The 49,379-nt window shown below is 60.2% G+C and carries 40 protein-coding genes; 21 read left to right on the forward strand and 19 right to left on the reverse strand.

Annotated features, from left to right (window positions below):
* Positions 1 to 255: 255 nt before the first annotated feature.
* The 7 genes from AB5Y92_RS17770 (at position 256) to AB5Y92_RS17800 (ending at position 8,962) form a co-directional block, all read left to right on the forward strand.
* Entirely contained in the window at positions 256 to 762 is a 507-nt protein-coding gene (locus AB5Y92_RS17770) for an NUDIX domain-containing protein (protein ID WP_263085564.1), read from the forward strand.
* Positions 763 to 894: 132 nt separating this feature from the next.
* Positions 895 to 3,057, forward strand: a complete 2,163-nt coding sequence (locus AB5Y92_RS17775; RefSeq protein WP_263085565.1) for an AsmA family protein — start codon at positions 895 to 897, stop codon at positions 3,055 to 3,057.
* A 145-nt stretch (positions 3,058 to 3,202) separates the two neighbouring features.
* Positions 3,203 to 4,585: a sensor histidine kinase gene (locus AB5Y92_RS17780; protein ID WP_263085566.1), complete on the forward strand. Its 1,383-nt coding sequence runs from the start codon at positions 3,203 to 3,205 to the stop codon at positions 4,583 to 4,585.
* Positions 4,582 to 5,229 carry a response regulator transcription factor gene (locus tag AB5Y92_RS17785; RefSeq protein WP_263085567.1) on the forward strand — a complete coding sequence of 216 codons (648 nt, stop codon included), beginning with the start codon at positions 4,582 to 4,584 and terminating at the stop codon, positions 5,227 to 5,229. Before AB5Y92_RS17780 ends, AB5Y92_RS17785 begins: the two co-directional genes overlap by 4 nt.
* A 50-nt stretch (positions 5,230 to 5,279) precedes the next feature.
* On the forward strand, positions 5,280 to 6,026 hold the full coding sequence (locus AB5Y92_RS17790; RefSeq protein WP_263085568.1) for a DUF2861 family protein: 747 nt from the start codon (positions 5,280 to 5,282) through the stop codon (positions 6,024 to 6,026).
* 108 nt (positions 6,027 to 6,134) lie between these two features.
* The gene (locus AB5Y92_RS17795; RefSeq protein ID WP_368227289.1) at positions 6,135 to 8,336 is read left to right on the forward strand and encodes a glycoside hydrolase; all 2,202 of its coding nucleotides are present in this window, start codon (positions 6,135 to 6,137) and stop codon (positions 8,334 to 8,336) included.
* Positions 8,337 to 8,479: 143 nt separating this feature from the next.
* On the forward strand, positions 8,480 to 8,962 hold the full coding sequence (locus AB5Y92_RS17800; protein WP_368227302.1) for a GNAT family N-acetyltransferase: 483 nt from the start codon (positions 8,480 to 8,482) through the stop codon (positions 8,960 to 8,962).
* 88 nt (positions 8,963 to 9,050) lie between these two features.
* Here the strand turns inward: AB5Y92_RS17800 and glnE are convergent, their stop codons facing one another.
* From glnE to ettA, 4 genes are all read right to left on the reverse strand, one after another.
* A complete protein-coding gene (glnE, locus tag AB5Y92_RS17805) occupies positions 9,051 to 11,924 on the reverse strand; it encodes a bifunctional [glutamate--ammonia ligase]-adenylyl-L-tyrosine phosphorylase/[glutamate--ammonia-ligase] adenylyltransferase (protein ID WP_368227290.1) in 2,874 nt (957 codons plus the stop codon).
* A gap of 187 nt (positions 11,925 to 12,111) precedes the next feature.
* A complete protein-coding gene (locus AB5Y92_RS17810; protein ID WP_005343409.1) occupies positions 12,112 to 13,455 on the reverse strand; it encodes an NCS2 family permease in 1,344 nt (447 codons plus the stop codon).
* A gap of 264 nt (positions 13,456 to 13,719) precedes the next feature.
* Entirely contained in the window at positions 13,720 to 14,049 is a 330-nt protein-coding gene (locus AB5Y92_RS17815; RefSeq protein ID WP_005343410.1) for a hypothetical protein, read from the reverse strand.
* A 93-nt stretch (positions 14,050 to 14,142) separates the two neighbouring features.
* Positions 14,143 to 15,810 carry an energy-dependent translational throttle protein EttA gene (gene ettA / locus AB5Y92_RS17820; protein ID WP_005338959.1) on the reverse strand — a complete coding sequence of 556 codons (1,668 nt, stop codon included), beginning with the start codon at positions 15,808 to 15,810 and terminating at the stop codon, positions 14,143 to 14,145.
* A 242-nt stretch (positions 15,811 to 16,052) separates the two neighbouring features.
* Here ettA and AB5Y92_RS17825 point away from each other — a divergent pair, with 242 nt between their 5' ends.
* Positions 16,053 to 16,628 (forward strand): Crp/Fnr family transcriptional regulator, encoded by a 576-nt coding sequence (locus AB5Y92_RS17825; RefSeq protein WP_368227291.1) that lies wholly within the window; start codon positions 16,053 to 16,055, stop codon positions 16,626 to 16,628.
* 57 nt (positions 16,629 to 16,685) lie between these two features.
* Positions 16,686 to 17,249: a YgjV family protein gene (locus tag AB5Y92_RS17830; protein ID WP_368227292.1), complete on the forward strand. Its 564-nt coding sequence runs from the start codon at positions 16,686 to 16,688 to the stop codon at positions 17,247 to 17,249.
* Between the two features lie 8 nt (positions 17,250 to 17,257).
* On the opposite strand, the gene AB5Y92_RS17835 is transcribed toward AB5Y92_RS17830, so the two are convergent.
* From AB5Y92_RS17835 to AB5Y92_RS17855, 5 genes are all read right to left on the reverse strand, one after another.
* Positions 17,258 to 18,040: a lytic transglycosylase domain-containing protein gene (locus tag AB5Y92_RS17835; RefSeq protein ID WP_234898514.1), complete on the reverse strand. Its 783-nt coding sequence runs from the start codon at positions 18,038 to 18,040 to the stop codon at positions 17,258 to 17,260.
* 231 nt (positions 18,041 to 18,271) lie between these two features.
* Positions 18,272 to 18,460: a hypothetical protein gene (locus tag AB5Y92_RS17840; RefSeq protein ID WP_043822919.1), complete on the reverse strand. Its 189-nt coding sequence runs from the start codon at positions 18,458 to 18,460 to the stop codon at positions 18,272 to 18,274.
* Positions 18,461 to 18,664: 204 nt separating this feature from the next.
* Positions 18,665 to 19,270, reverse strand: a complete 606-nt coding sequence (locus AB5Y92_RS17845; RefSeq protein ID WP_164536161.1) for a DUF2076 domain-containing protein — start codon at positions 19,268 to 19,270, stop codon at positions 18,665 to 18,667.
* A gap of 97 nt (positions 19,271 to 19,367) precedes the next feature.
* On the reverse strand, positions 19,368 to 20,393 hold the full coding sequence (locus tag AB5Y92_RS17850; protein ID WP_201988070.1) for an NAD-dependent epimerase: 1,026 nt from the start codon (positions 20,391 to 20,393) through the stop codon (positions 19,368 to 19,370).
* On the reverse strand, positions 20,390 to 21,769 hold the full coding sequence (locus AB5Y92_RS17855) for a UDP-glucose/GDP-mannose dehydrogenase family protein (RefSeq protein ID WP_201988069.1): 1,380 nt from the start codon (positions 21,767 to 21,769) through the stop codon (positions 20,390 to 20,392). The genes AB5Y92_RS17850 and AB5Y92_RS17855 overlap by 4 nt, the downstream gene beginning before the upstream one ends.
* Before the next feature lie 243 nt (positions 21,770 to 22,012).
* On the opposite strand from AB5Y92_RS17855, the gene AB5Y92_RS17860 reads away from it, so the two are divergent.
* Positions 22,013 to 22,624 (forward strand): YitT family protein, encoded by a 612-nt coding sequence (locus AB5Y92_RS17860; RefSeq protein WP_201988068.1) that lies wholly within the window; start codon positions 22,013 to 22,015, stop codon positions 22,622 to 22,624.
* Between the two features lie 101 nt (positions 22,625 to 22,725).
* Here the strand turns inward: AB5Y92_RS17860 and AB5Y92_RS17865 are convergent, their stop codons facing one another.
* The 5 genes from AB5Y92_RS17865 to AB5Y92_RS17885 form a co-directional block, all read right to left on the reverse strand.
* Positions 22,726 to 23,757 carry an ABC transporter ATP-binding protein gene (locus tag AB5Y92_RS17865; RefSeq protein ID WP_368227293.1) on the reverse strand — a complete coding sequence of 344 codons (1,032 nt, stop codon included), beginning with the start codon at positions 23,755 to 23,757 and terminating at the stop codon, positions 22,726 to 22,728.
* Positions 23,754 to 24,812 carry an ABC transporter ATP-binding protein gene (locus tag AB5Y92_RS17870; protein ID WP_368227294.1) on the reverse strand — a complete coding sequence of 353 codons (1,059 nt, stop codon included), beginning with the start codon at positions 24,810 to 24,812 and terminating at the stop codon, positions 23,754 to 23,756. Before AB5Y92_RS17870 ends, AB5Y92_RS17865 begins: the two co-directional genes overlap by 4 nt.
* A gap of 31 nt (positions 24,813 to 24,843) precedes the next feature.
* Positions 24,844 to 26,661, reverse strand: a complete 1,818-nt coding sequence (locus AB5Y92_RS17875) for an extracellular solute-binding protein (protein ID WP_368227295.1) — start codon at positions 26,659 to 26,661, stop codon at positions 24,844 to 24,846.
* A gap of 149 nt (positions 26,662 to 26,810) precedes the next feature.
* Positions 26,811 to 27,854: an ABC transporter permease gene (locus AB5Y92_RS17880; RefSeq protein ID WP_013724081.1), complete on the reverse strand. Its 1,044-nt coding sequence runs from the start codon at positions 27,852 to 27,854 to the stop codon at positions 26,811 to 26,813.
* A 106-nt stretch (positions 27,855 to 27,960) separates the two neighbouring features.
* Positions 27,961 to 28,986 (reverse strand): ABC transporter permease subunit, encoded by a 1,026-nt coding sequence (locus AB5Y92_RS17885; RefSeq protein ID WP_031227629.1) that lies wholly within the window; start codon positions 28,984 to 28,986, stop codon positions 27,961 to 27,963.
* A 739-nt stretch (positions 28,987 to 29,725) separates the two neighbouring features.
* Here AB5Y92_RS17885 and AB5Y92_RS17890 point away from each other — a divergent pair.
* From AB5Y92_RS17890 to AB5Y92_RS17925, 8 genes are all read left to right on the forward strand, one after another.
* Positions 29,726 to 32,326, forward strand: coding sequence for a TonB-dependent receptor (locus AB5Y92_RS17890; protein ID WP_064338686.1), 2,601 nt, complete (start codon positions 29,726 to 29,728; stop codon positions 32,324 to 32,326).
* A 108-nt stretch (positions 32,327 to 32,434) separates the two neighbouring features.
* Positions 32,435 to 33,199: a DUF3450 domain-containing protein gene (locus AB5Y92_RS17895; protein ID WP_368227296.1), complete on the forward strand. Its 765-nt coding sequence runs from the start codon at positions 32,435 to 32,437 to the stop codon at positions 33,197 to 33,199.
* The gene (locus AB5Y92_RS17900; protein WP_107682561.1) at positions 33,196 to 34,569 is read left to right on the forward strand and encodes a MotA/TolQ/ExbB proton channel family protein; all 1,374 of its coding nucleotides are present in this window, start codon (positions 33,196 to 33,198) and stop codon (positions 34,567 to 34,569) included. Before AB5Y92_RS17895 ends, AB5Y92_RS17900 begins: the two co-directional genes overlap by 4 nt.
* A gap of 10 nt (positions 34,570 to 34,579) precedes the next feature.
* Complete coding sequence (locus tag AB5Y92_RS17905; protein WP_005338936.1) at positions 34,580 to 35,107, forward strand: MotA/TolQ/ExbB proton channel family protein; 528 nt, start codon at positions 34,580 to 34,582, stop codon at positions 35,105 to 35,107.
* A 67-nt stretch (positions 35,108 to 35,174) separates the two neighbouring features.
* Positions 35,175 to 35,582, forward strand: coding sequence for a biopolymer transporter ExbD (locus tag AB5Y92_RS17910; protein WP_005338933.1), 408 nt, complete (start codon positions 35,175 to 35,177; stop codon positions 35,580 to 35,582).
* 16 nt (positions 35,583 to 35,598) lie between these two features.
* The gene (locus AB5Y92_RS17915) at positions 35,599 to 36,234 is read left to right on the forward strand and encodes an energy transducer TonB (RefSeq protein ID WP_005343441.1); all 636 of its coding nucleotides are present in this window, start codon (positions 35,599 to 35,601) and stop codon (positions 36,232 to 36,234) included.
* Positions 36,235 to 36,245: 11 nt separating this feature from the next.
* Positions 36,246 to 37,490, forward strand: a complete 1,245-nt coding sequence (locus AB5Y92_RS17920; RefSeq protein WP_368227297.1) for a tetratricopeptide repeat protein — start codon at positions 36,246 to 36,248, stop codon at positions 37,488 to 37,490.
* Between the two features lie 510 nt (positions 37,491 to 38,000).
* Complete coding sequence (locus AB5Y92_RS17925) at positions 38,001 to 38,921, forward strand: L,D-transpeptidase family protein (RefSeq protein WP_005338927.1); 921 nt, start codon at positions 38,001 to 38,003, stop codon at positions 38,919 to 38,921.
* 91 nt (positions 38,922 to 39,012) lie between these two features.
* On the opposite strand, the gene sppA is transcribed toward AB5Y92_RS17925, so the two are convergent.
* Complete coding sequence (gene sppA / locus AB5Y92_RS17930; RefSeq protein WP_368227298.1) at positions 39,013 to 40,857, reverse strand: signal peptide peptidase SppA; 1,845 nt, start codon at positions 40,855 to 40,857, stop codon at positions 39,013 to 39,015.
* 208 nt (positions 40,858 to 41,065) lie between these two features.
* Here sppA and AB5Y92_RS17935 point away from each other — a divergent pair, with 208 nt between their 5' ends.
* Together AB5Y92_RS17935 and AB5Y92_RS17940 are read left to right on the forward strand one after the other, a co-directional pair.
* Positions 41,066 to 43,093, forward strand: a complete 2,028-nt coding sequence (locus AB5Y92_RS17935) for an FAD-dependent oxidoreductase (RefSeq protein WP_368227299.1) — start codon at positions 41,066 to 41,068, stop codon at positions 43,091 to 43,093.
* Positions 43,094 to 43,207: 114 nt separating this feature from the next.
* The gene (locus tag AB5Y92_RS17940) at positions 43,208 to 43,756 is read left to right on the forward strand and encodes an NAD(P)H nitroreductase (RefSeq protein WP_201988234.1); all 549 of its coding nucleotides are present in this window, start codon (positions 43,208 to 43,210) and stop codon (positions 43,754 to 43,756) included.
* 382 nt (positions 43,757 to 44,138) lie between these two features.
* Here AB5Y92_RS17940 and AB5Y92_RS17945 read toward each other — a convergent pair whose 3' ends face one another.
* From AB5Y92_RS17945 to AB5Y92_RS17955, 3 genes are all read right to left on the reverse strand, one after another.
* Positions 44,139 to 44,693: a sugar O-acetyltransferase gene (locus AB5Y92_RS17945; RefSeq protein WP_164536171.1), complete on the reverse strand. Its 555-nt coding sequence runs from the start codon at positions 44,691 to 44,693 to the stop codon at positions 44,139 to 44,141.
* Positions 44,694 to 44,856: 163 nt separating this feature from the next.
* Positions 44,857 to 45,735, reverse strand: coding sequence for a 50S ribosomal protein L11 methyltransferase (prmA, locus tag AB5Y92_RS17950; RefSeq protein WP_164536172.1), 879 nt, complete (start codon positions 45,733 to 45,735; stop codon positions 44,857 to 44,859).
* A gap of 537 nt (positions 45,736 to 46,272) precedes the next feature.
* A complete protein-coding gene (locus AB5Y92_RS17955) occupies positions 46,273 to 47,289 on the reverse strand; it encodes a zinc-binding alcohol dehydrogenase family protein (protein WP_368227300.1) in 1,017 nt (338 codons plus the stop codon).
* Between the two features lie 100 nt (positions 47,290 to 47,389).
* On the opposite strand from AB5Y92_RS17955, the gene AB5Y92_RS17960 reads away from it, so the two are divergent.
* Positions 47,390 to 48,262 carry a LysR family transcriptional regulator gene (locus AB5Y92_RS17960; RefSeq protein ID WP_005358412.1) on the forward strand — a complete coding sequence of 291 codons (873 nt, stop codon included), beginning with the start codon at positions 47,390 to 47,392 and terminating at the stop codon, positions 48,260 to 48,262.
* A gap of 1 nt (position 48,263) precedes the next feature.
* Here the strand turns inward: AB5Y92_RS17960 and AB5Y92_RS17965 are convergent.
* On the reverse strand, positions 48,264 to 49,379 hold a 1,116-nt coding region (locus AB5Y92_RS17965; RefSeq protein WP_368227301.1), incomplete at its 5' end, for a PTS transporter subunit EIIC.

The raw sequence follows: 49,379 nt of genomic DNA on the forward strand, positions 1-49,379 counted from the left end.
CTCAGAAGTGAAACGCGGTAGCGCCGATGGTAGTGTGGCATTCGCCATGCGAGAGTAGGACACTGCCAGGCACCCAATAAAAGAAACCCCGCTCATCGAGCGGGGTTTTTTATTGCCTAGAAATCAGAAAGTCGCCTGAAAATTGGCCAGTGTTATCCCCTCCTTCCCCTGAATTCCTGATCATCCCATCAGTTTTATTCATAAAAAACGGCCCTGGCAGCGTAAAATGGTGCTTTATCTGGTCGGAGATAGCCCATGTTTTGTCCAAAATGTGGCGGTCAAACCCTGCAGAGCGTCAGCCCCAAAGAGTTTCTCTGTGGCTGCGGTTTTCATTTTTTCCAGAATGTGGCGACGGCGGTGATGGTGGCGCTTTGCTGGCAGGATGAGGTGCTGGTTGCGGTGCGTGCCCGTAATCCTGGCAAGGGGTTGCTGGATCTGCCGGGCGGATTTGTCGATCCCGGCGAGTCGCTGGAGGGGGCGCTGGTGCGCGAGTTGCAGGAGGAGCTGGGGCTCGATGTCAGCGCTCATCCTTGCACCTATCTTGGCTCATTCCCCAATATCTATCCCTACGATGGCATCACCTATCACACCTGTGACACCTTTTTCGCCATCAAGCTGAGTGAAAAAACGGTCATCCAGCCGGCTGACGATGTGGCAGCCTGTCAGTGGCTGAAGATCAGAGATATCCCCTTGCCCCGCTTTGCTTTCGAATCGACGCGCACCGCGATGGCGCGGCTGCAGCAATCCCCTTTGCAAGCCTGATTCTTGCGGATGCCAATAGGGATTGGCAGCGACTATCCCTGTCTCATCCTTGTCCGCTTTTGTCCCGCAGACGCCATTCGTCAGACGGTGAGTGATATAGTCTGCAGTGGATCCGGATTCAAGGAGCATATCGTGAAGAAGATAGTTCTCATCTTGCTCGGCATCGCCGTAGCGGCCTTGCTGGCCATAGTGACGTTGATAAGCCTTATCGACCCCAATCAATTCAAGCCCCAACTGGCTGAACAGGTGCGCAAGAGCACGGGCCGGGAGCTGGTGATGGCGGGGGAGATTGACTGGCGTTTCTGGCCGAGTCTCGGCCTCTCGCTGGAGAAGGTTGCTCTGCGCAATCCGGCTGGTTTTGCCGAGCCGGATCTCGTTCGTTTCGAACAGGGGGAGGCCTCGGTGGCCCTGTTGCCGCTGCTCTCCCATCGTCTGGAGATTGGCAAGGTGACCCTGAGTGGCGCCCATCTCTTTATCCAGACCAAGGCGGATGGCAGCTCCAATCTGAGCGGACTGATCACAGATGCCACTGCTGATGCAAGCGCACCGGTCGTCCCCGCAACCCCTGCGCCAACCGCTGATAGCAAGCCTTGGCAGATCAGCTTGCAGGGTGTCGCGCTCTCCCAGGCCAGTGCGCTGGTACAGGATGATCGCAGCGGCACCTCACTGCGACTGGATCGCCTCGATCTCGATATGGGGCAGCTGGCCACCGGTCAGTGGGTACCCGTGACGCTGGCCGCCAGGGGGAGTGCCGACAAGTTCGCTTTCGACGTTAAAGGGCAAACCCAGATCAAGCTGGCGCAGGAGGTGATGGCCAGTGAACTGAAAGACTTGAGTCTCAGTGGCAGCCTGAGTGATCCGTCCCTGCGACTCGACAGTTTCTCCATCAAGGGAGACCGACTGGCTCTTGGTGAGTGGAGCAACCTCACGTTGGCGCTGAAAGGAGCCAAGGGTGAGGGGCAGCAAGCTTCACTGGCTGGTTCGCTGGAAGGAACGCTCAAGGGACGGCTCGATAAAGAGATGAAGCTGGCCGAGCTCTCCGATGTGCTACTGACGGCTGCGCTGGAAGGTGATGCGCTGCCACGCCCGCAGATGAAGCTGAAACTGGCTGGGTTTGCCCGTGCCGAGCTCGACAAGCAGTTGATTACCCTAAGCAAGCTGGTGATGAGTGCCGATGAGGCGCTGCTGAGTGGTGATGGAACCGTGCAGCTTGGTGCCGTTCCCGTAATCAGCTTCGATCTCAAGGGGGAGAAGCTGGATCTCGACAAATGGCTCGCCAAATCGGCACCTAACACACCTGCGCAGGCGAAAGAGGACAAGCCGGCGGCCGGTGTTGCCAGCACAGCTGCAAGTGGCAATAAAGCGGTAACCGGCAAGAGCGAAGCCCTCTCCGCGGTCGAACCGGATCTGGGCGTGCTCAAGGGGATGGATCTGGATGGTCGGCTGCAACTCGGCAGCCTGCGTCTGAAAGGGCTGGATTTTGGCGCAGTCGATTTACAGGTGGCTCTGGCCAAGGGACTGCTGACGCTCAAGCAGTTCAGCGCGACCGTGGCTGGCGGTCAGGTAAGCGCGAACGGGGTACTCGACGCGCGCCAGCAGCCCGCCACCTACAAGGTGCACAAGCAGGTGGCCGGAGTGAACATTCGTCCCTTGTTGCAGACTCTGGCTCAGAGTGATCTGCTGGAGGGCAAGGGCGATCTCGATGTGCAGGTGCAGGGCCGTGGTCTCTCCGCGCTTGCACTGCGCAACGGGATGCAGGGCAAGGTTACCTTGAAACTGAGCGACGGTGCCCTGCACGGTATCAACCTGCCGGAGATGATTCGCGAGGCGCGGGCAACCCTCAGCGGCAAGGGGGCCGAGCAGGTGAAGGAGGCGCGCAAGACTGACTTCAGCGCCCTGACCGCCAGCTTCCAGATTGCCGATGGCATCGCCCGCAGCAACGACATCCAGCTCTTTGCCCCGGCCCTGAGGGTCAAGGGCGAGGGGCAGACGGCGCTGGTGCCGGAGAGCCTCGACTTCCTGTTCCTCACCTCTATCGTCGAGAGCAGCAAGGGACAGGGGGGCAAGGATGTGGATGAGCTCAAAGAGATCACCATTCCGGTGCGGATCGGCGGCCACTGGCAGGCGCCCAGCTACCAGCTCGACGTGAAGGCGCTGCTCAGCAACAACAAGTTGCTGGAGGATAAGGCGCGCAAGGAGGCCGAACGCGGCCTCAAGAAGCTGCTGGGTGACAAGGCCGACAACGAGGCCGTCAAAGGGGTGGCCGACCAGCTGCTCAAGGGACTGTTCAAATAGGTGACACTTCATATGGGCTGGCGGGAGCCGCGCCAATGCCGTTAGCGGTTGACCGGATGTCAGCGCCATTGAAAAATGGCGCTGACATTTTTTATGGCGCAGTGACCTGCTGCGCCTTGATCCGGAGTCATCTCGAGTTGAACCCATGCGCCTGATCCTGCTGCTCTGCTCCCTGATCTGCTACGGCATGGCTTCTCCCGTGCTGGCCGGGCCGCTGGCAGATCGCCTAGCGGGCGAGCTGGCCAGACAGGCTCCCGAGCAGGCGCTGCCTCTTGACGAGGTGCAGCGGCTCGACCGTCGCCTGATTGCTCCCGACTCCCTTCATCCTGCCTGGCAGCGTTATCCGCTGCGCCAGTTGCAGGCCATCTATCGCTATCAGCAGGAGTGCGGGACAGAGAAAGACTTGCCCGCCGAGTGGCTGCCACTGCTGCGGGCGCTTTGTGGCCAAGGGGCTACGCCCTCGACCCGCTGGTTTGCCGCTCACCCCATCTATCCGCTGGGGGGAAGCAGCGCTGCCCGCTGGCTGGCTCGTTATCCGACTGCGGGGCTCAACCATCTGCTCCATGTGCGGGAGCGGCGCGACCGGTTGGGGCAGCTCGGCGAGCTTGATGATGACAACCTAGACGCCCTGCTGCGGGGCGAGCGCTGGCTGCTGCAATCGGGTCAGCTCTGGCTGCTTGGCGATGGGCAGTGGCGTCGCTATGGCGCCGGGCAGTGGCAACCGCTGGCCGAGCGACTCGGTGTGACGCTGGATAGCCGGGTCGATCGCTCCTGTCAGGAGCGGGTCGGCGCGCTCTGCATCAACGAGCGCCCCACGCTGCACTGGCAGTGGCTGGTGCTGGTCAGCTCCCTTGGTTTTATTCTGCTGCTGGGGTGGGCCAGCTGGCAGCGCTGGCGCCTGCTGCGGGAGCGGCGCGTCGCGTTGCAGATGCTGACTCATGAGCTGCGCACCCCCATCATGGTGCTCTCTGGCATCAGCGAGGAGCTGCGCCACGATTTCGACCGACTCCCCCCTTCCGCCCAGCAGAGCGTGGGTCAGCTGCTGGGCAGTGTCGCCCGTCTGCATCAACTGGCGCAGGCCAGTCGCCACTATCTGGCGGCAGAGGCTCTCGAGGATGAGCGGGTGGCGGTTAGTCTGGCCGAGTGGCTCACGCTGGCTTGCGAGCGGCATGGCGCCACCTTCTGCCTTGAGCGGGAGATGACTCTGGCGCTCCCCTTTTATTGGCTCGATCTCGCCCTCGATAACCTGCTGCGCAATGCCAGCCAGCATGGCCGCGCGCCGGTTCGGATCTGTGCCAGCTGGCAGGCGGGGCGTTTGATCCTCGCGGTCAGCGATGGCGGCGAGCTGCCAAATTACCGGCTCGCCACCTTGCTGCACCGCGGTGCCCGCGCCGAGGGTTTGGGGCTGGGGCTTGCCATCGTGCGCCATCTGCTGCGCCGTCTTGGCGGGCGCCTCACCCTATCCGGCCCGCCCACTACCTTTAACCTGACGCTGCCCTGCCAACTCTGGAGCGACCCCGAATCATGAAGACCATCTTGCTTGTCGAAGACGAGGCGCTATTGGCGGTGAACCTGCAACGCTATCTGACCCGTGAGGGGTATCGCTGTCTCTGGTGCGACACCCTAGCTGCGGCGGAGCAGCAGTGGCTGGCGGCGGATCTGGTGCTGCTGGATCGCACCATGCCGGAGGGGGATGCCCTCGACTGGCTACCCCAGTGGCTGGCGCGCAAGGCGCTGCCGGTGATCGTGCTCACCGCAAGGGTGGAGGTGAGCGATCGGGTGGCCGGGCTCGATGCGGGGGCGCGCGACTACCTGACCAAACCCTTCTCCCACGACGAGCTGCTGGCGCGGATCCGGGCCCAGTTGCGTCAGCTGGGGGATGGCACTCAGGCAGTGGGCGGCTTGCAGCTTCATCCTGCCCGGATGCAGGCGAGCTGGCAGGATGCGGAGGTGAGCTTTACCCCCACCGAGTTTGCCCTGCTCACTCTGCTGGTGCGGATGGCGGGGCGGGTGCTGAGCCGGGAGGAGATCCTCAACCGGGTGTGGGGGTATCAGGCGTTTCCTTCTACCCGCACCGTCGATACCCATATCCTGCAACTGCGCCAGAAGCTACCCGGACTGGCCATCGAGACGGTGCGCGGCATCGGCTACCGGCTGGAGGTGGCAGCGTGAAGCGTGCAACGCTGGCCCCTCTGTTGTTGGCTCTAAGCGCTGGCTGCGTTATGGCAACTGAACGTGCCGATCCACTGCAACCGGCTACGTTGGCGCTGTTGCAGGGGGATAACCGGCACGCCTGGCAATCTTTGCAGCAGGCATGGCCCGCCCTCACAAGTGATGCCGAGCGCCGTAGCTGGCAGGGGATGCTGGCTGCGCTGAGTGCCCAGCACTGCGGCAAGGATTTCCCGCTCACTCTGCCTGATGGGGTGAGCGAGCTGCGCCTTGAGCTAATCCAGCGCGATGCGCCACTGTTGCGGGATTATCGGGTGCAGTTGACCGGGGAGGGGCCCATCACCGCCGCTGAACTTATCGATCCCGCTGGCCGTGACCGACTGGCTGGCGCCCAGTGGGAGGCGGAAGAGAACTCTGGAGTCAGGGTTGTCGGGGCCGATCTACCGACGCCTTTGCCAGCCGGGCTCTATCAGCTGCGGCTGACGGTGGCGGGCAAGGATTGGCAGGTAGCGTTGCCGCTGCCTGCGGTGCAGGATCTGGACTGGCTCTCTCGCTCGCCACAGGCGGTAGCCAATCCCCCCGCCAATCCCGCTTCGTGCACTCCGCTCTGGCTTGAGCAGACTGTGCTGGCCCGCCCGCAATACTCCCTGCTCTGGTGGCACCGGATTGCGACTGATGAGCCGGTGAACTGGCCTGCTGCCACGCCCGACAGCTGGCGTACCCTTTCGCTGGTGCAGACCAGCCAGCGCGGCCAGCTGGTGTTGCAGCTAAGCCACAGTCAGGCTGGGCCGGTTGAGTAATGGTCGTCGTGATGGTCAGTTGCACGCAATCCTGACATTGGCCTGACAATCGCAGGCGGCCAATCTGCTGAAATGGCGATTCCCGTGTGTTATCAGGAATCACAGACCATGACTTTTCTTCCCGTGCTAACGAGCCGGATCCGCCCGCTGCTGCTGTTGGCGCCGCTGTTCTCCCTGCCTGCCGAGGCGCTGACCCTTGCCAACGATCAGTGGCGCATCGAGCTGGATCCCGCCACCCTGGCGGCCGAGGCAGTGCTGCCATCGGGCAAGCACCTTCTCATCTCTTCTCCCGGCCCTCGCCAGCCGGTCACCGCCTTGCAGCAGGAGGGGGAGCGTGCCAGCTGGCTGACCCGTGCCGATGGCGAGGTGCGGGCCTTGGCTCGCCTTGAGGGTAACCGTCTGATCCTCACCCTGAGCCGTGCGAGTGCTGGCGGGCTGGTGTGGCCGCGGGTACCGGCAGGGGCGCAGGCGCTGATGCTGCCGATCCACGAGGGTTTTCGCATCCCGGTTGATCATCCCGAGTGGCGCCAGGCGCTGGCGCAGGAGTATCAGGGGATCAACACCACGGATAATCTGACCCTGCCGGTGGTTGGGCTGGATCACGGGGATCAGCAGCTGGCGATCCTCTTTGCCAACCCCTTCAACAACCGGCTCACTTTTACGCCGAGGAAAGATGGTATTGCCCTGGCAGCGACCCATAGCGTCAATCGCCTCAATCTGGCCGACCCCTATGAGGTGGCAGTGTCGTTGCAACCGGGCAACGACTGGCTAGCGGCGGCCAAGGCCTATCGCAGCTGGTTGCAGGAGCGGGGCGAGCTGGTCTCGCTCGAGAGCAAGCTGGCGGCAGTAAAGGATGGCAAGCGGCTGATCGGCGCCTCTCACCTCTACCTCTGGGGCGAGCGACTGCTGGTGCCACAGGATGTGAAGAGCTGGTCCGAGTTGCGTCGCCTGATCCCCGCCGACTGGCTCAAGGGGGAGAGCAAAACGGCGCTGCAAGCGCCCGATCTTGAGCGCAACCGCTATCTGCAAAATCTGGTATTGACCGGAGTGGAGCAGGCGCTGGCGCTGCGCCATCCGGGTCAGCAACCGGCCGATTTCGCTGCCCGGCGCACGCTGGCGGCCACGCAACTGGGGGCTGCGCTCAACGAGCCGCAGAGCTGGGGTGATGGCAGCTCTGCCAAGATGATCGCCGCTCTCAAGCAGGCTGGACTCCCCAAACTCTGGCTGGGGCTGCCCCAGTGGACCGCCGGTTTTGCTGCGCCAGAGGGGATTGAACTTGCCAAACAGGCGGGCTATCTCATCGCCCCTTACGACTCTTACGATACCGCGCTGCCTGAGGGGAATCGCCAGCAGAGCTGGCTCACCGCCCAGATGGGGCAGGATATCTACCTGCGCTGCGGCATCATGCAGGAGAATGGACGGCGTAAGAGCGGCTTTCAAAATAGCGGTGTCTACACCAATCAGGCCTGTGTGCGCCCGGTGATGGAGCAGCGAGTGCCAAAATTGCAGCAGGCGAGCCACTACAACAGCTGGTTCCTCGATGTGGCGGCGACCGGCATGGTGTTTGACGACTTCGACCCGGCCAAGCCGACCAGCCAGGCGCAGGATGCGCAAAACCGGATGGCCGGGATGGCGTGGATTGCCAAGAGTCAGGGTGTGCTGGTGGGCTCCGAGGAGGGCGGCGCGGTTGCCAACCGCACCGCGGCTTTTGCCCACGGCCCCCAGACCAGCGGCTTTGGCTGGCAGGATCCCGATATGCGCCGCAATAAGCGCTCTCCCTACTATCTGGGGGCCTGGTATCCCGACTATCAGCCCGCTCTCTTCTTTCGCCAGAGCCACCTCAAGCCCGGGTATCAGGGGCTCTACTTTGATCCGGCGCTGCGGTTGCCGCTGTTCCAGAGCGTCTTTCACGACAGCATAGTGACTACCCATCACTGGACGATGGATAGCCTCAAATTCAGGGAGAGCCGTCAGGTGACCGAACTATTGCAGCAGCTCTACAATGTGCCGCCGCTGCTCAACCTCAGTCTGGATAGTGCCAGCGTGCGCATTCCCTACCTCAGGAGGCTCGATGCCTTCTTCCGCCCGCTGCATGAGCGGCTCTACAACCAGCCTCTCACCGGTTTTCGCTGGCTCGATAAAAGAGGAGAGGTGCAGCAGAGCGAGTTTGCCGATGGTACTCGACTGATTGCCAACTTCGGCCCGGCCACCGAGCAGGCGGGGATCAAACTGGCCGCTCAAAGCGTGCTGGCGCTGCCGCCCGATGGCAGCCAGCAGCAGTTTGTCTCGCAACCGGATGGCGCCCGCTAATCTGGCGTTCTGGCTTTTATTTCATCAGAGGATGATGTGGCAGAACATTTCATGTATAGATGAACGTTCTGAAAAATATATGAGAGGCAGTTCTGATGGTTGAGAGTGAAGTGATTAGATAGGTAAACCATCCGGCGTGGCCGCTGGTCTGGCAGATCTATGGTGAGAGTTTTCCCCGCTACGAGCAGCGCCAGTCACAGCATCAGCCACAGAAGATGCGGGATCCTCGCTATCACTGCCAAATCTTTTATCAGGACGGCCTGCTGCTCGGTTTCATCTTCTGGTGGGCGTGCGACGAGCAGATCTATATCGAACATCTGGCCATCAATCCGGCGCTGCGCAGCCGCAACTACGGCAGCCGCCTGCTGGCCGAATTTTGCAAGCGGGCAGGCAAAACCGTCATTCTCGAGATCGATCCGCCAGAGGATGAGATTGCTATTTGTCGTCTGCACTTCTATCAGGGGCTGGGCTTTTGTCTCAATGACTATGCTCATGTCCACCCACCCTATCATCCTGACTACAAGGGTCATGAACTACGGGTGTTGAGCTATCCGGGGCTTCTTGAGGAAGATGCCTATCAGCGTTTCAACAGCATGCTGGTGGAGACGGTGATGGATCACGGCTGAGCAACCGTAAGGATGCTGATATGCCGATAAGAGAGGGGCCCGACTGAAGCAATTCAGGCGGGCCCTTTTTCATTGCCGCTGGCGGGAATTACTCCCCCAGCAGCTTGTGCCAGACGGCGAGCACATGGCTGCGCTCGTTTTGCAGCTGATCGTCGCTCACTTTGCGGGAGATCTCCGAGAGGTTGAGGCGATGGCCGAGGTTGCGGATCTCCAGATAGGCATGCTTCAGCCCCTCCGCCTGCTCCAGGGTCAGCACCCCCGCCATCACGCACTCGTCGAAGATGCGTACGTTATCAGACCAGCGGGTGAGGGCATCGGGTTCGCCGCAGGCGTGGGCTAGCACCAGATACTGGGCGATAAACTCGATATCCACCATGCCACCGGGGGACTGCTTGAGGTCGAATTCGCCAGCCCCCGCTTTCAGCAGATGATCCCGCATCTTGTGGCGCATCTCGCGCACCTCGCGGGCCAGGGTCGGCAGCTCCCGCTCCCTGGCCAGCACATCGCGGCGGATACGGGCAAATTCGGCAACGATGGCATCATCGCCATAGATGGGGCGAGCCCGCACCAGCGCCTGATGTTCCCAGGTCCACGCCTCGTTTTGCTGGTATTGCTCGTAGGCCGACAGCGACGAGACCAGCAGGCCGGAGTCGCCGGAGGGGCGCAGTCGCATATCGATCTCGTAGAGAATGCCGGAGGGGGTACGGGTGCTGAACAGGTGCAGGATCCGCTGGGCGAGGCGCAGGTAGAACTGGCGGCTGTCGATGGGCTTGCGCCCGTCGGTGTAGCTGTTGGGGTCGCCGCCGTGCAGGAACACCAGATCGAGATCCGAGCCGTAGCCGAGCTCGATGCCGCCCAGCTTGCCGTAGGCCACCACCGCAAAGCCGCGCTGGCCGCTGGTTGCCACCTCTGGCGGCACCCCGTAGCGCTCGCTCATCTGGGCCCAGGCTTGATTGACCACCTCTTCGGTGATCGCCTCCGCCAGCCAGGTTAGGTGGTCGCTCACCTTCATCAGCGGCAGGGCGCCAGCGATATCGGCCGCCACGATGCGCAGCAGCTGCACCTGCTTGAACTGGCGCAGCGCTTCCATCTGCTGCTCCACGTCCTCTTCGGGGATGCGCAGCAGGAACTGGCGCAGCTGGGGCTTGTACTGATCGAGCGGGGTGGGGTGATAGAGGTGCTGGGGATCGAGCAGCTCATCCAGCAGGATGGGGTAGCGGGCCAGCTGTTCACTCACCAGATGGCTGGCGTCGCACAGCCGCACCAGCTGGCGCAGGGCGCCCGGGTTTTCCGCCAGCAGTTGCAGATAGGCGCTGCGGGTGAAGATGCGGGTAAGCAGCTCACAGACCCGCTCGAACAGGCGGGCGGGTTGCTCACTGGCGACCACCAGCCGCAGCAGCTCCGGCATCAGCCAGTCCAGCGCGATGCGCCCCTGCGGCCCCACCTGACGGCGCTTGTACTCCTCCTTGAAGCGCAGCAGGGCGGCGCAGAGCGGAGCGGGCTCGACGACCCCTTGAGCAGTCAGCAATTTTTCCAGCTCGGCGGCATCGAGCTCGGTGCGCCAGAGATCGAGCCAGAGCTGCTCCAGATGGGCGGGGGCCTCTTTCTCTTCCCCCACCACGGCGGCGAACTCCTGATGGACGGCGGCCATCTCCTCATCCAGATAAGCCATAAAGGTGCCCCAGTCGGCAAAGCCGAGGGCGGCGATCAGCCGCTGGCGATCCCGCTCCTCGGTGGGCAGGGTCTGGGTCTGCTGATCGCCGATCTCCTGCAATATGTTCTCGACCCGGCGCAAGAAGCGATAGGCATCCAGCAAGCGGTCGCAATGGGCAGATTCGAGGGCGCCACATTGGGCGATGGCGGCCAGCGCCTCCGGCAGGTGACGCACCCGCAGTGCCGGTTCACGGCCGCCGCGAATAAGTTGCAGCGCCTGGGCGATAAACTCCACTTCGCGAATGCCGCCAGCCCCCAGCTTGATGTTGCCCTCCAGCCCCTTGCGGCGCACCTCGGCGGCGATCATCGCCTTCATCTGACGCAGGCCGTCGATAACGCCAAAGTCGATATAGCGGCGAAACACGAAGGGGCGAAGCATCTCGGCCAGCTCCACTGCGTGTTCGCACTGGGGCCCCAGTACCCGCGCCTTGACCATGGCGTAGCGTTCCCAGTTGCGACCGTGATGCTGGTAGTAATCCTCCATGGCGGCAAAGGAGATGGCCAGCGGCCCCGCCTCGCCAAAGGGGCGTAAGCGCATATCGACCCGGAACACCTGACCATCCTGAGTGGGCTGGTGGAGGGCGTTGATGATGCGTTGGCCCAGCTTGATGAAAAATTGCTGGTTGGCGAGTTCACGCCGCCCGCCAACCGTGTAGCCGTTTTCGGGGAAGGTGAAGATAAGGTCGATATCCGAGGAGAAGTTGAGCTCGCCACCGCCGAGCTTGCCCATGCCGAGGATCAGTAGCGGTTGCGGATTACCGTTGCCATCCATCGGGGTGCCCAGCTCGCTGCACTGTTTGGCGTAGAGCCAGTCGCGAGCGGAGCAGATGAGGGCATCCGCCAGTTTGGTGAGGTGGATAAAGCTCTCTTCCACCGCCGCATGGCCCAGCAGCTCGCGCCAGGCGATCACCAGCATGCGGCTGCGGCGGAACTGGCGCAGGATGCGCTTGAGCGCCTCTTCATCGCTCACCTCGGCGAGCAGGGCGGTCAGATCGCGCTGGTAGGCGGGCCAGCGTTCGGAGCACTCCAGATCTCCGGAGGCGAGCAGCTCGGTCAGCAACTCGGGCTGTTTGAAGAGGGAGTCGGCGACAAAATCGGAGAGGCCCAGCAGGGTCAGCAGGGTCTGGCGAACGGGCTCGGGCAGCGAGCCATAGTCGGGGGCCAGCTCGACCAGTCGCTGCCATTGGCGCTCGGCCTGTTCTTGCAGCAGGGGGGAGAGGGCGGAGAAAGAGGTAGAGTGCTGGGCCACGGTTGCCGTCCTTGTGGTTCACTACAGCGGGTTAACGACACGAGGTTAACAACGCTGCCGGTTCAAAATGGTGGCTGCCAATCTAGCACTGTCAGGCCCCCGCGTCACAGCGCAGGGGCGAGAAGCATGATCCGGCAAATAAAAATGGGCTCCCTGTAGGGAGCCCATTGGATTGCACTGGTCATTATCAGTGGCTGTCGACCCAGACGAACTTGAGGACGAACAGCAGGGCTACCACGAGTACGCAGGGGTTGATCTCGCGCCAGCGGCCGGTGCCCGCCTTCATCACGCAGTAGGAGATAAAGCCCACGGCGATCCCCTCGGTGATGGAGAAGCTGAACGGCATCATGACGGCGGTCATAAAGGCAGGTACCGCTTCGGTCAGATCTTCCCACTTCACCCGGGTCAGCTCGGAGCACATCAGCACGCCCACATAGATAAGGGCGCCAGCGGCGGCGTAGGCCGGCACCATGGCGGCGACCGGAGAGAAGAAGATCGCCAGCAGGAACAGCAGGCCGACCACAATGGCGGTCAGACCGGTGCGGCCGCCGACGGCGACGCCGGAGCTGCTCTCGATAAAGGCGGTGACCGAGGAGGTGCCCATGAAGGCGCCGCCGACGGAGCTCACGCTATCCACCATCAGCGCCTGTTTCATGCGCGGGAAGTGGCCCTTGTCATCGGCCAGCTTGGCGCGGTTGGTGACGCCGATCAGGGTGCCGGAGGAGTCGAACAGGTTGACCAGCATAAAGGAGAAGATAATCCCGGCGAGGCTGATATCGAGCGATCCCATCAGATCCAGCTGGCCGAACACCGGTTCGATGCTGGGGGGCATGGAGACAAAGCCCTTGAAGGTGACATCGCCAAACAGCCAGCCCAGACCCGTGGTGACCACGATGGCGATCAGCACGGCGGAGTGGACGCCGCGGGCGGAGAAGATGCAGATCAGGAAGAAACCGAGCAGACCCAGCAGGCAGGGCAGGGAGGTGAGATTGCCCACGGTCACCATAGTCGCGGGGCTGGCCACGACGATCCCTGCGTTGTGCAGGCCTAGCAGGGCGATCAGCAGACCGATACCGGCGGTGATGCCGACCCGCAGGGTGAGCGGGATGTTGCCGATCAGCCAGTAGCGCACCCGCAGCAGGGTAAGGATCAACAGACCCATGGCGCCCCAGAAGATGGTGCCCATGCCCACTTGCCAGGAGTAACCCATGCCCGCGACGACCACGAAGGCGAAGAAGGCGTTGAGGCCCATGGCGGGGGCCAGCGCGATCGGCAGGTTGGCCAACAGGCCCATCAGGATGCTGCCGATACCGGCGATGAGGCAGGTGGTGACGAACACGGCCTGGGTGTCCATGCCCGCCGCAGAGAGGATCTGCGGGTTGACGAACACGATGTAGACCATGGTCAGGAAGGTGGTGATACCGGCGATCACTTCGGTGCGGGCGGTAGTGCCATGGCCTTGCAGGGCAAACAGGCGCTCAAGCAATCCTTGCCCGGCGGCCTGATTGGCAGCTTGGTGTTGTTGATTCATGTTGGATTCCAATAGGTGACGTGAAATAAGCAGCAGGGGAACGGGCTATCCCATCCATGCGGGGTAAATTGCCCTGTTTCTGGCGGTTAAGTAACCAGACTCGTCCTGATACCGTGACAGCGCGCACATTTTTACACAGGCGGCGCCGTTTACAAACCCCGGATCTGCGAAGCAGATCAATGAATAGAGTAAAAATTCAAACGTTTGCTTTTTGAGCATGAAAAAAGGTTCTCAGCAGAGAACCTTTTATCGAAAATTGGGGGCTTACAGGGTTTTGAAGTAGCGCTCGACCAGCTGGGCCAGTACCGAGTCGAGCCGGTCTTGCACTTCACCCAGTTCACGGCCGAAGCGGCGCAGAAAGAGGCTTGCCTGCTCTTCGGTCAGCTTGCGCCCCTCGATAAAGAACTCCTGCTCAGGCAGTTGCTTGTCGTAGCGGGGGATCAGCACCCAGCTCACCAGCTCGGGCTCCACGGCGGCAAAAATCTTGGCGGCAGCGGCACAGAAGGTCTCTATGTGCTCCTTGCCATCCGGCCCGAGGCAACCCGGTTCAACCCGGATCTGGATGGTGAGTTTTTTCTCTATGGGGGTCGTCATCGTGCTACATCCATGCAAAGGCATCCGTCTAGGATTGTAAGTCAAAAGGCAAGAGAAAGGGGAGCCGAAGCTCCCCTCAACACGCAGTCAGCCTTATTTGGCGATGCGCTTGTACTTGGCGCGATGGGGCTGGATCGCCTCGGCGCCGTAGGTCTTCTTCTTCCACTCTTCGTATTCGGTAAAGTTACCTTCGAAGAACTCGATCTTGCCCTCATCCTGATAGTCCAGGATGTGAGTGGCGATACGGTCGAGGAACCAGCGGTCGTGGGAGATGACCATGGCACAACCCGGGAACTCCAGCAGGGCGTTCTCGAGGGCGCGCAGGGTTTCGATATCCAGATCGTTGGTCGGTTCATCCAGCAGCAGCACGTTGCCGCCGGTCTGCAGCAGCTTGGCCAGATGCAGACGACCGCGCTCACCACCGGAGAGTTCGCCAACCCGCTTCTGCTGGTCGGAACCCTTGAAGTTGAAGCGGCCGATATAGGCGCGGCTCGGGAACTCGTAGTTGCCGATGCGCAGGATATCCTGACCGTCAGCGACCTCTTCGAATACCGTCTTCTTGTCATCCATGCTGTCGCGGAACTGATCGACAGAGGCCAGCACCACGGTTTCACCCAGGGTGATGGCGCCGGAATCCGGCTGCTCCTGACCCGACATCATGCGGAACAGGGTCGACTTACCGGCACCGTTAGGACCGATGATGCCGACGATGGCCCCTTTCGGAATGGCAAACGACAGATCGTCGATCAGTACACGATCACCGTAGGATTTGCGCAGGTTGGCCACTTCAACCACCTTGTCGCCGAGGCGCGGTCCGGGCGGAATGAACAGCTCGTTGGTCTCGTTGCGCTTCTGGTAGTCGTTAGTGTTGAGCTCTTCGAAGCGAGCCATACGGGCCTTGGACTTGGCCTGACGCCCTTTCGGGTTTTGACGAACCCACTCCAGCTCTTTCTCGATGGACTTGCGACGGGCCGCTTCGGAACTTGCTTCCTGCGCCAGACGGGCGTCCTTCTGCTCCAGCCAGGAGGAGTAGTTGCCTTCCCACGGGATACCTTCGCCGCGGTCCAGCTCCAGGATCCAGCCCGCCACGTTGTCGAGGAAGTAACGGTCGTGGGTGATGGCCACTACAGTGCCTTCGTAGTCGTGCAGGAAGCGCTCCAGCCAGGCCACGGATTCCGCATCCAGGTGGTTGGTCGGTTCGTCCAGCAGCAGCATGTCCGGCTTTTCCAGCAGCAGACGACAGAGTGCCACACGGCGGCGCTCACCGCCGGAGAGGTGCTTGATCTTGGCATCCCATGCCGGCAGGCGCAGGGCATCGGCCGCGCGCTCCAGCTGGTTTTCCATGTTGTGGCCACCCTGGGCCTGGATGATGGCTTCCAGCTCGCCCTGTTCGCGGGCCAGCTTGTCAAAGTCGGCATCCGGGTCGGCGTAGGCCGCATAGACCTCGTCCAGACGGGCCATGGCGCGCTTCACCTCGCCAACGGCCTCTTCGACCGCTTCGCGTACGGTCTGCTCCGGCTCCAGCTTCGGCTCCTGCGGCAGGTAGCCGATCTTGATGCCGGGCTGTGGACGGGCTTCCCCTTCGATCTCGGTATCGATGCCCGCCATGATGCGCAGCAGGGTCGATTTACCGGCGCCGTTCAGACCCAGCACGCCGATTTTGGCGCCCGGGAAGAAGCTCAAGGAGATGTTCTTGAGAATATGACGCTTGGGCGGCACTACCTTGCCGACCCGGTTCATGGTGTAAATAAATTGAGCCATTGGCTAATTCTCTTCCTTTTCAGCAGGTTAATGTCTTGGCATTAACAGACTGATGTCGTGGTGGGGCCAGGTCGACACAGGTCAACCGGGTTCCAAAAAACCCGTCGATTGTAAACCAACGGACGAGGGGGGGCAAAGGTGGCTCCCGGCTATGTCCCCCCTTTGCCGCAGCGGTCACGCCTTGCTGCATCAGCCGTGCAATTTGGGCATGATGTGGGCTGCCGTTTTGTTCCGGAGCCGTCATGAACCCATCTCTTCAAGCCCCCTCACTGGCCGCCTTTCTCTGCACTATGGGATTGGACGCTGCCCTGAGCGAAGCCCTCTGTCAGCGTTTGCCACGGCAGACGCTGCGCGCCGGTCAGGTGCTGTTGGCGCAAGGGGACAAACAGGAGGCTGCCTTCTATATCGAAACGGGCATCGCCCGTGCATGCCATTACACCCGGGACGGACAGGAGCGCTGCAAGGAATTCTACTTCGAGGGGGAGCTCTGCCTGCTCTATGACAGCTGGCTCACTGTGTCACCCGCCTGCTACCAGCTGGAGGCGCTGACGGAGCTGCAGGTGGTGCGGGTACCGCTCACCCTGCTGGATGAGCCCGCCTGGCAGCCGGTTTGCATGGCCCTGCTACGCCAGCAGCTCGGTTACAAGGAGCGCAAGGAGGCGTTTTTGCTGCTCCACTCCCCCGAGGAACGTTATCGGGAGCTCTGCCACAGCTTCCCTCACTGGCCTGCGCGGCTCACTCAGGTGCAGCTCGCCAACTACATCGGCATCAGCCCGGTCACCCTGTCACGGATCCGCAGGCGCATTAACACGGGTTAATGCCGCTCTCCGGCCATCCCCTCATGCTGCGCCATCCAAATGACAGACGAGGGGTGGATGATGTCGCTGTTTCTGTGGTCGCAACTGGTGGTGAGCCTGGCCTTGTTGCTCGATCTGTTGTCGTTTCAGTTGCGGGATCGCCGCAGGATCCTGGCCTGTCTGGCCCTCTCCTGCGCCCTCAATGCCGGTCACTTTGCCCTGCTCGGGCAGTGGTCGGCCGCCTGCCTGTTGCTGCTGGCCAGCGTACGCTTTCTGGTGAGTATCTGGCTGGTTCGCCGCATCTTGATGTGGTTTTTCATGGGGTTGGCCTGTGCGGCAGCGCTGGCGACCTATCAGGGCGTACTCTCATTGATCGGGCTGCTGGCCAGCCTGCTGCAAACCCGGGCCGCGTTTTGCCCGGATGATCGCCAACTGCGGCGCTGGATGCTGCTCGGCACCCTCTGCTGGCTGGTCAACAACCTGCTGGTGGGCTCTCCGGTCGCCGCGCTGATGGAGGGGCTGTTTCTGGTCAGCAATCTGGTGGGTTACTACCGTCACTATGGCTTCGATTATTGGGGGCGTGTCCGCCACAGTGGCCGCAGAAAGAGGCGTGTGCCGCCTTCCGATCGGGCGAGCTCCTGACCTCCCGCTCAGGGCTGCTTGTGGCCAGCGAAGTAGAGCACCCGTTTCACATACTCCTGCGTCTCGTCATAGGGTGGGATCCCGCCATAGCGTTCCACCGCTTTTTCCCCGGCATTGTAGGCTGCCGAGATCAGTACCCAGTCGCCATCGAAGCGGCGATCCAGCCACTTGAGATAACTGACGCCGCCCTTGATGTTCTGGGCCGGATCGAATGGCCGGGTTACCCCGAACCGTTGCTGGGTTTCGGGGATCAGCTGCATCAGCCCCTGAGCATTCTTGGGTGAAACGGCGCGGCTGTTGAGATTGGATTCGGCGATGGCAATCGCCAGTACCAGCCGGGCATCCACCTTATGGTGTTTGGCGGCGTGACGCAGCATGGTGACCAGCTTTTGCTTGGCGGGGGGCTGGCGGGCAACCCAGGAGTCGACATTGAAGGGGGTGGAGGGGAGCCCGGCCAGATAGCCACCCTGACCGCCACGGATCCCCATGCCACACGTATCCCCCATAGGGGCATTGCCGATACGAGCGTTGTAGTAGCGGGCAGCCTGTTGGTTGCCCAGGCGCATCGCCATTGCGAGGTAGCTGTTGGCCAGCTTGGCGCTACGCACTGAGGCTGGGCCGGTGGCGAGCAGGCGGCCGATCCGGAAATATCCTTCCGGGTTGCCGGTACTGGCGGCCACGCAATAGAGGGCGATGGCTTTTTGCAGATGACCGTGTTGCTGGGCAACTTGACCCTGCTTGATCGCCGTCAGCGCCTTGGGGGCCTGTCTGAAATCCCTGCCTTGTGCCATCGCCCGCGGCGTACCTGCCAGTAACAACGACAAAAAAAGCAGCAAAAAACAGTCCGTTTTCGCTGATGTTCCTCATGGGTTATCTCCTGTTTGGGTACAGAAGATATAGAGGAACATGGCTGCTATCGCCACGAACCCAGTGGATCCTGTTGTTATAGCGTGGAGATTTCAGAGAGAAAAACGGTATGGAACTAACGGCATCTCGACAGTTTCACACCATTTTTCATCCGGTTAAAAGTCGTGGTGATACTCCTGCTCATCCAGCACGGCGGGAGGAAGCGCGCGATAGAAGCTGCCAATTTCGCTGACAACCCAGAGCGAAAGCAGGGCCAGCAGGCTGAGCAGGGGAAGCAGAGAGTGGCTCTGGGTCAGGGCATAGGCCGCAATGGCGGCACCGGTCAAAAGCAGGGTTCGGATCATGAAGTGGCTCCTTGTCGTCATGGGGGTGTTGCGTGGCCACGGACAGAGCGCCTGGGGTCGGGAGTTGTTCCCGGGTGGCACGAAGCGCGCTGAGTATATCGCGTCATGCCGCTGCCGATCCGTGGGGTCATCACACTTTCCATAGTCATGGGTTTCGTATCGAGTTGAGCCCCGCTAGGTGCGGGGCCAGTAATGGTTTGACGGTCAGAAGAAACCGCCGTTGTTATCGTCACTGTCGGCCCAGCCGCCACTCAGGTTATCGTCATCGAGAAAATTGCTGCCAGCATCGGGAGGTGAATCCCAGCCGTCCCAGCGTACCGGTTCCGCATCGACCGAATTGGCGATGGGCGCTGGCTCTATGATGTCGATGATCTCCTCGGGCCGGTTGCTGTGAAACAGTCCGCCGATCATATCGGCCAACATGACGCCACCGGCCACACCGGCGGCGGTTTGCAGGGCGCCCCCTAAAAAGGAGCTGGCACGGGATGCTGGCTGGGCAGGAGCGGTTGCCGGTGGCGGCGTAAAGCGCGGGGGCGGGCTGCTTTCGTTACCAAACAGGCCGGAGAGAAAACTGCCGCCGCTGGCACTGCTCTGGCTGGCTTCCAGCTCCTTGACCCGCTCGTTGAGGCGAGTAAGGGCAGCCTGCTGAATTAGCAGCGCCTGGGCCATGTAGTAAGGGGCATCGGGCTGCTGGGCCAGATGCTGGCGGATCAGCTGATCCGCTTGTGGGTCTCGCTTGCTATCCCTGGCTTGCGCTTGCTTGAGGCGGTCGAACAGTCCATCGATCAGACCCTGTTCCTGTGATTGCATCTCAAATCCTCGCTATGGTGCGCAGACAGTGCGTTCAGCCATCCTAAAACCCGCGGGGCATCAGTGGTATCTGATTAACTCATCAATGACCGAGGGGCTACCCGCGCTCGTCAGCGGCAGGCCGATAGTAGTCGAGATACCAGCGGACAAACTCGGCAACCCCCTGCTTGAGGGGCGTAGCGGGGCGCAGGCCGGTGAGGGTGTGCAGCGGCTCACTGTCGGCCCAGGTGGCGTGCATGTCGCCTGCCTGCATCGGCAGCATCCGCTTGATGGCGGGCTTGCCGATGGAATCCTCCAGCGCCTCGATAAAATCGAGCAGCCGCACCGGCTGGCCGTTGCCGATATTGAGGATGCGGTAGGGAGCTGCGCTCTCGGCCGCGCTCTGCTCGCTGGCGTGCCAATCGGAATTGGGGCGGGGCGGCTGGTCGGCCACGGCGAGGATCCCCGCGACTATATCGTCTATGTAGGTGAAGTCGCGGCTGAGATCGCCGTGGTTGTATACGTCGATGGGCTCACCCGCGAGGATGGCGCGGGTGAACTTGATGATGGCCATGTCGGGGCGGCCCCAGGGGCCGTAGACGGTAAAGAAGCGCAACCCTGTGGTGGGCAGGCCATAGAGCGCCGAGTAGGCGTGGGCCATCAGCTCGCCACACTTCTTGGTGGCGGCGTAGAGGGAGACCGGGTGATCCACCTGCTGCGCAGTGGAGTAGGGCATCTGATCCCCCATGCCATAGACCGAGCTGGAGGAGGCGTAGATGAGGTGCTGGATCCCGTGGTGACGACACCCCTCCAGCACCGTCAGCATACCGGTGAGGTTGCTGTCGGCATAGGCGAACGGATTGTCGATGGAGTAACGCACCCCCGCCTGTGCCCCCAGATGGATCACCCGCTCGAAACCGTGGCGGGCAAAGAGAGCCGCCATCGCTTCGCGATCTGCCAGATCCAGCCTCTCGAAGTGAAAATGGGGGAAACTGGCCAGTTGGGCCAGCCGCGCCTCTTTCAGGCTCACCTCGTAGTAGTCGTTGAGGTTGTCGATCCCCACCACCCGATGGCCTGCCGCACAGAGCTGGCTGGCCACGTGAAAACCGATAAAGCCAGCGACGCCAGTGACCAGATAGATCATGGTTGAGTCTCCGGGTTGCAACTGGTGTTGGCTGGCAGCTTTTTGGCGGGTAGATGTGGCCGCCCGATGGTGTGATAGTCAAACCCGAGCTCGCTGAGCTGGCGCGGGTCATAGAGGTTGCGGCCATCGATGATGACGGGCTGGTTGAGCAGGGCCTTTAGCTGCTGGAAATCGGGGGCGCGAAATGCCTGCCACTCGGTGCAGATCAGCAGGGCATCGGCCCCTTCCAGTGCAGCTTCCTGAGTGGGGCAGAGCAGCAGATCCGGCCGTTCGCCGTAAAGCCCATGGGCGCGCCCCATCGCCTTGGGATCAAAGGCCTGCACCCGGCCACCGGCAGCCCAGATGGCGGCCAGCAGCGGGCGGCTCGGCGCATCGCGCATATCGTCGGTACCGGGTTTGAACGCCAGCCCCCACAGGGCGAAGGTGCGGCCGCGCAGATCCGGCCCGAAGCGGGTCCGCAGGGTTTGCGCCATCTTCTGTTGCTGGCGCTGGTTGACCTGCTCGACCGCCGCTAAAAGCGGGGCGTCGCAGCCGACACTCGCCGCGGTATGGCGCAACGACTTGATATCTTTGGGGAAGCAGGAGCCGCCGTAGCCGCAGCCCGGGTAGATAAAGTGGTAACCGATGCGGGGATCGGCTCCCATCCCCTGACGCACCGCCTCGATATCGGCCCCCAGCTGCTCGGCGAGGGCCGCCATCTCGTTCATAAAGGAGATCTTGGTGGCCAGCATGGCGTTGGCGGCGTATTTGGTAAGCTCGGCGCTGCGCAGATCCATCACCACGATCCGGTCGTGATTGCGGTTGAAGGGGGTGTAGAGGGCACGCAACTGCTCAAGCGCCGCCTCGCTGTCACAGCCGATGATGATGCGATCCGGCCGCATGCAGTCGTTGACAGCCGCTCCCTCCTTGAGAAACTCGGGATTGGCCGCCACCTCGCAGGCGAGGGTCAGCCCACGCACGGCCAACTGCTGCTCAATGTGTTCTCTTACTTGCTGCACCGTGCCGACCGGTACTGTGCTTTTGGTCACCACCAGCTTGGGGCTGCTCATCAGTCGGCCTATGGTGTCGGCCACCGCCAGCACATGTTGCAGATCGGCCGAGCCATCCTCGTCAGCCGGGGTACCCACGGCGATCAGCAGCAGGTCGGCGTGTGCCACGCCAATGGCGGGATCGACCGTGAAGCTCAGGCGGCCGCTGGCCAGATGGCTCTCGACCAACGGGGCCAGCCCCGGCTCATAGAAGGGGATCTGCCCCAGCCTGAGGGCGGCGATCCGTTCATCATCCACATCCACGCAGCAGACCTGATGGCCCACCTCGGCCAGAACGGCGGCCTGTACCAGCCCGACATAGCCTGTGCCAAAAATGGTGACCTTCATGAAAAGTGCCTCGTGCTGTGAATGGGGGGATGATGCGCTTAAACCGCGGCATGCTGCATCTTGGTGCAGCGAGTGTCAATGCCAGATGACAGGCACCAGAATGGGGCGTTCAGCCCGACTGTTGTGATCCTTTTCACAAAAAATAGACTGGACCCCATAACGAAGCCCTGTGGACAGGGCTCGCAGCCTGCCCGCAACGGCAGGCGACAGACACTCTCTCTTTACTTCGCTTGGATACAGGTTATGGACAACACCTCGATTCGCACTGCCCATCCTATTTATGAGGATGTGCTGGCCCTGCTGACGGCGGCCGGCTTTGTTTCCCTCGGCATCTTTCTGTTTCATCAGGTTGGCCTGTTCACTGGCGGCACCGCCGGGCTGGCGCTGCTGCTGCAAAAGGTGACTGGCATCAGCTTCGGCCTGCTGTTTTTCGGCATAAACCTGCCCTTCTATGCGCTGGCATGGCTGCGGATGGGGCCACGTTTTACCTTCAACACCTTCGTCTCGGTGGCGGCGGTCTCCTACATGACCGATCACCTCAACGGGGTGTTGCAGATCGGCAAGATAGAGCCCCTCTATGCGGCGCTGATCGGCGGTACCCTGATCGGCATGGGGCTGCTCATCATGTTTCGCCACAAGTCGAGTCTGGGGGGCTTCAACATTCTGGCGCTCTTTATTCAGGATCGCTTTGGCATCCGGGCGGGTAAGCTGCAGATGGGGCTCGATTGCGCCATTGTTGTTGCCTCGTTTTTCGTGGTGCAACCCTGGATCCTGGCGCTCTCCATCGTGGCGGCAGTTATCTGTAATCTGGTGTTGACACTCAACCACAAGCCGGGCCGCTACCAGATTGCCTGACAAGCGGCAGCCGTGGCTCGATAAGACAAGCGTGACCCGATAGCACGAGGCGGCCTGATGGCCGCCTCGTCTGTTTCTACCCTGGCGTTTGTTCGCTGCGCCTAGCTCGCCTGCTCCAGCCTGCTGTCGCCGCTCATGGCGTTGCCACTGATGGCGTGACTACCGACGGCGAGCGGGGTGTGACAGGCCACCTGATGATGGGACTCATCACACGCCTCAAGCCTTGGCGCCTTGCTTTTGCACAGCTCGGTCGCATGGGGGCAGCGCTGGTGGAAGTGGCAGCCGCTAGGCGGCGAGATGGGGGAGGGCACATCGCCGGTCAGCAGAATGCGCTGGCTGCGCCTGCGTGGATCCGGCACCGGAATGGCGGAGATTAGCGCCTGGGTATAGGGGTGGCGTGGCGCCAGATAGAGCGACTGGGCATCCGCCAGTTCGACGATCCGTCCCAGATACATCACCGCGATGCGATCCGAGATGTGTTTGACCACCGACAGATCGTGGGCGATGAAGATGATGGAGAGGTTCATCTCCCGCTGCAGGCTGAGCAGCAGGTTGACGATCTGCGACTGCACCGAGACATCGAGGGCCGAGACCGCCTCGTCGCACACCAGCAGTTTGGGCTTGAGGGCGATGGCGCGGGCGATGCCGATCCGCTGGCGCTGACCGCCGGAAAACTCGTGGGGGTAGCGATCCACCGCGCTGCCCGGCAGGCCCACTTTTGCCAGCAACTCCTGCACCCAGCCGCGACGCTGCTCAGTGTTGCCTTTACCGTGGATGATAAAGGGCTCCTCCAAAATCTGGCCCACGGTGTGGCGGCAGTTGAGGGATTCTGCAGGATCCTGAAACACCATCTGCATCTCCTGACGCAAGGAGCGCATCTCCTTCGGGCTGAGGGCGGTGATATCGCGCCCCTCGAAGGTGATGGTGCCCGCGGTCGGCTCGAACAGTTTGAGCAGGCTGCGCCCGAGGGTGGACTTGCCGCAGCCCGACTCACCCACCAGCCCCAGCGTCTCCCCCTGTTTCAGATCGAAGCTGATGCCATCCACCGCGTGAACCGTATATTGCTTGCGCAGGAACCCGCCTCCCAGCCGGAAATGCTGTTTTAGATCCCTGACCGATAACAGAGTGCTCATACGGTCAACTCCTTCCAGTAGTGACAGGCGACATGGTGGCGCGGATTGAGTTGCTCCACCGCCGGAATGGCGCTGATGCAGAGATCGGTCGCGTGGGGGCAACGGTTAGAGAAACGGCAGCCAGCGGGCATTTCGTGCAGGGCTGGCACCTGTCCCTTGATGGTCTTGAGCAGGCTCTTGGGCTCATCCTCGAGGCGCGGGATTGAGCTCATCAAGCCGTGGGTATAGGGATGACGGGGATGGTCAAACAGTTCGAACACATCGGCCTGCTCTACCGCCCGCCCGGCATACATCACCACCACCTCGTCGCACAGCTCTGCAACCACCCCCAGATCGTGGGTGATAAAGATGATGGCCATCCCGGTCTGGGCCTGCAGCTCTTTCATCAGTTCGAGTATCTGGGCCTGAATGGTGACATCCAGCGCCGTGGTCGGCTCATCGCAGATAAGCAAGGAAGGCTCGCAGGAGAGCGCCATGGCGATCATCACCCGCTGGCGCATACCGCCGGAGAGGTTGTGGGGATAGACCGCAAAGCGCTGGGCCGGTTCCGGGATCCCCACCTTCTGCAGCATGGCAATGGCCGCGGCTTTGCGCTGGGCCTTGTCATACTCGGGGCGATGGAGGCGAAACACCTCCATCAGCTGCTCACCGACCGTCTGCACCGGGTTGAGGGCCGTCATCGGCTCCTGAAAGATCATCGAGATGCGGTTGCCGCGCACCTTGTACATCTGATCCGGCGCAAGCGACAGCAGCTCCTCTCCCTGAAAGCGGATGGAACCGGCGACTACCTGACCGTGGGGCTTGGGCAGCAGCCCCATGATGGCGAGTGAAGTGACACTCTTGCCACAGCCGGACTCGCCGACGATCCCCAGCGTCTGACCCGGGGCCACCTTGAAGCTGACCCCGTCGAGCACCTTGATCTTGCCGTCATCGACGGCGAACTCCACCTCAAGATCGCGAACTTCGAGGATTGGGGCCTGGTGCTGGCCGTGATCAACGGCGAACTCCCCCCCGTTATCCGGTACGTCAAGAATGGGGGCCTGGGTGTTGGGCATAACTGCTGCTCCCTTCGCAATGGCCTGAATATCAATGACGTGCATAGGTCTTGTCGAGCAGGTTGATGGGCGCCAGCGCCTCCCCTGCCTCCTTGGCGTTGCGGGTCTCTTCCTTCACCTTGGGATCGAGCCAGAGCAGACCGCCACTACTGTGAGGATAACCGTCCATCGGCCAGTAGAGCAGATCCGGCGTGTTCTTGGTGGCAGGCACCTCCGGCAGCATCACATAACGCCAGCTGCTGGCCCGCACATAGTTGAGCTGCACCCCGGGCACGAAGATGGCGAGATCATAGATGCGCTGCTGGATCTGCTGGGAGAACTTGGCCCGTTTGGCCATGTCGAATTCGACGTTGTAGGCGTCGATCAGCGCGTCCAGTTTCTTGTCAGCCACGTTGAACAGGTTGTTGGTCTGCGGTTTGTTGGCGTTGGCGGAGTGGAAAAACTCCCAATATTGCGGATAGAGACCGCCGCCGCCCCAACCGAGCCAGGCTGCCTCGTGTTTCTTCTCCAGCATCACCTTGAAGCCGGTGGCGCCATCCACCAGATTGAGCTCCAGATCGAGACCCGCTTTCTTGGCCTCTTCTTTCAGCACGGTCAGTCGCTTGGAGTGCTCCTGACTGGTGTAGGTGAGTGCCAGCGTCAGCCGCTCACCCTTCTCATTTTGCAGGATGCCGTCCGGCCCCGGCTTGTTGTAGCCACCCTTGGCAAAGTACTCCCGTGCCTTGCCGATGTCATAAGCCCGCTCCGGCAGCGTGATGTCAGTGAACTCGCCAAAGCCCGAGTCAAAGGTGGTGGCTCTGTCATAGTCGCCGCGCAGCACGGTCTCGATCATCTTGTCGATGTTGAAGGCGTGCTGGATGCCGAGGCGCACGTTTACGTCCGCCAGCTTGGGGTTGGCCACATTGAGGTGAACCCCCTGACCGCCCTGTTTGGTATCGGTCATGGCCATTACCTTCTGCACGTAGCCTTTTTTGTACTCCGGGGTGACCGCTTTTTCATGCCACCAGTTGGGCAGGATCATCTCGAAGGTATCGATCTCCCCTTTCAGGAAGTGGCGGAAGGCGATGTTGTGGTCGCGGATCACCTGCACCTTGATGGTGTCGATGTTGAATCTGTGCTGGTTGTAGCGATCGTCTTTTGCCCACCAATCCTTCTGCTTGCTGAAGGTGACCGACTTGCCCTTCTTGACGTCGCTGATCACATAGGGGCCTGTGGTGGGCACCACGGCCCAGTTGTACTGCTTCACCCAGTTGGGGGTCAGCTTGTAGTAGTGCTTGGGCTGGGGCCACAGCTCGGTGGTGTTGAGCAGGTCCATCTTGGCCTTGCGGTTGCCCGCTTTGACCATAATGGTGTGATCATCGATCTTCTCTACCGCGACTACTTCAGTGGTGTAGTAGTTGTTGAACCAGGGCCCCTTGATGTGTTTGGAGCGCATCATCTCGTAGCCGAAGGTGTAGTCGTCAGCATTGACCGGCTTGCCATCCGACCATTTGGCTCGCGGATCCAGCTTGAAGTAGACGGTCTGGCTGTCTGGCGCGATGGCCCAGTGGGTCGCCAGCGAGGGGATGGGGTTGCCGGTATTGGGGTGGAAGCTGATGAGTCGCAACTGGTTATCGAGAATAAAGGAGCGGAACGATCCGTTGGAGTCAGGCCCCACGGTGCGGAACGTTAGCGGAAAGCTCTCCACAAACATATTGAGGCTGCCACCCGGCAGCGCCTTGGGGGAGGCGAACACAGGATCCGTGTCGTTGGTCTCCCATTTGAGATCCGCGGGCAGGCTGGCCGCCCAGACCCAGGATCCGTTTACCAGCACAAAGAGAGCACCTATCCATTTGATTTTATTTTTCATGTTTGACTTCCAGGTCTGGCCCCTGCACTGGGGGTCTTGATTGATAACGGGATTATCCCTTGCTCCCGGGACCGCCGATGGCGGCGGCCCGTCCTTTATTAATCACTGTTCGTTACCCGGCACCTGCCGATGCGCTGGCATCGGCTGGCTTATTGGTAACGGGTAAATTTGCGCGGATCGAACGCCTCGCGGATCGCCTCACCGATAAAGGAGACCATGATCAGCACCAGACTCACCGCGGCCACCACCGAGCTGACGATCCAGATGGCATCCAGATTGTTGATGCCCTGGGAGAGCAGCTCTCCCCAGCTCGGGGTCGGCGGTGCCAGCCCGAAGCCCAGATAGTCGAGGGCCGTCAGGGTCGAGATATTGCCCACCACGGCGAATGGCGCCAGGGTAACGATCATCATCAGGGTGTTGGGCAGGATGTGGTTGAAGATGATCCGCCCGGTGGTTGCCCCTTGCGCTCGCGCCGCCATCACATAGTCTCGCGCCCGCTCCTTGTAGGTGAGGGTGCGCATATACCAGGTGATCCCCATCCAGCCGAACAGCACGTTGATGGCGACAAACAGGCCGAAGTTGGGCTTGGCCAGCGACACCAGGATCATGATGACGTAGAGAAACGGCACCTGGGACCAGATCTCGATAAAGCGTTGCAGGATGAGGTCGAAGCGGCCGCCGAGAAAGCCCATCAGACAGCCGATGGTGACTCCGATGGCGTAACTGGCCGCCAGCGCGATAAAGGCAAAGCCGATGGCAATGCGAAAGCCGTAAACCAGCCGCGCCAGCACGTCGCGGCCGCTGGTGTCGGTGCCGAGGAAGTGGCGCTCGGCCGCGCTGGGGGCGTAAGGCGGGTAGGCATCCTCCTTGAAATCCTGCTCGTAGGGGTTCCAGGGCACCGGCGGCAGCAGTACCCAGTCGCCCTGGCCCTCTGCGGCAAATTTGGCCTTGAGCTGGCGGTAGTTGGTTTCGTACTCGTAATCGAGCCCGAACTGCTGACCGGGGATCACATCGCCATAGGTGGGGAAGTGCAGCTGGCCCTGATAGCTCACCATCAGTGCCCGGCTGTTGACCAGCAGCTCCGCCAGCAGGGAGAGCAGCACCAGGGTGGTGAAGATGATGAAGGAGTAGTAACCGCGCTTGATCGACTTGAAGCGCTTGAGTTTTTTCAAGGTAACCGGATTGAGCTTCATGGTCAGTCTCCAAACCGCACGCAGGGATCAACGAGGGTAACGCAGATATCGGAGACGATATGGCGTGATATCAGCATCGGCATGGCAATAGAGGTCTGGTTCATGGTTAATCTCCAAACCGCACGCGGGGATCAACGAGGGCAACACAGATATCGGAGACGATATTGCCAATCAGCATCAGCATGGAGGTGATGGCCAGAATGCCCATGACGGTGGGGTAGTCCCGCTCGACGATTGCCTCGTAACCGAGCAGACCGATGCCGTCGATGTTGAAGATGGTCTCGATGAGGAAGGAGCCGCCAAAGAAAACGGTGAGCACAGACCCCAGGTGGCTGGCGATGGGGATCAGGCTGTTGCGCATGGCGTGGTCGGTGACCGCCTTGCGAAACGGTAACCCCTTGGCCACTGCGGTACGCACATAATCGGCCGACAGGTTCTCCATCAGGCTGTTTTTCATGGTCATGGTGAGGATGGCGAAATCGCCGATGGCGTAGGCGATAAGCGGCAGCAGGGCGTGGGCAAAGACAGTGCGGATCTGATCCCAGCTGCTCTCCATGTACTCAAAGTCGTCCCCCGGAAAACCGCCCATTGGCAGCCACTCCAGATGGAAGGCGAAGACGGTGATGAGGAAGATCCCCACCACGTAGGCGGGCAGGGCATAGGCCATGTAGATAAGCATGGAGCTTAACGAGTCGAAGCGGCTGTTGTGCCTGAGCGCCTTCGCCACCCCGAGCGGAATGGAGACCGCATAGCTCAGCAGAAAGGTTGCCAGTCCGAAGAAGGCGGTAACGGGGAGCCGCTCCTTGATGAGATCCCACACCGGCTCGTAGTAGCGGGTCGATTCGCCCAGATCCAGCACCGCCAGCTTCTGCAGCCACTCCCAGTAGGCGACCAGCATGGGCTTGTCGAGCCCATAGAAGGCCTTGAGCTCCTCGATCTGTTCATCGGAGAGGGCCTGCGCCCCCTTGCTGCCACTGGAGCGGCCGGATTCATTCTGGGAAACCTGGGCTTGCAGCAGCATGCGTTCGACCGGACCGCCCGGCACGAAACGGGTGATGGTGAAGACGAGCAGGGTGATACCGAGAAACGTCGGAATGATCAAAAGCATCCGGCGTAGGAAATACGACAGCATGGTGGAACCTCGTCCTTGTTGTTCTTTTTTGCGGCCAGTCAAATCCGGTGACGGGCCTGTCCTTCCTGGCATTACGCGCTGGATTGGTTGCCAAACAGCAGACAATCCGCTTGGCCACTGTAAAAGCTCTGCAACAAAAATCAAGTACAAGGAAATGGAAAACTGGGACAAATGACCCGCTGAGACCAAAAGCACCGAAAAATGACGTTTTTTATCTGAAAAGTGAAAATCAAAACAAAACGCTACTGCTCAACATTATTTTAAAAAATATAAATAGCTGTTTATTTGAGTGTTTATCGGTATTAAATTGTTGATTTATAATGTTTTTGTTTGAGATGTGAAATTAAAGGAAAACGATACCATCTCGACGATCTTATCTGTTATCCCCATTAGAACCGTCAGATGAAACCCTCATGAAGTTAGTGTTTTATGCTTATTAAGACCGATAAATCAAAATAAAATATAAACGGACAGCACGTTAACTAATAAGTTCATCAAATTTTAATTCAGCGCCATTTATGCCATTTAACAATGTTTTCACATTGTGTTGGTTGTTTTTGGCAGAATTATTCACTAATTATGCCGGTCAAAATTAATACACTCCGCTTATTCTACGCCTGACCTCGCCACACCCCTGCTCCATTGACGTCGCTAGTCAAAGATTGATAAGCCTTACACATCGCTCCAAAGAGGGCGGTATCAGGAAGCAAACAATAAACAACCAGGAAGGATATAAGCGATGCTTAGGAAGAGCAGAATCTCTGCTGCGATTGCGTTCGCCTTGGCGAGCCTTGCGGCGGCCCCATCCGTATCTGCCGAAGAAGGGCAGAACGTCGAAAAACTGCAGAAAATCAAAGTCACTGGCTCCCGTATATCTACAACTCAGGTGGAAGGCCCATCACCTGTTACCATGATTAGTGCAAAAGATATTGAAGCTCGCGGGTTTAATAGTGCAGCAGATATTCTTGGCTCTTTGTCGCAAAACAGCGGTGTGATGAATCAGACAAATTCTTTCTCATTCACGCCTGCTGCTCAGTCAGTCAACTTGCGCGGCTTAGGCGCTGGTAAGACCTTGGTGCTTGTTGATGGTCGACGTCTTCCTCAATACCCGCTTGCACAAGACGGGTCCAGTAACTTCACCGATATTGGTCAAATTCCTGTTGCTGCCATCGAGCGTGTCGAGATCCTCACTGATGCAGGCTCTGCCATTTACGGCTCTGATGCCATCGGAGGGGTAGTTAACTTCATTCTGAAAAAAGATTTCGATGGGGTCGCTGTCAAAGCAAAATATGGTGATACGACCGAAGGTGGTTATCAGCATGGTCGCGTTGACATTGTTGCGGGCTCCCAATGGGAGCGGGCCAGAACCATGGTTGTGGGTCAGTTTTCTGGCAATGAAATATTGAAGAACAAAGATCGTGACTGGGCCGGTTTGGATAAATCAGATCGTTCAGCTTTTGGTAACTTCTCTAGTTACGGAGCCAACTTCCAGAAGTCTAATGGCGCATTGGTTGCAACAGTTGCAGATTGCACCAGTCTTATTGGTGAAAATGCAGTCAAGCTGGCAAATGGCAAATGTGGTTATAACCGAGCTGGTGATCGAACCCTCAAACCAGAAGACAAGCAGTACGATCTGATGGGGCGTGGTGAGTACGATATCACTGATAATGTCACAGCAATGGCAGAGCTTCGCTGGGGAACCAAGGAGACTAACTCACAATTTGAACCCAATCCCCTAGAGGTTAAGGTTTCCGCAACGGATCCTGGTAATCCATATGGTCAAGAGGGCTCCTATGTACGCCGTCTTGTCGAGTTCGGACCGCGCCAAAGTAATACCACCTCTGATGCAGCGGCTTTCACGACAGGTTTGACTGGTACATTGGCTGATAAATATGAGTGGGAAGCCTATGCAGGCTACGCTACCCAAGATGTGTCCACAGACAATCCTGCTGTACTTGGGACACTCGAAGATGCTGTTCGCCAGGGGGATGTAGACCTATTCCAGCGAATCGATCCTGCTACCGTCGCCAAATATTCAGGAAACTCCAATAAGGATGCCTCCACCAAGTTGTGGAGTTTCAATAGTGCTCTGAGCGGTGATTTGGTTGAACTCCCTGCTGGCACCTCGGGTTTCGCTCTTGCTGCCGAGTGGACTAACACGGACTATAGCGAGACAACCGATGACATAACCAAAGCCGGTGGTTTTTCTGGTTTGGGAGGTACTGAAGGCGGTGGTAAACGCGATCAAGTCGGTCTTGGTGGGGAACTTCTCATTCCGATGATCACTGACGTCGAGATGACATTGGCTGGCCGCTACGATCGCTATTTTGATGACTCTGAAACCGGCGGTGCGTTCACTCCCAAGGTTGCCATTACCTATCGCCCTATTGATACGCTGTTATTGCGTGGTAGCTGGGGGCAAGGTTTCAAGGCTCCTGATATGAAGCGACTATTTGGTGGTTCAACTCAGGCGTTTGGTTCTAGTTCTGACTTGCAATACTGCTTGGCTCAGGGAGGGTCTGGCTTGGGTGACAAGTCTACTCCTGCGATCGCAGAAGCGTGTGGGACTCAGTACTACGATGTTGTTACCGGCCCCAATAAGGCTCTAAAGGAAGAGCGTAGTAACAACTACAACTTGGGCTTGGCTTGGGAACCGATCGAGCGTCTGGGTTTCACAGTTGATTACTATTACATCGATCTCGAGGATATTGTTGATGACCCTGATCGTCAGAAAGTCATTAATAACCCATCTCAGTATCCAGGCTCAGTGGTGGAACGCGATGCTAACGGTAAGTTGGTAAAAGTAAGCTATGGTCCGGTCAACATGGCATCCGAGAAGATTTCAGGTCTCGACTTCAAAGTAAAATACAGTTACGAGACTGATTCTTTCGGTATCTTCCGTACTTCAATAGCTCTCACTCGTGAGCTTAAACGCGAGCGCATCGTGCAGGCGGGAGAATCGGCCGTTGATGACCTGCCTTTCACTCCGAAATATAAAGGAAACTGGGAGCTTGGCTGGGGTTATGGTGACCTGACAACAACCTTGTTTGCTAACTATCGTGACCGGATGTGCTCATCTTACGCTAACAATTACTACTTCACTGATTGCGAAGATGCTAAAGCTCAAGGATTTGAACCTGAAATCGCTAGCTTCACGACATGGAATCTCACCATGGGGTATCAGATTAACGAAGCTGCCAGCGTGACACTGGGTGCGGTCAACCTGTTTGACAAGACTCCTCCGGCTGACCGCATCAGCGATACCGCCCCCTACTTTGCCAACGATTATGACAATCCGATTGGTCGGACTGTCTTTGTGGAAGGCAATTACAAGTTCTAATCAACCCTGTTGATATACAACCTCAGCCGGCCCGGTCGGGCCGGCTGTGCCCAACGTCCAAGGAAGTTACGGAGATAGGGTAATCCTATGAAGACAAGGACCATTACAATGAAGAAAGCGCTCCTTGGCAGCCTGGTTTCGGCCGCCTTGTTGACCAGCTTCAATCTGAGTGCCGCCACTGCCGGTCAGGCCGTGGACGCTCAAGCCGCCACCGACAACGCATCCAAAGTTTCCCAGCAGAAGATCGACAGCTATGCCGAATCTGCCGAATCCGCACTGGCCCAGTACAAGGCAGCCCTGCGTCAGGTCGACAGTCTGCGCACCTACAACGAGCAGGTGAGCAAGATGGTCGAGTCCCAGAGTGCCGAGCTGGCGTCGATGCAAAAGCAGCTCGCCCAGATTGATCAGACCAGCACCGAAGTTGTCCCCCTGATGCTCAAGATGATCGACTCCCTCGAGCAGTTTGTGGCGCTGGATCTGCCGTTCCAGAAGGTCGAGCGCGAGGACCGCGTAGCAGCCCTGACCGACCTGATGAACCGTGCCGATGTCACCATCTCCGAGAAGTACCGCAAGATCCTGGAGGCCTACCAGATCGAGGAGGGCTTCAGCCGCACCATCGAATCCTACAAGGCGAGCCTGGACAAGGATGGTAGCGAGAAGACCTACGAGTTCCTGCGGGTTGGCCGCATCGCGCTGCTTTATCAATCCCCGGATGGCAATGAGACCGGGATGTGGAACAAGAAGACTCGCCAGTGGGAAGAGTTGCCCCAGGAGTATCGCAGTGCGGTTGAACAGGGCCTTCGCATCGCCAAGAAGCAGGCGCCTCCCGCTCTGATCAAGCTGCCGGTTCAAACTGCGGAGAAAGCATCATGAAAGGAATCAAACTTGCGATTGCCTCCCTGATTGCGGGAGCAACCCTGGTCACCCTGCCGGTGACCGCCGCCGAAAAACCGGTGGATCTCAATGCGCTGCTGAATCAGGTCAAGGCCTCCAGCCTGAGCGAATCCCAACTCAACAAGGAGCGGGAAGCCCGCTTCCTGGCTGACAAGAACGAGCAGGGGGCGCTGCTGGCCAAGGCCAAGGCCGAGCTGGCTGCCGAAACCGCCAAGGGCGAGCAGCTCAAGGCGACCTTCGATGCCAATGACAAGCAGCTGACCGAGCTGACTGAAACCCTGCGCCAGCGTTCCGGCAACATGGGTGAGATGTTCGGCGTACTGCGTCAGTTCGCCGGTGAGTTCAAGGGGATCTTCAACGCCTCCGCCCGTCGGGTCGAGCATCCGGAACAGACCGCGCTGCTGACCCGTCTGGCCGAGAGTAAAGAGCTCCCCTCCAGCGACGATCTGGAAGCGTTCTGGACCACCACCCTCAGCCGCATGGTGGACGGTGGCAAGGTGAGCCAGATCCCGGCGACTGTGGTCTACGGCGAAGGCAACCAGGCCGAGAAGACGGTCACCCAGATCGGTGAGTTCAACACTGTCTCCGAAGGCAAGTACCTCACCTTCGTGCCGGAGACCGGCAAGTTCGAGCAGCTTTCCCGTCAACCTGACAAGGGGGTGCTGGAACCGATCGCCGAGTTTGAACAGGGCGGTGACGGGGTCAAGCCCATCTTTATCGACCCGTCTCGCGGCGTGATCCTCTCTCTGCTGGTGCAGTCACCGACTCTCAAGGAGCGGATCGATCAGGGTGGTGAAGTGGGTTACGTCATCATGGTGCTCGGCGTGCTCGGTACCCTGCTGGCCATCTTCTGCGGTATCCGCCTGTCGCTGATCGGCTCGTCCATGCGCAAGCAGCTGAAATCTGATCAGATCATCAAGGGCAACCCCATTGGTGACATGCTGGGGGCCTACCAGAGCCATCGCGGTGACAACATCGAGGATCTGGAGTCCAAGCTCGACGAGATCATCCTGCGCAACGTGCCCAAGTTCGAGAAGGGCATCAGCATCATCAAGCTGATCGCTTCCGTCGCGCCGCTGCTGGGGCTGCTCGGTACCGTAGTGGGGATGATTGCCACCTTCCAGGCCATCACATTGTTCGGCACCGGCGATCCCAAGCTGATGGCGGGCGGTATCTCCGAGGCGCTGGTGACCACCATGCAGGGTCTGGTCGTCGCGGTGCCCATGCTGTTCCTCTACACCATTGTGCAGACCCAGAGCCGTCGTCTGATCCAGGTGCTGGAAGAGCAGAGCGCCGGTTTCGTTGCCCGTTATCAGGAACGTCTGCACGCCTCCAAAGCCGCAGCGTAAGGAGTCACCCATGTGGTTCTGGTTGATTGAAGAAGTCGAGTCGGTCCGCCGGTTTTTGGGATTGGGGGGCGATGTACTGGTCGCCCTGTTCTTCCTGACCCTGATGATGTGGGCCCTGTTGCTGGAGCGCTGGTTCTACTTTATGGCGGTTTACCCCAAGCAGGTGAAGCAGACCAAGGCCACCTGGCTGGCCCGTACCGATCATCTCTCCTGGTCTGCCAAGCAGATCCGCCGCGAGCTGGTCTCACGGGTCGCCATGGCGGTAGACAAGGGGATGCCGGTCATCAAGGTGCTGATCGCTCTTTGCCCGTTGATGGGGTTGCTCGGGACCGTGGTGGGGATGGTGCAGGTGTTTGACACCCTGGCCATCACAGGCACCGGTTCGCCGCGGGCGATGGCATCGGGGATCTCCAAGGCAACGGTACCGACCATGGCGGGCATGATCGCCGCCCTTTCCGGCCTGTTTTTTGTCAACCAGCTCGATCACAAGGCCAAACTGGCGGTGCAAAAGCTGGAAGACAACCTGAAACACGGTTGATGCAGGATGCATACCCCCGGCGAGGCATGGCCTGCCGGGGGCACAGAACAAGCAAGGAGTTTCTGCTATGAGAAAACGTTACAGCGACAGCGGTGCTGACGAGGCGGCTATCGATTTGACCCCCATGCTGGACATAGTGTTCATCATGCTGATCTTCTTCATCGTCACCACCTCCTTCGTCAAGGAGTCCGGTGTCGAGATCAACCGTCCCAGTGCCAGCACGGCCGAGACGGTGAAGAAGGGCAATATCATGGTCGCGGTACGCGAAAACGGTCAGGTCTGGGTCGACAAGCGGGTGGTCGAGGTGGGGGCGGTGCGCGCCAACATCGAGCGGCTGCGGGCCGAAAACCCGGAGAGCGCCGTGGTGATCCAGGCCGATAACGAATCCCGTTCCGGTCTGGTGGTGCAGGTCATGGATCAGATCCGCATGGCCGGTGTCCAGAACATCTCCATCGCGGCAGACAAGAGCAGCTGATGCCGGAGAGAGACCTATGAGATACCTGATATCGTTGGCGGTCTCCTGTGTGGTGGTGTTCTTTCTGTTTCTGGGAATGAACAAGCTGATCACACCGGATCACCGGGAGCTGGTGGAGAAGGATGATGTCACCATGACCGATTTCATCCGCCTCAAGCCCCAGGAGACCCTGCAAGAGAAACAGCGGGAGCTGCCCAAACCGCCGCCGCCCAAGCGTCCGCCACCGCCTCCCGAGATGGAAGTGGCCAGCACGGATCGGCCGAAGATGGAGAGCGCGCCGATGGACATGCCCAAGCTCGACATCCCGGTCAACATCGGTGGTGGCAACGCGCTGGGTGCTTACAGCACCGGCGGCGGTGGTGGCGGCGTCGGTGGCAACAACGGCGCCATTCCGCTGGCCACCTTCGAGCCCATGATGCCCCGCAAGGCTGCACTGGCGGGGCTGGCCTCCGGCAAGGTGCTGGTGGAGTTCACCGTCACCGAGCGCGGTACCGTCAGCAACGTGCGGATCGTCAAGGAAGAGCCGCGCAGTTATGACCTCGGCAAAGAGGCGCGCAAAACCATCGCCAAGTGGACGTTCAAACCGGCCATGGTGGATGGCAAGCCGCAGGCGAGCCGTATGCAGCAAGAGATCGAGTTTGCGGTCAACTAAGGAAGGTGGCGATGAACAAGTTACACAAGATGATCCTCGCCCCGGTCGCCATGGCGGTGCTGCTCAGCACCGCCAGTTGGGCCGCCGAGCAGCCGGCCCTGTCGGATCGGGCCTATCGGGCGGTCAACAAGGCGCAGGAGCTGATCACCGAGAAGAAATACGGTGAGGCCAATGCCAAGCTGCAAGACGCGCTCTCCGGCGCGGGCGAGCGGGTCTACGACAAGGGGGTCATATTGCAGACTCTCGGTTTCGTGGCCGCCCAGCAGGAGAAATACGGTCAGGCGACCAAGTACTTTGCCGATGCCATCGCGACAGGCGGCCTGCCGCCACCGGTGGCCCAGCAGGTGCGCTACAACCTGGCCCAGCTCTATATGGCTGAGGGTAATTATCAGGGCTCGATCAAGACCATGAAGGAGTGGTTTGCCAACCAGGGCAAGGATGACAAGCCCAACTCCCATGCCTATATCACGCTGGCCAACGCACACGTGCAGCTCAAGCAGTACCGTGACGCGATCCCGGCAGTGGATCAGGCGATCAAGCTGTCGGCAGGTAAAGCGCCGGAGTCCTGGTATCTGCTGAAGATGGGCGCTCACTACGAGCTGAAACAGTACAAACCGGCGACCGAGGTGCTGACCTCTCTGGTCAACATGTTCCCGGAGAAGAAGAAGTACTGGACCCAGCTGTCGGCCATGCATATGCAGGCAGGCAACGATGCCAAGGCGCTGGCGGCGCTGGAGTCTGCCTATAACCTCGGCATGTTGACCGAGGCCGCCGAGCTGCAGCGCCTCGCCAACTACCTCGCCTTCACCGGTATTCCCCATCGCGCCGCCCGGGTGATGGAGAAGGGGATGAAGGACGGGGTGATTGAGCCGAGCGCCAGCAACTACAAGACCCTTGCCAACTACTGGCATCAGGCCAAGGAGCTGGATCCGGCCATCGACACCCTGGCCAAATCCTATCAGCTGGCCCCGAGCGCCGATCTGCAGCTGAAAATGGCGCGCATGATGATCCAGAGCAAACGCTATCAGGATCTGGTAGCTCTGGCGGCCAAGCCGGCTCCGGGCGCCAGCGGTGAACAGCGTGCGGATCTCAAGTTCCTGACCGGGGTCGCCTATTTTGAGCAACAAAAGCCGAAGGAGGCCCTCAACGCCTTCACCCAGGCGGCTCAGAATGGCAACGTCAGCGGTCGGGCATCCCCCTGGATCAGCTTCCTCAAAGAGCAGAGTGGTGCGGCGGGGGAGGCGGCCGTCCAGTAATTCCAATGACAACGCTTGAAGTCCCTTTTATGGTTGCCTGGTGGCTCCATTAACCGCTCTTCGGAGCGGTTTTTTTATGGTGGCTGCCGGCACCGGCGGGTGGCCGACGCACGGTTTTATCCCTCTTCATGCCAATAAAGAGCCTCCGTCGACATTGGCTTATCTCCCCGGATGCGACAAACGTTTTAGCTAGGGCTGCAACCGTGACACAAGGTGACACAGCGCTGTGGTTGATGGGGGCTTGGGTGGCTCGCTGACTGGCGGGCAGTGCCATTCATCTTTCACTCAGCTGCGACTTGCCAGTGTGGCTTTTGCCCTGTTGATAAGCGTCACATCGAAAACGGCTACTTTTAACAAGAAAAGCAACATATGGAAGTTGAAATTTTGGCCGACTCAGGAAAGAATGCGCGCTCGGTTATTGGCGTCGTGGGGCAGGTTGACCCGCCACCGGCAGACCGAGGATGAGACGGCCCCCGGCCCATTTGGTACAGGAAACCACACAGGAATTTTATGAATCCCCTTCGCACTGCCGCTTCGGCCCTTTTATGCACATTTGCGCTGGTCAGCCAGCAGGCTGCCGCCGTCGAGTACCGTCTGCCTGCGGCCAACAGCCGCCTGATCGGTGAAAATCAGGAATACGTGGTGCCTGCGGACAACCGTCCGCTGGAGCAGATCGCTGCTGACTTCCAGCTGGGTCTCACCAACATCATGGAAGCCAACCCGGGCGTTGATCCCTATCTGCCGAAAGCGGGTAGCACCCTGATCATCCCTCACCAGCTGATCCTGCCCAACGCGCCCCGCGAAGGGATCGTCATCAACGTTGCCGAGATGCGTCTCTACTACTACCCGAAAGGGAAGAACGTGGTGGAAGTGCTGCCCATCGGCATCGGTCAGCTGGGGGTAAACACCCCGGAGAACTGGATCACCAAGGTAGAGCGCAAACGCGCCAACCCGACCTGGACCCCGACCGAGAACATCCGTCGTCGCTATGCCGCCCAGGGCAAGACTCTGCCGGCAGTATGGCCAGCCGGTCCGGATAACCCCATGGGTCTGCACGCCCTCTATATCGGCAACCTCTATGCCATCCACGGCACCAACGCCACCTTCGGTATCGGTCTGCGGGTGAGCAGCGGTTGCGTCCGTCTGCGTGCCGACGACATCAAGTATCTGTTCGACAACGTGCCGGTCGGCACCCGCGTCCAGTTCGTCAACCAGCCGGTCAAGACCACGGTCGAGCCGGATGGCGGTCGCTACATGGAAGTACATGAGCCGCTGTCGCGCACCGAGGAGGAGTTCAACTCCACCGCCTCCGTGCCGCTCCCGATGACACCGGCCATCACCCGTTTCATCGCCCACGCCGAGTCTGACTCCAACGTGGTCAAGCAGGTGCTGGAACAGCGTACCGGTATGCCGACCCGTCTCAATCCCTGATTGAGCAAGTTGGCGGTGCTGCTGGCACTCGTAAAATAAAGAAAACGGCGACCATCTGGTCGCCGTTTTTTATGGGGCATTCGCCGCTTGCTTACTGCACGCAGACCGGGCAGAAGGCGTAGGTGCCTTGCGGATCGTTGAAGCGGGTGAGCGGGTCGAGACTGCGGTTCACTTCCACCAATGCCTTTCCAAATCCAGCCGGCAGCCAGCTTTGCAACTGGGGGGCCAGCACTTGGGCACTGCTGTCAAACAGCTGGCGCAGGAACTTGTCCTTGGTGGACTCCTCCTGCTCGATAGGGGTCACCTGCCACTCTTTGAGGTTGGCGAGGTCGGCGGCAGCCTTGATGGCGTCATCCAGATTGCCGAACTCGTCCACCAGACCCAGGGCCTTGGCATCTTCGCCGGTCCAGACTCGGCCTTCGGCCGCCTTCTCGGCCTCTTCCGGGCTCAGACCACGACCTTTGCTGACCAGACCGATGAAGCGCTGGTAGGTATCTTCTACGCTCAGCTGGATAGCCTGACCGACGTGATCCGGCAGAGCGCGGGTCGGGCCGACGCCAACGTAATCTGTGGTGCCGACCCCGTCGGTATGCACCCCAAACTGGGCCAACGCCTTGTCGATGGTGGCGAACATGCCGAATACCCCGATGGAGCCGGTGAGGGTGGTGGGGGAGGCGAAGATCTTGTCCGCATCGGCGGAGATCCAGTAGCCACCGGAGGCGGCATAGCTGCCCATGGAGACCACTACCGGCTTGCCAGCCTGTTTCAGGGCCAGCAGCTCGGCGCGGATCTGCTCGGCGGCGAAGGCGCTGCCGCCCGGGCTGTCGACCCGCAGGACCACGGCTTTGACCTTGTCATCGCGGCGAGCATCGGCCAGCAGGTCGGAGAGACTATCACCGCCGATGGTGCCGGCAGGCTGGACGCCATCCATGATGGCGCCGCTGGCGACCACCAGACCCACCTCATCCTTACCGCTCTGGGGATATTGTTCCGGAATGGCGGCCAGATACTCTTTCAGGCCGACCCCTTTCCAGCCGTGGTCATCAGCTTCACCCACTTCTTTAATGACCGCCTGGGTCATCTCGTCGCGGGTGGCCAGCTGATCCACCAGCCCGTTGTCGAGGGCGTAGTTGGCGGCATTGCCACCGGCCTTGCGCAGCAGCTCGAGGAAGCGCTCCTTGCCCGGTGCGACCGCATCGGGTTCGATCTCCCGCTGTTCGGCTACATCGGCCACATAGGATTGCCACAGCTGATCCAGCCAGCGCTGGTTCGCTTCTTTGCTCTCGGGGGACATCTCGTCGCGGGTATAGGGCTCGACGAAGGATTTGTAGGTACCGACCTTGAACACGTGCGGGGTGATGTTGAGCTTCTCCAGCGCCGACTTGAAGTAGGTCTGGTAGACCCCAAGCCCCTCGATCACCACGGCGCCGCTCTGGTTGAGCAGCACGTGATCGGCGTGGGCCGCCAGCAGGTATTGCCCCTGAGTGTAGAAGTCGGCCATGGCGATCACCGGTTTGCCGCTCTCCCGGAAGGAGTCGATGGCGCTCGCCACCTCCTGCAGTTTGGTGAAGTTGGCCCCCTGCAGCCCTTGCGGCTTGATCACCAACGCCTTGATGCGCTCGTCATCCTTGGCACTCTTGATGGCCCATAGCAGGTCGGAGAGGACGATCTCGCTCGGCTGCTCATCGCTGCTGTCCATCTGACGCAGCAGTTGTACGGTGGGATCTGTCTGGGAGCGTTGCTCCACCAGCACGCCGTTGAGATTGAGGGTCAGCGCCCCTTCGATAGGCGCCTTGGGAGCCTCTTTCTGGCTGACGCTGAAGACGATGACCAGCACTACGATGAGAAACAGCAGATTGACCAGCATCAGCCGGGTGAAATTGAGCAGGCGCCACAGGCTGCGGAACAACCAACCCAGACCTTTGAAAATAGACATAGTCGCGTTATCGCCCTGTTAATGGGTAGAGAAGAGCCATTATTAACCAGTTGCGGGCGAAATTGCCATTTCCGACTGGCGGATCCCGCCTATCTTCGTTCAGGGCACGGCTGTTCGCTGAAAAATTGTCCAAACATTTGTTTGAAAAAGAATTTTCGATTCTTTACTCTAGTCTCAGTTTGATAACAAAAAATTAACTGGAGGCATCGTGAGCCGCTATCCGACCCTGCTGACCCCGCTCGACCTTGGTTTTACCCAGCTGCGCAATCGCGTGTTGATGGGCTCCATGCATACCGGCCTCGAAGAGGAGAAGGGCGGTTTTGACAAGCTGGCCGCCTTTTATGCCGAGCGCGCCCGTGGTGGTGTTGGCCTTATCGTCACCGGCGGCATTGCCCCCAACTTGCGCGGTCGGCTGGTGCCTCACGGCTCGCAGCTGAGCTTCCCCTGGCAGGTGAGCAAGCACAAGAAGGTGACCAGCGCCGTACATCAGGAGGGGGGCAAGATAGCGCTGCAGATCCTCCATGCCGGTCGTTACGCCTACCATCCCTTCAGTCTGGCGCCGAGCGCCCTCAAGGCACCCATCTCCCCGTTCAAACCGCGCGCCATGAGCGAGCGGCAGATCCGCGGCACCATCCGCGACTTCGCGGCTACAGCAGCGTTGGCCAAGGCGGCCGGTTATGATGGCGTCGAGGTGATGGGCTCGGAAGGTTATCTCATCAACCAGTTCATTTGCGAGCGCACCAACAAGCGCACCGATGGCTGGGGCGGCAGCAGTGAAAACCGGATGCGCTTCCCGGTGGAGATTGTCCGCACCATCCGCGAGCGGGTCGGCACCGACTTCATCATTATCTTCCGCCTCTCCATGCTGGATCTGGTGGAGCAGGGCTCGACCCTGGAAGAGGTGATTGCCCTTGGCAAAGCGCTGGAAGCGGTGGGGGTGACCCTGATCAACACCGGTATCGGTTGGCACGAAGCGCGTATTCCCACCATCGCCACCAGCGTGCCGCGCGGCGCCTTCAGTTGGGTGACCGCCGAGCTGAAAAAGCATCTCAAGGTGCCGCTTATCACTACCAACCGTATCAACACCCCCGAGGTGGCCGAGCGGATTCTGGCGGGGGGTGAGGCGGATATGGTCTCCATGGCGCGCCCCTTCCTGGCGGATCCCGAGTTTGTCATCAAGGCGGCCGAGAACCGTGCGGACGAGATCAACACCTGCATCGCCTGCAATCAGGCTTGCCTCGACCATGTGTTCAAGCAGAAGCGAGCCTCCTGTCTGGTCAATCCTCGCGCCTGTTTCGAGACCGAGCTGACTTTTGGCCGCGTGCCCCAGCCCAAGAAGCTGGCGGTAGTGGGGGCGGGCCCGGCTGGGCTGGCGTTCGCCTGTTACGCTGCCGAGCGCGGTCATCAGGTGAGCCTGTTCGATCAGGCCAGCGAAATCGGCGGCCAGTTCAACTTCGCCAAGCAGATCCCGGGCAAGGAGGAGTTTCACGAAACCCTGCGCTATTTCGCCAAACGGCTGGAGAAGTGCGGCGTCGAGCTCTATCTCGGCCAGCGCCAGAGTGCCGAGAGCCTGCTCGGCGGCGGTTTTGACGAGGTGATCCTCGCTACCGGTATTCGTCCGCGCACCCCCAATATTCCGGGCATCGAACATCCCAAGGTGATGAGTTATCTCGATGTATTGCGGGATCACAAACCGGTCGGCCAGAAGGTGGCGGTGATCGGTGCCGGCGGCATCGGTTTCGATGTGGCTGAGTATCTGGTCGAGAAGAAGGTGGAGATGGATGCCGATGGGCACCGTGATCACTGGCTCAAGGAGTGGGGCATCGACAAACAGCTTGGCGAGCGCGGTGGCCTCACGGCTCCTGAAATCGACGCCCCCGAGCGCCAGATCTGGCTGCTCCAGCGCAAGGAGAGCAAGGTGGGTGACGGCCTTGGCAAAACCACTGGCTGGATCCACCGTACCGTGCTCAAGAACCGCAAGGTGCAGATGCTCTCCGGGGTGCAATATCTGGGGATCGATGACGAGGGCTTGCACATTCAGGTGGGCGAGAGCAAGCAGTGTCTGCCGGTGGATCAGGTGATCGTCTGCGCCGGGCAGGAGCCCCTCAAGGAGCTGCAGGCAGGGTTGCAGGCGGCAGGCAAGCCGGTGCATATAATCGGCGGAGCCGACGTGGCTGCCGAGCTGGATGCCAAACGCGCCATCCGGCAAGGGGCCGAGCTGGCTGCGATCATCTAGCCAACTGTGCCCTCTTGTCCTTTATAGTGCGATAAACCCCTGAGCCTCAGGGGTTTTCTTCATTCGGTGCTGTGCTAAGGTAGCGCCATCATTGCCCCAGAGAAGGAATTGCCCATGGATGCCCTCACCCTGTTGCTCAATCGTCACTCCTGTGGCCGTCTCGCCGATCCCGCCCCGAGCGGTGAGGTACTCGACAATATCCTCAAGGCGGGCTTGCGCGCGCCGGATCACGGCACCCTGACCCCCTGGCAGTTCATTCTGTTTGAAGGGGAGGGGCGTGAGCGGCTGGGCAAGCTGCTGGCCGAGGCGGCCCGTGCCCGTGGCGAAGATGAAGAGAGCATCAAGAAGTGCAGCGAAGCGCCGCTGCGGGCGCCCTTGGTCGTCGCCGTGGCAACCCGTTATCAGGATCACCCCAAGGTGCCGAAACTGGAGCAGGAGCTCTCGGCCGGTTGTGCCCTGATGGCGATGCAGATGGCGGCGCAGGCGCAGGGTTTCAACGGTATCTGGCGCTCCGGCTGGTTTATCTTCGATGAGCAGATCAACAAGGGATTGGGACTGGCGGCAGAGGATCAGCTGGTGGGTTTCCTCTACCTCGGCACCCCCGTGCTGGAAGCGCGTAAACTGCGCGAACTGCCGCTCGATGAGTTTGTCCGCCGTTTCTGACTTTTCGGCCATGTTGCGGTTGAGAGAAGCAAAGCCTCGAGAAATCGGGGCTTTTCTGTTTAACCATGAATAGTAACCAGAGAAATTGGGGAAAATAAATGGGTCAAAGAGGCTTCGCGCGCCATAGCAGGTAATTATTTAAATAGTGCGATGTACCTCGCAATCCTGTTGTATTTCACTATGTAAAACGTTTGCGCATTCGCTAATATCTCCCTGCCAGTTTAGAAGGGCACTCCTTCTAATTTTTCTGCGATGAGAGTCGCAATTCCGTAGCACCTTTTAACAGCCCAACGTCTTCGTGACATTGGGCTTTATTTTTTTATGGGGTATCGGGGCTGTTGTGAGTTGATGGCGGTATCGGCATACAACCCGGTTGGCTGCCTTATGCCCTGTTTTTGGCTGGCAGGATCCGGGCTGGGTTGCCGACAACCCGAGTACCGGCCGGTACATTTTTGGTGACTACGGCACCCGCGCCGACGATCGCCTCCCGCCCTATGGTGACGCCGGGCAGCAAGATGGCGCCGCCCCCAATCCAGACCTTGTCTTCAATGGTGACCGGCAGCGCCGTTTCTGTTCCCTGAATCCGTTCGTCGGCCTCCAGTGCGTGGGCTGCTGTATAGATCTGCACGTTTGGCCCAATCATCACATGGGCACCGATGCGAATGGGGGCGTTGTCCAGCAGGGTGGCCCCCATGTTGATGTAGCTGCGCTCGCCAAGGTGGATGTGGCGGCCATAGGTGCAGTAGAAGGGCGGGCAGATAAAGGCGTTCTCTGCCAGTTCGCCAATCAGCTCCGCCAGTAGTGCCCGCTGCTCTGCCTCCTCTTCCGCCTGATTGAAACGGCGATAGCACCGTGCCGCCTCCCGGCGCAACTGGGCCAACTCGGGTGCCATGCAGTTGTAAGGTTGGCTGCTGATCATCTTCTGGTATTCGCTCATGGCAGGGCCTCAATGATGTGGAAGAACGATGTTAATCCCTCATTGGCCAGAGAAGCGTGAACCGTCCCCCAGAGTGGGAAAGGGGGAGAAACAACAAGAGCACCCGTGGGTGCTCTTGTTTGATAAAGATGCTGATTTTCCGCCTTGAGAGCGGGAGCTATGTTTAGCCGTATTTGCGGCCAGAGAGGCGGCACCACTCCTCCTTGACTGCGGTCGGGTCCATCTCGAACCACTGGCCGTAGATGGTTTCCAGCTCCGGGGCCTGGCTCTCCAGCACGCCGGAGAGGGCCATCAGGCTGCCCGCTTTGCCGTGGCCGGCGATCAGCGGTGCCAGTTCGCGCAGCGGGCCGGCCAGAATGTTGGCGACTACCACGTCCGCTTCGACGTCTTGTGGCTGGTCGGCCGGCAGATAGAGCTCAATCTGGTCGGCGACGCCGTTGCGCGCGGCGTTGTCGCGGCTGGCCTGAATGGCCTGCGGGTCGATGTCGATACCGATAACGCGGGCAGCACCCAGTTTCAGGGCGGCGATGCCGAGAATGCCGGAGCCACAGCCAAAATCGACCACGGTTTTACCGGTCAGATCCAGCCCGTCCAGCCACTGCAGGCAAAGTGCCGTGGTGGGGTGGGTACCGGTACCGAAGGCCAGACCCGGATCCAGCATCACGTTGACCGCATCGGGGTTCGGCACATCGCGCCAGCTCGGGCAGATCCAGAGGCGCTCGCCAAACTGCATCGGGTGGAAGTGATCCATCCACTCGCGCACCCAGTCCTTGTCTTCCAGCTGCTCGACCTTGTAGCCGACATTTTCGCCGAAGATCTGCTGGAAAAAGGCGATGGTGGGGGCCGGATCGGTTTCGGCATCGAACAGCCCCATCACTTCGGTCTCGCCCCAGAGCGGGGTTTCACCAGGCATGGGTTCGTAGACGGGCACATCCTTGGCATCCATAAAGGTCACCGCCTGGGCTCCACGCCCCAGCAGCATGTTGCTCACCTTGTCTGCGGTCTTGGCAGTGGCGTTGATTCGAATTTGTATCCAGGGCATGGCGTCGACTCTTCATAAATGTGAAACCGCGAGATTCTACCATCATGGGGCAGTGCTGTCGTGGTTTGCCCATGACGTGGAGGGATTCGGGGGCTTTTGCCGGATTGGCACGGTTCCTGTATTGCTCTATGCAGGCGAAGACGACCGGTTTTCGCTGAACGCTTTGCTCAAGTTCCGTCATCTTTCGCTGCCACCCTCGGGTGGCATTTTTTTATCTGCACTTGTTTGCCTGGTAAACAGTCTGCCAGATAAAAAAAGAGCAAGGTTGGCACCTTGCTCAAGGACGGGCTGACGCCGTTTTGGCGCATTCATGCTGCTGTTGGCACGCCAGATGCAAAGACTAATATGTCCTGCATAAGGATATGTGTGTGATTGTTACCCCAATGTTCAGGTATTCAGGCCATTTCTCGCGAAATGGCCTCTTTTTTGGCTGATTGTCGGACGTTGGTCTGCCACAGGCTGTCATGAGTGCCGCTGATTGTGCCCGTTTGGGGCATCTCCTTGGTGAACTTATCCCATCATGGTGCGTTGGAGGGCTTAGTTGGCAAAGCCGCTCATGTCGATCACCAGCTTGCCAACCATACGGCCCGCTTCCACCTCGGCATGGGCCTGAGCCAGCGTGACCGGGGTCAGTGACGGGATGGTTCTGGTCAGGGTGGTCTGCAATACCCCTTCATCGACCAGTGCCGCTACCCGGCCGAGCAGGCGGTGCTGCTCGATCATGTCCGGCGTCTGGAACAGGGAGCGGGTGAACATGAACTCCTGGCTGAAGGTGACGCTCTTGCTCTTGAGCAGGGAGAGATCCCACGGCTCGCTCGATTCGGCGATGGTACAGATATGGCCAAACGGGCGGATCAGCCCTGCCATGGTGGCCCAGTGCTCGGCGGTGGCGTTGGTGCAGAAGATGGCATCGACCTGAGTGATGCCAAGGGCGGTCAGCTCCTCCTGCAACTTGTGGTGGTTCACAACCTGATGGGCGCCCATTTCGAGGCACCACTCGCGGCTCTCGGGGCGGGAGGCGGTAGCAATCACCTCCATGCCGGTGAGCTGGCGGGCCAGCTGGATGGCGATGGAGCCCACGCCACCGGCGCCGCCGATGATCAGCAGTTTGCCACGGCTTTCGCGGGTAAGAGCGAAGCGTTCGAACAGGGTTTCCCAAGCGGTGATGGCGGTGAGCGGCAGGGCGGCGGCCTCCACATCGCTCAAGCTGGTGGGGGCGATGGCGGTGATGCGTTCATCCACCAGTTGCAGGGCACTGTTGCTGCCCGGACGGCTGATATCTCCGGCATACCAGACCCGGTCGCCCGCCTTGAACAGGGTGACTTCGCTGCCGATGGCGATCACTTCCCCCACCGCATCCCAACCCAGTACCCGTGGTGAGCTTTCAATTTTTGCCTTGGGGGAGCGCACCTTGGTATCTACCGGATTGACGGAGGTGGCGGTGACCCGCACCAGCAGATCCCGCGGGCCCGGAACCGGATCGGGCAGGTTGGCGGCGATGAAGCAGTCGGGGTGGTCGCTTGGCAGATAGTGAGTCAGGGCAATGGCTTTCATGGTTTTTCCTTTCAAATCGCTGTGTTCGGGATTGCCACTCACTTTAGTCTGGTTGATTATCAAGATTAAGATGGGTAATCGGTAAAGACTGTTTGAATATATGAACAATGTCGATCTGGAGTTGATGGGACTGTTTGCCACCGTGGTGGAGCAGGGAAGCTTTACCCGGGCCGCCGAGCTGCTTGGTATGCCCAAGTCATCGGTGAGCCAGAAGATCTCGCGGCTGGAATCCCAGCTCGGGGTACGGCTGTTGCAGCGCACCACCCGCAGGTTGAGCCTGACCCCGCAGGGGGAGCTCTATGTGGAGCACTGTCAGGGGCTGCTGGCACTGGCCCGCAGCGCCAATCTGGCGATGGCACGGCTGCGCTCGGCCCCGGCGGGGCGGGTGCGGATCACCGCCCCCGAGGCGACCGGCACCCTGCTGCTTGGCCGGATCCTCGCCGAGTTTCGCGCCCTCTATCCCGAAGTGGTGCTGGAGCTGACCCTGAGCGACGAGCAGCTCGATCTGGTGGGGGAGGGTTACGATCTGGCGCTGCGGGCGGCGCCGCTGAAAGACTCCAGCCTCATCTGTCGGCGCATCGGTCAGGTGGCGCGTCATCTGGTGGCGGCTCCCGCCTATCTGGCGGCCCACGGCATGCCGCAACAGCTGAGCGAGCTGGGCCGCTATGCCTGTCTGGTGCACTCGGCCATGCCGGTGTGGCCATTGCAGGAGGGGGGCTGGCGGCCGCAGGGGGCCTGTGTCAGCAACAGCTTGCTGGCGCTGCGGGAGATGGCGCTTCATGACGGGGGGATTGCCCTGTTGCCCCACCATGTCTGTGAAGGGGATTTGGCGGCGGGGCGGCTGCAGAAGGTATTGCCGGATCAGCCCATTCCGGCCAACCCGTTCTACCTAATCTATCCGAGTCGGGAGCATCTGGCCCCCGCCCTGCGCACCCTGATGGATTTCGTGGCCGAGCGGTTGCCGTTTGCCTGAGTTACCAACTGCTCTGGCTGGCCGACTCCTGATTGGGTTTGAGGCCGAGGGGGACCGACTGGCGCTCCGCCAGCATGCGGATCTGCCCTTCAATCAGGCTGGCGCTGGGGCCCAGCACCAGCACCAGCTGGTGGTCGTTGAGCTGGATCCAGGAGAGGCAGCCCAGGCCCAGCAGGCGAGATTCATCCACCAGTGAAATATCGCGCACCCGCAGGCTGAGGCGGGTGATACAGACACTCATCGCCACCAGATTATCCATCCCGCCCAGCACCTTGAGGTACTGGATCGCCAGCATCTGCGGGTCGGAGGGGGCAACGCTGGCAAGGCGCGGATGCTCCACCGCGATGGGCTTGCTCGGCATGCTGAGGGGGGCACGCTCCAGCAGTTGGTAAAAGAGCAGGGTGTAGGCGACGAAAAACAGGATACCGACCGGAATGAGCCAGAAGCTGTGCTCCCCAGCCTGATAGCTCAGCACCAGATCCAGCAGACCGGCGGAGAAGTAACTGCCCACCTTGATCCCCAGCCCGCTGCAGACCGCCAGCGACAGTCCGGTCAGCAGGGCGTGGGCGAGAAACAGCCAGGGGGCGGTAAAGGCGAACAGAAATTCGATAGGTTCAGTGATACCCACCAGTGCCGAGGTGAGCGCCAGGGTGAGCAGCAGCCCGCCCTGCGGCAGCCGCTGCATCCGCTGGCGGTGCAGCCAGATGGCAAAACAGGCACCCGGCAGGCCGAACATGATGATGGGGTAAAGACCGGCTACATATCCTTCATGAAGGGGCTGGGCGGTGGCCAGCGCCTGCAGGTTGCTCTCGCCAAGGCCGATGACGCTGCCCAATACCTGATGCAGCCCGAGCGGGATTAACAAGCGGTTGAGGGTGCCGTAGCAGAAGGCGCCAAACGGCGTGGTAAGCAGCTCCGAGGTGAGCAGGGTCAGCCCGCGCTCCAGCGGCGGCCACAGCAGCGAGAGGGGGATGGCGATCAGCAGGCAGGCCAAGGCCGACACCAGCAGGCTGGGAAACTCTCCCCTGGCGATCTGCAGCCAGCGGGGCAGTGTTTGCTGGTGAACCCAGGGGTAGATGATGGCAGTGGTTAGCCCCGCCAGCAGGCCGCAGATCAT

This window comes from Aeromonas sp. R1-1, assembly GCF_040908495.1.
Lineage (GTDB): Bacteria > Pseudomonadota > Gammaproteobacteria > Enterobacterales > Aeromonadaceae > Aeromonas > Aeromonas veronii.

Coding starts and splice junctions, on each gene's coding strand:
- AB5Y92_RS17890 (WP_064338686.1), top strand. CDS start 29,726: ATGCTTAGGAAGAGCAGAATCTCTGCTGCGATTGCGTTCGCCTTGGCG.
- AB5Y92_RS17875 (WP_368227295.1), bottom strand. CDS start 26,661: ATGAAAAATAAAATCAAATGGATAGGTGCTCTCTTTGTGCTGGTAAAC.
- AB5Y92_RS17955 (WP_368227300.1), bottom strand. CDS start 47,289: ATGAAAGCCATTGCCCTGACTCACTATCTGCCAAGCGACCACCCCGAC.
- AB5Y92_RS17925 (WP_005338927.1), top strand. CDS start 38,001: ATGAATCCCCTTCGCACTGCCGCTTCGGCCCTTTTATGCACATTTGCG.
- AB5Y92_RS17855 (WP_201988069.1), bottom strand. CDS start 21,769: ATGAAGGTCACCATTTTTGGCACAGGCTATGTCGGGCTGGTACAGGCC.
- AB5Y92_RS17840 (WP_043822919.1), bottom strand. CDS start 18,460: ATGATCCGAACCCTGCTTTTGACCGGTGCCGCCATTGCGGCCTATGCC.
- AB5Y92_RS17790 (WP_263085568.1), top strand. CDS start 5,280: ATGGCAACTGAACGTGCCGATCCACTGCAACCGGCTACGTTGGCGCTG.
- AB5Y92_RS17845 (WP_164536161.1), bottom strand. CDS start 19,270: ATGCAATCACAGGAACAGGGTCTGATCGATGGACTGTTCGACCGCCTC.
- AB5Y92_RS17865 (WP_368227293.1), bottom strand. CDS start 23,757: ATGAGCACTCTGTTATCGGTCAGGGATCTAAAACAGCATTTCCGGCTG.
- AB5Y92_RS17900 (WP_107682561.1), top strand. CDS start 33,196: ATGAAAGGAATCAAACTTGCGATTGCCTCCCTGATTGCGGGAGCAACC.
- AB5Y92_RS17905 (WP_005338936.1), top strand. CDS start 34,580: ATGTGGTTCTGGTTGATTGAAGAAGTCGAGTCGGTCCGCCGGTTTTTG.
- AB5Y92_RS17770 (WP_263085564.1), top strand. CDS start 256: ATGTTTTGTCCAAAATGTGGCGGTCAAACCCTGCAGAGCGTCAGCCCC.
- AB5Y92_RS17895 (WP_368227296.1), top strand. CDS start 32,435: ATGAAGAAAGCGCTCCTTGGCAGCCTGGTTTCGGCCGCCTTGTTGACC.
- AB5Y92_RS17880 (WP_013724081.1), bottom strand. CDS start 27,854: ATGAAGCTCAATCCGGTTACCTTGAAAAAACTCAAGCGCTTCAAGTCG.
- AB5Y92_RS17885 (WP_031227629.1), bottom strand. CDS start 28,986: ATGCTGTCGTATTTCCTACGCCGGATGCTTTTGATCATTCCGACGTTT.
- prmA (WP_164536172.1), bottom strand. CDS start 45,735: ATGCCCTGGATACAAATTCGAATCAACGCCACTGCCAAGACCGCAGAC.
- AB5Y92_RS17945 (WP_164536171.1), bottom strand. CDS start 44,693: ATGAGCGAATACCAGAAGATGATCAGCAGCCAACCTTACAACTGCATG.
- AB5Y92_RS17785 (WP_263085567.1), top strand. CDS start 4,582: ATGAAGACCATCTTGCTTGTCGAAGACGAGGCGCTATTGGCGGTGAAC.
- AB5Y92_RS17915 (WP_005343441.1), top strand. CDS start 35,599: ATGAGATACCTGATATCGTTGGCGGTCTCCTGTGTGGTGGTGTTCTTT.
- AB5Y92_RS17920 (WP_368227297.1), top strand. CDS start 36,246: ATGAACAAGTTACACAAGATGATCCTCGCCCCGGTCGCCATGGCGGTG.
- AB5Y92_RS17825 (WP_368227291.1), top strand. CDS start 16,053: ATGAACCCATCTCTTCAAGCCCCCTCACTGGCCGCCTTTCTCTGCACT.
- AB5Y92_RS17835 (WP_234898514.1), bottom strand. CDS start 18,040: ATGGCACAAGGCAGGGATTTCAGACAGGCCCCCAAGGCGCTGACGGCG.
- AB5Y92_RS17815 (WP_005343410.1), bottom strand. CDS start 14,049: ATGACGACCCCCATAGAGAAAAAACTCACCATCCAGATCCGGGTTGAA.
- AB5Y92_RS17850 (WP_201988070.1), bottom strand. CDS start 20,393: ATGATCTATCTGGTCACTGGCGTCGCTGGCTTTATCGGTTTTCACGTG.
- AB5Y92_RS17910 (WP_005338933.1), top strand. CDS start 35,175: ATGAGAAAACGTTACAGCGACAGCGGTGCTGACGAGGCGGCTATCGAT.
- AB5Y92_RS17860 (WP_201988068.1), top strand. CDS start 22,013: ATGGACAACACCTCGATTCGCACTGCCCATCCTATTTATGAGGATGTG.
- sppA (WP_368227298.1), bottom strand. CDS start 40,857: ATGTCTATTTTCAAAGGTCTGGGTTGGTTGTTCCGCAGCCTGTGGCGC.
- AB5Y92_RS17940 (WP_201988234.1), top strand. CDS start 43,208: ATGGATGCCCTCACCCTGTTGCTCAATCGTCACTCCTGTGGCCGTCTC.
- AB5Y92_RS17795 (WP_368227289.1), top strand. CDS start 6,135: ATGACTTTTCTTCCCGTGCTAACGAGCCGGATCCGCCCGCTGCTGCTG.
- AB5Y92_RS17830 (WP_368227292.1), top strand. CDS start 16,686: ATGATGTCGCTGTTTCTGTGGTCGCAACTGGTGGTGAGCCTGGCCTTG.
- AB5Y92_RS17810 (WP_005343409.1), bottom strand. CDS start 13,455: ATGAATCAACAACACCAAGCTGCCAATCAGGCCGCCGGGCAAGGATTG.
- AB5Y92_RS17870 (WP_368227294.1), bottom strand. CDS start 24,812: ATGCCCAACACCCAGGCCCCCATTCTTGACGTACCGGATAACGGGGGG.
- AB5Y92_RS17780 (WP_263085566.1), top strand. CDS start 3,203: ATGCGCCTGATCCTGCTGCTCTGCTCCCTGATCTGCTACGGCATGGCT.
- AB5Y92_RS17960 (WP_005358412.1), top strand. CDS start 47,390: ATGAACAATGTCGATCTGGAGTTGATGGGACTGTTTGCCACCGTGGTG.
- ettA (WP_005338959.1), bottom strand. CDS start 15,810: ATGGCTCAATTTATTTACACCATGAACCGGGTCGGCAAGGTAGTGCCG.